The organism is Erythrobacter sp. S158 (assembly GCF_057364915.1).
Window position 1 is genome coordinate 672,571 of the sequence record NZ_CP200279.1, and the last position, 55,276, is coordinate 727,846.

At 62.0% G+C, this 55,276-nt stretch carries 57 protein-coding genes and 1 other RNA gene (2 of these 58 running past the window's edge); 27 read left to right on the plus strand and 31 right to left on the minus strand.

Features of this window, described 5'->3' with window-relative positions; genetic code table 11:
* Positions 1 to 47 carry the beginning of an NAD(P)H-dependent glycerol-3-phosphate dehydrogenase gene (locus AC0V6T_RS03280; RefSeq protein ID WP_486124289.1) on the minus strand. Its footprint begins 961 nt before the window's first position, so 47 of the gene's 1,008 nt are visible here — the first part of the coding sequence; its start codon is at positions 45 to 47; its stop codon lies beyond the left edge, outside the window.
* Positions 48 to 58: 11 nt separating this feature from the next.
* Positions 59 to 1,114: a tRNA (adenosine(37)-N6)-threonylcarbamoyltransferase complex transferase subunit TsaD gene (gene tsaD, locus AC0V6T_RS03285; RefSeq protein ID WP_486124291.1), complete on the minus strand. Its 1,056-nt coding sequence runs from the start codon at positions 1,112 to 1,114 to the stop codon at positions 59 to 61.
* 86 nt (positions 1,115 to 1,200) lie between these two features.
* On the opposite strand from tsaD, the gene hemC reads away from it, so the two are divergent.
* The 3 genes from hemC (at position 1,201) to AC0V6T_RS03300 (ending at position 3,823) form a co-directional block, all read left to right on the plus strand.
* Positions 1,201 to 2,124, plus strand: a complete 924-nt coding sequence (gene hemC / locus AC0V6T_RS03290; protein ID WP_486128486.1) for a hydroxymethylbilane synthase — start codon at positions 1,201 to 1,203, stop codon at positions 2,122 to 2,124.
* A 9-nt stretch (positions 2,125 to 2,133) separates the two neighbouring features.
* A complete protein-coding gene (locus AC0V6T_RS03295) occupies positions 2,134 to 2,811 on the plus strand; it encodes a uroporphyrinogen-III synthase (protein ID WP_486124293.1) in 678 nt (225 codons plus the stop codon).
* Between the two features lie 64 nt (positions 2,812 to 2,875).
* Complete coding sequence (locus AC0V6T_RS03300; protein ID WP_486124295.1) at positions 2,876 to 3,823, plus strand: hypothetical protein; 948 nt, start codon at positions 2,876 to 2,878, stop codon at positions 3,821 to 3,823.
* A 6-nt stretch (positions 3,824 to 3,829) separates the two neighbouring features.
* Here AC0V6T_RS03300 and AC0V6T_RS03305 read toward each other — a convergent pair whose 3' ends face one another.
* Positions 3,830 to 5,059, minus strand: coding sequence for an FAD-dependent monooxygenase (locus AC0V6T_RS03305; protein ID WP_486124297.1), 1,230 nt, complete (start codon positions 5,057 to 5,059; stop codon positions 3,830 to 3,832).
* Between the two features lie 90 nt (positions 5,060 to 5,149).
* Between AC0V6T_RS03305 and AC0V6T_RS03310 the strand changes: the two genes are divergently transcribed.
* Positions 5,150 to 7,219: a protein-disulfide reductase DsbD family protein gene (locus AC0V6T_RS03310; RefSeq protein ID WP_486124299.1), complete on the plus strand. Its 2,070-nt coding sequence runs from the start codon at positions 5,150 to 5,152 to the stop codon at positions 7,217 to 7,219.
* Between the two features lie 111 nt (positions 7,220 to 7,330).
* Here AC0V6T_RS03310 and AC0V6T_RS03315 read toward each other — a convergent pair whose 3' ends face one another.
* From AC0V6T_RS03315 to uvrB, 5 genes are all read right to left on the minus strand, one after another.
* Positions 7,331 to 7,846 (minus strand): hypothetical protein, encoded by a 516-nt coding sequence (locus AC0V6T_RS03315; protein WP_486124301.1) that lies wholly within the window; start codon positions 7,844 to 7,846, stop codon positions 7,331 to 7,333.
* A gap of 2 nt (positions 7,847 to 7,848) precedes the next feature.
* Positions 7,849 to 9,351 carry a S10 family peptidase gene (locus AC0V6T_RS03320; protein WP_486124303.1) on the minus strand — a complete coding sequence of 501 codons (1,503 nt, stop codon included), beginning with the start codon at positions 9,349 to 9,351 and terminating at the stop codon, positions 7,849 to 7,851.
* A gap of 33 nt (positions 9,352 to 9,384) precedes the next feature.
* Entirely contained in the window at positions 9,385 to 9,705 is a 321-nt protein-coding gene (locus AC0V6T_RS03325) for a HigA family addiction module antitoxin (protein ID WP_486124305.1), read from the minus strand.
* Positions 9,677 to 9,961: a type II toxin-antitoxin system RelE/ParE family toxin gene (locus tag AC0V6T_RS03330; RefSeq protein ID WP_486124307.1), complete on the minus strand. Its 285-nt coding sequence runs from the start codon at positions 9,959 to 9,961 to the stop codon at positions 9,677 to 9,679. Before AC0V6T_RS03330 ends, AC0V6T_RS03325 begins: the two co-directional genes overlap by 29 nt.
* A 170-nt stretch (positions 9,962 to 10,131) precedes the next feature.
* On the minus strand, positions 10,132 to 12,327 hold the full coding sequence (gene uvrB / locus AC0V6T_RS03335; RefSeq protein WP_486124309.1) for an excinuclease ABC subunit UvrB: 2,196 nt from the start codon (positions 12,325 to 12,327) through the stop codon (positions 10,132 to 10,134).
* 117 nt (positions 12,328 to 12,444) lie between these two features.
* Here uvrB and AC0V6T_RS03340 point away from each other — a divergent pair, with 117 nt between their 5' ends.
* The 8 genes from AC0V6T_RS03340 to AC0V6T_RS03375 all read left to right on the plus strand — a co-directional run bounded on the left by AC0V6T_RS03340 (position 12,445) and on the right by AC0V6T_RS03375 (position 19,405).
* Positions 12,445 to 12,930, plus strand: coding sequence for a DUF3617 domain-containing protein (locus AC0V6T_RS03340; protein WP_486124311.1), 486 nt, complete (start codon positions 12,445 to 12,447; stop codon positions 12,928 to 12,930).
* Positions 12,931 to 12,962: 32 nt separating this feature from the next.
* Complete coding sequence (locus AC0V6T_RS03345; RefSeq protein ID WP_486124313.1) at positions 12,963 to 13,520, plus strand: DUF3617 domain-containing protein; 558 nt, start codon at positions 12,963 to 12,965, stop codon at positions 13,518 to 13,520.
* Between the two features lie 162 nt (positions 13,521 to 13,682).
* Positions 13,683 to 14,471, plus strand: a complete 789-nt coding sequence (locus AC0V6T_RS03350; RefSeq protein WP_486124315.1) for an esterase/lipase family protein — start codon at positions 13,683 to 13,685, stop codon at positions 14,469 to 14,471.
* Positions 14,472 to 14,579: 108 nt separating this feature from the next.
* The gene (locus AC0V6T_RS03355; RefSeq protein WP_486124317.1) at positions 14,580 to 16,031 is read left to right on the plus strand and encodes a circularly permuted type 2 ATP-grasp protein; all 1,452 of its coding nucleotides are present in this window, start codon (positions 14,580 to 14,582) and stop codon (positions 16,029 to 16,031) included.
* On the plus strand, positions 16,031 to 16,975 hold the full coding sequence (locus AC0V6T_RS03360; RefSeq protein WP_007164827.1) for an alpha-E domain-containing protein: 945 nt from the start codon (positions 16,031 to 16,033) through the stop codon (positions 16,973 to 16,975). The genes AC0V6T_RS03355 and AC0V6T_RS03360 overlap by 1 nt, the downstream gene beginning before the upstream one ends.
* Complete coding sequence (locus AC0V6T_RS03365) at positions 16,972 to 17,799, plus strand: transglutaminase family protein (protein ID WP_486124320.1); 828 nt, start codon at positions 16,972 to 16,974, stop codon at positions 17,797 to 17,799. The genes AC0V6T_RS03360 and AC0V6T_RS03365 overlap by 4 nt, the downstream gene beginning before the upstream one ends.
* A 61-nt stretch (positions 17,800 to 17,860) precedes the next feature.
* Positions 17,861 to 18,604, plus strand: coding sequence for a proteasome-type protease (locus tag AC0V6T_RS03370; RefSeq protein ID WP_486124322.1), 744 nt, complete (start codon positions 17,861 to 17,863; stop codon positions 18,602 to 18,604).
* Between the two features lie 138 nt (positions 18,605 to 18,742).
* The gene (locus AC0V6T_RS03375) at positions 18,743 to 19,405 is read left to right on the plus strand and encodes a response regulator transcription factor (protein WP_486124324.1); all 663 of its coding nucleotides are present in this window, start codon (positions 18,743 to 18,745) and stop codon (positions 19,403 to 19,405) included.
* Positions 19,406 to 19,555: 150 nt separating this feature from the next.
* Here AC0V6T_RS03375 and AC0V6T_RS03380 read toward each other — a convergent pair whose 3' ends face one another.
* The 5 genes from AC0V6T_RS03380 to putP form a co-directional block, all read right to left on the minus strand.
* A complete protein-coding gene (locus tag AC0V6T_RS03380; protein ID WP_486124326.1) occupies positions 19,556 to 20,314 on the minus strand; it encodes an extensin-like domain-containing protein in 759 nt (252 codons plus the stop codon).
* A gap of 121 nt (positions 20,315 to 20,435) precedes the next feature.
* Positions 20,436 to 20,825, minus strand: a complete 390-nt coding sequence (locus AC0V6T_RS03385) for a VOC family protein (protein WP_486124328.1) — start codon at positions 20,823 to 20,825, stop codon at positions 20,436 to 20,438.
* Between the two features lie 58 nt (positions 20,826 to 20,883).
* The gene (locus AC0V6T_RS03390) at positions 20,884 to 21,603 is read right to left on the minus strand and encodes a cytochrome c biogenesis CcdA family protein (protein ID WP_486124330.1); all 720 of its coding nucleotides are present in this window, start codon (positions 21,601 to 21,603) and stop codon (positions 20,884 to 20,886) included.
* A gap of 28 nt (positions 21,604 to 21,631) precedes the next feature.
* A complete protein-coding gene (locus tag AC0V6T_RS03395) occupies positions 21,632 to 22,033 on the minus strand; it encodes a thioredoxin family protein (RefSeq protein WP_486124332.1) in 402 nt (133 codons plus the stop codon).
* A 97-nt stretch (positions 22,034 to 22,130) separates the two neighbouring features.
* The gene (gene putP / locus AC0V6T_RS03400; RefSeq protein WP_486124334.1) at positions 22,131 to 23,627 is read right to left on the minus strand and encodes a sodium/proline symporter PutP; all 1,497 of its coding nucleotides are present in this window, start codon (positions 23,625 to 23,627) and stop codon (positions 22,131 to 22,133) included.
* Between the two features lie 212 nt (positions 23,628 to 23,839).
* Here putP and budC point away from each other — a divergent pair, with 212 nt between their 5' ends.
* Positions 23,840 to 24,643: a meso-2,3-butanediol dehydrogenase gene (gene budC, locus AC0V6T_RS03405; RefSeq protein ID WP_486124336.1), complete on the plus strand. Its 804-nt coding sequence runs from the start codon at positions 23,840 to 23,842 to the stop codon at positions 24,641 to 24,643.
* A gap of 220 nt (positions 24,644 to 24,863) precedes the next feature.
* On the opposite strand, the gene AC0V6T_RS03410 is transcribed toward budC, so the two are convergent.
* A complete protein-coding gene (locus tag AC0V6T_RS03410) occupies positions 24,864 to 25,634 on the minus strand; it encodes a hypothetical protein (RefSeq protein ID WP_486124338.1) in 771 nt (256 codons plus the stop codon).
* Positions 25,635 to 25,735: 101 nt separating this feature from the next.
* Between AC0V6T_RS03410 and AC0V6T_RS03415 the strand changes: the two genes are divergently transcribed.
* Both AC0V6T_RS03415 and AC0V6T_RS03420 read left to right on the plus strand, forming a co-directional pair.
* Positions 25,736 to 26,605 carry a LysR family transcriptional regulator gene (locus AC0V6T_RS03415; RefSeq protein WP_486124340.1) on the plus strand — a complete coding sequence of 290 codons (870 nt, stop codon included), beginning with the start codon at positions 25,736 to 25,738 and terminating at the stop codon, positions 26,603 to 26,605.
* A 166-nt stretch (positions 26,606 to 26,771) separates the two neighbouring features.
* Positions 26,772 to 27,500: an extensin family protein gene (locus AC0V6T_RS03420; protein WP_486124342.1), complete on the plus strand. Its 729-nt coding sequence runs from the start codon at positions 26,772 to 26,774 to the stop codon at positions 27,498 to 27,500.
* Between the two features lie 25 nt (positions 27,501 to 27,525).
* On the opposite strand, the gene typA is transcribed toward AC0V6T_RS03420, so the two are convergent.
* Entirely contained in the window at positions 27,526 to 29,370 is a 1,845-nt protein-coding gene (gene typA, locus AC0V6T_RS03425) for a translational GTPase TypA (RefSeq protein ID WP_486124344.1), read from the minus strand.
* Between the two features lie 428 nt (positions 29,371 to 29,798).
* Between typA and AC0V6T_RS03430 the strand changes: the two genes are divergently transcribed.
* Positions 29,799 to 32,435 carry a TonB-dependent receptor gene (locus AC0V6T_RS03430; RefSeq protein WP_486124346.1) on the plus strand — a complete coding sequence of 879 codons (2,637 nt, stop codon included), beginning with the start codon at positions 29,799 to 29,801 and terminating at the stop codon, positions 32,433 to 32,435.
* Between the two features lie 183 nt (positions 32,436 to 32,618).
* Positions 32,619 to 33,497 carry a hypothetical protein gene (locus AC0V6T_RS03435; protein WP_486124348.1) on the plus strand — a complete coding sequence of 293 codons (879 nt, stop codon included), beginning with the start codon at positions 32,619 to 32,621 and terminating at the stop codon, positions 33,495 to 33,497.
* Positions 33,498 to 33,513: 16 nt separating this feature from the next.
* On the opposite strand, the gene AC0V6T_RS03440 is transcribed toward AC0V6T_RS03435, so the two are convergent.
* Both AC0V6T_RS03440 and AC0V6T_RS03445 read right to left on the minus strand, forming a co-directional pair.
* Complete coding sequence (locus tag AC0V6T_RS03440) at positions 33,514 to 36,075, minus strand: ABC transporter permease (RefSeq protein ID WP_486124350.1); 2,562 nt, start codon at positions 36,073 to 36,075, stop codon at positions 33,514 to 33,516.
* On the minus strand, positions 36,072 to 36,776 hold the full coding sequence (locus AC0V6T_RS03445) for an ABC transporter ATP-binding protein (RefSeq protein WP_486124352.1): 705 nt from the start codon (positions 36,774 to 36,776) through the stop codon (positions 36,072 to 36,074). Before AC0V6T_RS03445 ends, AC0V6T_RS03440 begins: the two co-directional genes overlap by 4 nt.
* A 69-nt stretch (positions 36,777 to 36,845) precedes the next feature.
* Here AC0V6T_RS03445 and AC0V6T_RS03450 point away from each other — a divergent pair, with 69 nt between their 5' ends.
* Positions 36,846 to 37,592, plus strand: coding sequence for an arylesterase (locus tag AC0V6T_RS03450; protein ID WP_486124354.1), 747 nt, complete (start codon positions 36,846 to 36,848; stop codon positions 37,590 to 37,592).
* On the opposite strand, the gene recF is transcribed toward AC0V6T_RS03450, so the two are convergent.
* Positions 37,589 to 38,677: a DNA replication/repair protein RecF gene (recF, locus tag AC0V6T_RS03455; protein ID WP_486124356.1), complete on the minus strand. Its 1,089-nt coding sequence runs from the start codon at positions 38,675 to 38,677 to the stop codon at positions 37,589 to 37,591. The genes AC0V6T_RS03450 and recF overlap by 4 nt on opposite strands.
* Before the next feature lie 233 nt (positions 38,678 to 38,910).
* Between recF and AC0V6T_RS03460 the strand changes: the two genes are divergently transcribed.
* From AC0V6T_RS03460 to AC0V6T_RS03475, 4 genes are all read left to right on the plus strand, one after another.
* Positions 38,911 to 39,021, plus strand: coding sequence for an enoyl-CoA hydratase (locus AC0V6T_RS03460; protein WP_199797875.1), 111 nt, complete (start codon positions 38,911 to 38,913; stop codon positions 39,019 to 39,021).
* A gap of 40 nt (positions 39,022 to 39,061) precedes the next feature.
* Positions 39,062 to 39,172: a hypothetical protein gene (locus tag AC0V6T_RS03465; RefSeq protein ID WP_007164806.1), complete on the plus strand. Its 111-nt coding sequence runs from the start codon at positions 39,062 to 39,064 to the stop codon at positions 39,170 to 39,172.
* 62 nt (positions 39,173 to 39,234) lie between these two features.
* The gene (locus AC0V6T_RS03470; protein ID WP_007164805.1) at positions 39,235 to 39,399 is read left to right on the plus strand and encodes a hypothetical protein; all 165 of its coding nucleotides are present in this window, start codon (positions 39,235 to 39,237) and stop codon (positions 39,397 to 39,399) included.
* Positions 39,396 to 39,608, plus strand: a complete 213-nt coding sequence (locus AC0V6T_RS03475; RefSeq protein WP_007164804.1) for a PspC domain-containing protein — start codon at positions 39,396 to 39,398, stop codon at positions 39,606 to 39,608. The genes AC0V6T_RS03470 and AC0V6T_RS03475 overlap by 4 nt, the downstream gene beginning before the upstream one ends.
* Positions 39,609 to 39,830: 222 nt before the next feature.
* Here the strand turns inward: AC0V6T_RS03475 and AC0V6T_RS03480 are convergent, their stop codons facing one another.
* From AC0V6T_RS03480 to AC0V6T_RS03500, 5 genes are read right to left on the minus strand one after another with little or no spacing between them, the layout of a single operon-like run.
* Positions 39,831 to 40,613 carry an SDR family oxidoreductase gene (locus AC0V6T_RS03480; RefSeq protein ID WP_111993007.1) on the minus strand — a complete coding sequence of 261 codons (783 nt, stop codon included), beginning with the start codon at positions 40,611 to 40,613 and terminating at the stop codon, positions 39,831 to 39,833.
* A 39-nt stretch (positions 40,614 to 40,652) separates the two neighbouring features.
* Positions 40,653 to 41,240 carry an NUDIX hydrolase gene (locus AC0V6T_RS03485; protein WP_486124360.1) on the minus strand — a complete coding sequence of 196 codons (588 nt, stop codon included), beginning with the start codon at positions 41,238 to 41,240 and terminating at the stop codon, positions 40,653 to 40,655.
* A gap of 12 nt (positions 41,241 to 41,252) precedes the next feature.
* Positions 41,253 to 41,927, minus strand: a complete 675-nt coding sequence (locus AC0V6T_RS03490; protein ID WP_486124362.1) for a TPM domain-containing protein — start codon at positions 41,925 to 41,927, stop codon at positions 41,253 to 41,255.
* A 3-nt stretch (positions 41,928 to 41,930) separates the two neighbouring features.
* Positions 41,931 to 42,794, minus strand: coding sequence for a TPM domain-containing protein (locus tag AC0V6T_RS03495; RefSeq protein ID WP_486124364.1), 864 nt, complete (start codon positions 42,792 to 42,794; stop codon positions 41,931 to 41,933).
* A gap of 14 nt (positions 42,795 to 42,808) precedes the next feature.
* Positions 42,809 to 43,411: a LemA family protein gene (locus AC0V6T_RS03500; protein ID WP_007164799.1), complete on the minus strand. Its 603-nt coding sequence runs from the start codon at positions 43,409 to 43,411 to the stop codon at positions 42,809 to 42,811.
* A 180-nt stretch (positions 43,412 to 43,591) separates the two neighbouring features.
* Between AC0V6T_RS03500 and mscL the strand changes: the two genes are divergently transcribed.
* From mscL to AC0V6T_RS03520, 4 genes are all read left to right on the plus strand, one after another.
* Entirely contained in the window at positions 43,592 to 44,032 is a 441-nt protein-coding gene (gene mscL / locus AC0V6T_RS03505; protein ID WP_007164798.1) for a large conductance mechanosensitive channel protein MscL, read from the plus strand.
* A gap of 110 nt (positions 44,033 to 44,142) precedes the next feature.
* Positions 44,143 to 44,358 carry a hypothetical protein gene (locus AC0V6T_RS03510; protein WP_156777223.1) on the plus strand — a complete coding sequence of 72 codons (216 nt, stop codon included), beginning with the start codon at positions 44,143 to 44,145 and terminating at the stop codon, positions 44,356 to 44,358.
* A gap of 66 nt (positions 44,359 to 44,424) precedes the next feature.
* Positions 44,425 to 44,768, plus strand: a transfer-messenger RNA (tmRNA) gene (ssrA, locus tag AC0V6T_RS03515).
* A gap of 61 nt (positions 44,769 to 44,829) precedes the next feature.
* The gene (locus tag AC0V6T_RS03520; RefSeq protein ID WP_486124367.1) at positions 44,830 to 45,558 is read left to right on the plus strand and encodes a hypothetical protein; all 729 of its coding nucleotides are present in this window, start codon (positions 44,830 to 44,832) and stop codon (positions 45,556 to 45,558) included.
* Between the two features lie 7 nt (positions 45,559 to 45,565).
* On the opposite strand, the gene AC0V6T_RS03525 is transcribed toward AC0V6T_RS03520, so the two are convergent.
* The 4 genes from AC0V6T_RS03525 to AC0V6T_RS03540 form a co-directional block, all read right to left on the minus strand.
* Positions 45,566 to 45,847 (minus strand): hypothetical protein, encoded by a 282-nt coding sequence (locus AC0V6T_RS03525; protein ID WP_111993001.1) that lies wholly within the window; start codon positions 45,845 to 45,847, stop codon positions 45,566 to 45,568.
* A gap of 130 nt (positions 45,848 to 45,977) precedes the next feature.
* Complete coding sequence (locus AC0V6T_RS03530) at positions 45,978 to 47,243, minus strand: N-succinylarginine dihydrolase (RefSeq protein WP_486124369.1); 1,266 nt, start codon at positions 47,241 to 47,243, stop codon at positions 45,978 to 45,980.
* On the minus strand, positions 47,240 to 48,256 hold the full coding sequence (locus AC0V6T_RS03535) for an arginine N-succinyltransferase (RefSeq protein ID WP_486124371.1): 1,017 nt from the start codon (positions 48,254 to 48,256) through the stop codon (positions 47,240 to 47,242). The genes AC0V6T_RS03530 and AC0V6T_RS03535 overlap by 4 nt, the downstream gene beginning before the upstream one ends.
* Entirely contained in the window at positions 48,253 to 49,458 is a 1,206-nt protein-coding gene (locus tag AC0V6T_RS03540) for a hydrolase (RefSeq protein ID WP_486124373.1), read from the minus strand. The genes AC0V6T_RS03535 and AC0V6T_RS03540 overlap by 4 nt, the downstream gene beginning before the upstream one ends.
* A 129-nt stretch (positions 49,459 to 49,587) precedes the next feature.
* Between AC0V6T_RS03540 and AC0V6T_RS03545 the strand changes: the two genes are divergently transcribed.
* Positions 49,588 to 51,684 carry a malate synthase G gene (locus AC0V6T_RS03545; RefSeq protein ID WP_486124375.1) on the plus strand — a complete coding sequence of 699 codons (2,097 nt, stop codon included), beginning with the start codon at positions 49,588 to 49,590 and terminating at the stop codon, positions 51,682 to 51,684.
* Between the two features lie 243 nt (positions 51,685 to 51,927).
* Here the strand turns inward: AC0V6T_RS03545 and AC0V6T_RS03550 are convergent, their stop codons facing one another.
* The 4 genes from AC0V6T_RS03550 to AC0V6T_RS03565 form a co-directional block, all read right to left on the minus strand.
* Positions 51,928 to 52,314, minus strand: a complete 387-nt coding sequence (locus AC0V6T_RS03550) for a PilZ domain-containing protein (RefSeq protein WP_486124377.1) — start codon at positions 52,312 to 52,314, stop codon at positions 51,928 to 51,930.
* A gap of 156 nt (positions 52,315 to 52,470) precedes the next feature.
* The gene (gene rsmA, locus AC0V6T_RS03555) at positions 52,471 to 53,298 is read right to left on the minus strand and encodes a 16S rRNA (adenine(1518)-N(6)/adenine(1519)-N(6))-dimethyltransferase RsmA (protein WP_486124379.1); all 828 of its coding nucleotides are present in this window, start codon (positions 53,296 to 53,298) and stop codon (positions 52,471 to 52,473) included.
* Positions 53,291 to 54,307: a 4-hydroxythreonine-4-phosphate dehydrogenase PdxA gene (pdxA, locus tag AC0V6T_RS03560; protein WP_486124381.1), complete on the minus strand. Its 1,017-nt coding sequence runs from the start codon at positions 54,305 to 54,307 to the stop codon at positions 53,291 to 53,293. Before pdxA ends, rsmA begins: the two co-directional genes overlap by 8 nt.
* A 22-nt stretch (positions 54,308 to 54,329) precedes the next feature.
* A protein-coding gene (locus tag AC0V6T_RS03565; protein ID WP_486124383.1) for a peptidylprolyl isomerase crosses the window boundary here: on the minus strand, positions 54,330 to 55,276 show its 3' portion. Its footprint extends 400 nt past the window's final position; the window shows 947 of its 1,347 coding nt (coding positions 401–1,347); its start codon lies beyond the right edge, outside the window; its stop codon occupies positions 54,330 to 54,332.

Consider the following 55,276-nt stretch of genomic DNA (forward strand, 5'->3'; position numbering starts at 1 on the left):
GCAGTGCCCCATGCACCTGCGCCGATAACGCCGATGGTATTGTTCATGCCGTCACGCGTCATGCTTTAACTCCTGCGCCGCGAACTTTTTCTGCTTCTGGATCAAGCGGCCATCGCGGGCGCGCCTTTAGGTCGAGAGGATCGCCTGCAAATTCGGGGTCCTGCGCAAGCCGCTCGCACCCGGACCATGCGATCATCGCTGCATTGTCAGTGCACAATTTGAGCGGCGGCGCGACGAAGCGCATGTCATGGCGCGAGGCGAGGTTTTCGAGCGCAATGCGAACCGCCTGGTTCGCTGCGACGCCGCCCGCCACGACCAGCGCGGGGTACGGACCTGATGAACCAAGCGCCTTCTCAAGCCGATCGATCAGGCAATCAATCGCCGCCTGCTGGAAAGAGGCAGCGATATCGGCTGCGTTGTGCTTACCGCTTTCATGAGCGCGCAGCACGGCGCTCTTGAGACCGGCAAAGGAGAAGTGCGGTTCCTTCGACCGCTTCATCGGGCGAGGCAGGGGGACCGCCTTTGCTTCGCCCTCAAGCGCCAATCGCTCCACCGCGGGCCCGCCGGGATAGCCAAGGCCAAGGATTTTGGCGGTCTTGTCGAATGCCTCGCCCAGCGCATCGTCGATTGTGGTCGCAAGGCGGCGATATTCGCCGACGCCCTCGACGCCGAGGATCTGACAATGCCCGCCCGAAACGAGCAGCAGCAAATAGGGGTAGCCCAGCGCCTCATCGGAAAGCCGGGGCGACAGTGCGTGCCCTTCGAGGTGGTTCACCGCAATCAGCGGCTTGCCGGATGCCATCGCCAGCGCCTTTGCAGTGACGAGGCCCACCATAACTCCGCCGATCAGGCCCGGTCCGGCGGTCGCCGCAATTGCGTCCACGTCGTCCAAGGTCAGTCCAGCGTCCGCCATCACCCCTTCGAGCATCGGGGCAAGCCTTTCGGCATGAGCGCGCGCCGCGATTTCGGGCACGACTCCGCCATAGGGCGCGTGCTCGGCCTCCTGGCTCGCGATGCGCTGCGCGAGGATGCGGCGGTCCGACGTGATCAGCGCCACTGCCGTTTCGTCACAGCTCGACTCGATTCCGAGGACAATGTTGTGTGTCGATCCCATTGCGCTTCCATCTAGTCTCTCGCGTGGCTAGAGCAAGCGTGACGGGAGACACTTTGGTGACAGAAACGACCAGGGGCGCGGGTGAATTGCGTCCAAAACTCAGGCTTGGCACACGAAATTCACCGCTCGCGATGGCGCAGGCGTTCGAAACGCGAGAGCGGCTTTGCAAGGCGCATGGCTGGGCCGAAGACGAGGTCGAACTGGTCCCCGTAGTGGCAAGCGGCGACATGGTGCTCGACCGCCCGCTGGCCGAGATCGGGGGCAAGGCACTGTGGACCAAGGAACTCGACGCGTGGCTTGCCGAGGGCCAGATCGACGTGGCGGTTCATTCGGCAAAAGACGTCGAGACGATCCGTCCCGATGCATTCCGCTTTGCCGCTTTCCTGCCGCGCGCTGACCGCCGCGATGCGCTGGTGGGAGCGGCCAGCATTGCCGATATTCCCCGTGGCGCGACCGTTGGAACAAGCGCACCGCGCCGCGCCTCGCAGCTCCTCAATCTTCGGCCCGACTGCAAGGTCGTGACATTCCGCGGCAATGTCGCGACACGGCTCGGCAAGCTTGAAGCGGGCGAGGCGGACGTGACTTTTCTTGCGGCGGCTGGGCTTGAACGGCTCGGCCAAAGCGAAGTCGGCGCACCGCTTGAAACGGGCGACTGGATTCCGGCAGCAGCGCAAGGGGTGATCGCGCTCGAATGCCGTGCAGACGATGATGCGGCTGGCGAATTGCTTGCCGCAATCGACCACGCAGCGACCCGCGCCGAGCTTGAGGCGGAACGCGCATTGCTCGCCAAGCTCGGCGGTACATGCCACTCGCCGGTGGCTGTCCTTTGCAGCGGCGATGCGGGCGAACTGACCATGCGCGCCGCCTTGTTCAGCCCGGATGGCTCCGAGCGGGTCGATGGCGAAGCGAGCTTCAGTGCCGGCGATCATGCTCCCGTGCACGCGCTCGCCGCAGACCTGCTCCACCGCGCCACCCCCGCGATCGCCGAGCATTTCGGCGGCGAAGGGTAAGCGCGATCGATGTCAGGCTTTGTCCTTGCCGTCCGGCCCGAACCGGGTCTCTCCGCGACAATGGAGGCAGGCAATCAGCGGGGCCTCAACATGATAGGATACCCACTGTTCGAGGTGCGGGCGCGCGAATGGGATTGCCCTGATCCGTTAAGTTTCGACGCTATCCTCATCGGTAGCGCCAATGCGATCCGGCATGGGGGCGATGCGCTCAGTTCCATGACGAAAAAACCGGTTCACGCAGTAGGGCAGACCACCGCCGACGCGGCGCGGGACGCTGGATTCGAGATTGCGAATGTCGGCACAGGCGGGCTCCAGAACGTTCTCGATGCTGTCACCAAGCCCACCCGCTTCCTGCGGATCGCGGGTGAGAAACACGTTCCGCTAACTGCTCCAGATGGCGTCGAGATCGTGACCCGCATCGCTTATGAGAGCGTGCCGCTCGAATTGCCTGAACCCTTGCGCGCGCTCGACCAGCTTGGCCTGACGGTGCTGCTTCACTCCGCCGTCGCAGCCGAACGCTTCGATAGCGAAACCCGGCGCCTTGCCCTTCAACGCTCGCGCATTAAGCTTGCCGTTCTCGGCCCGCGCATCGCCGAAGCTGCCGGAACCGGCTGGCAATCTATCCACGTCTCGCCCGCGCCCAATGACACCGCATTGTTGGAATTGGTCCGCGAGACGTGCATATAGGGAGGCGGATCGTCCCGGTACGGAGAAAACTCCGGCCTCTTGGGTCATTATAGACGGATATTCGATGGCATCGAAATATGGCAGCCGCAGAAAGCCCGCCTCGACCGGGCGGTTTGCGCTGGCTGCGTTTGCTTCATTCCTCGTCGGCGGAGCGCTGGTGGGGTATGTGGTTTGGTACAATCTGACACCAGAAGAGCAGCCGATCGCGGCTGCCGAAATGCCGCCGGAGCTTCCCGGCGCGTCCCCGATTGCAAGCGAGACTTCGCCCAGTCCGTCCGCGCCTGCGAGCCCTTCGCCGAGCCCACTCGCTGACGCAGTCGCAGCCCTGGAAGAGGGTGACGCAGCGGAGGCCGTTCGCAACGTTGCCGAGCAGCAGGGCGGCCTCGACCAGCGGCTTGCCGCCGCCGAACAACGCCTTGCGCGGCTTGACCTTCAGGCACAGGCGGCTGCGGGTAACGCGGCGCGCGCCGAAGGACTTCTGATCGCCTTTGCCACCCGCCGCGCGGTCGAGCGCGGGGCGGAACTGGGCTATCTCGCCGACCAGCTTCGCCTGCGTTTCTCCGATCAATGGCCCAACGCGGTCAATACGATCATTACCTTTGCGCGCAATCCGATCCGCTATGACAACCTGACCGCGCGGCTCGATGGCCTTGGCCCGCAACTGGTCGAGCGCGACGAAGGCATCAGCTGGGAGCGGATGCAGCGCGAAATGAGCCAGCTTTTCGTGATCCGCCGCGAGAGCACACCGTCGTCACAGCCGGAACGCCGGCTGGACCGTGCTCGCATCGCGCTCGAACAAGGGCGCTACCAGAACGCAATCGACGAGATACGCGGCATGCCGGGCGCCGAGCAGGCCGAAAGCTGGATTGCCGATGCCGAGCGTTTTCGTGACGCTATGCAGGCGTTGGAAGTGATTGAGACCGCAGCAGTCCTTGACCAAAGCGGTCTTCGCGATGGAGCAGGCAATGTCGTGCGCCAACCAAGCCCGGTCGATCAGACGGGCGAAGAGTAGGCTCTCCTAAGCCTTCAACAGTTCAGGCAAGTCGCCCGAGACGCCTCGCGCCTCGTCCATAAAGAAGGTCTTGAGCACGGGCGTGCGCTGAACCGCTGCCATTCCGATCCGGCGCACAGCACTAGCCGTCTTGCCGGGAACGCCGAACAGGCGGGTGAGGCCGTCCGTTGCGAGCGCGACCATGAAGCTGTCGAGCCCGCGCCAAGTCTCATAGCGCTTCAAAAGTTGCGCATCGCCCGGATCGAGCCCGATCCGTGCGCCATCTGCGAGCACTTCGACCAGAGCGCCAACATCGCGCAGGCCCAGATTGAGGCCTTGGCCTGCAATCGGGTGGATACCGTGCGCTGCATCCCCGATCAGCGCGAGCCGCTCGTCGGTTATCTTGGCGGTATGGTGAAAGCCGAGCGGCCAGCTTGAACGCGCACCGATGCTGGTCACCTCGCCGAGGGTATCGCCCATGCGCTTTTGCACTTCGGCCATGAACGCGCGGTCGCCGAGCTTGGTCACTGCCTTGCCGTCCTCTTCGGAGACAGTCCAGACGAGCGAAGAACGATGCGTGCCGTCGGCATCGTCATTCATTGGCAGAAGCGCGAACGGCCCTGCGGGGTAGAAGATTTCCCACGCAACATTGTCGTGCGGTTTGGAATGGGTGAGCCCGGCGATGATGGCGCGGTGGTGGTAGTCCCACTTGGCGATCGTGATGCCTGCCTCGTCGCGTGTCGGCGATCCGCGACCTTCGGCAGCGACCATCAGCCGGCCCTTCAATTTACGACCATCCGCAAGAACGGCGGCAACACCAAGTTCGCTGCGCTGGCGCTCGACTATTTCGGCCTTGGAGACCCAGTTGATGTTGGGCTCGTCCGCTGCTGCTTCGAACAGGGCGAGGCGCAGGCGGCGATTGGGGAACATGCGGCCCAGCGTCCCTTCATGCGGCTCGGGCGTGAAGTCGAGGCGGCCGGGGCGATTCTGGTCTGTGACGGCGATGCTGGCGATATCGCAGGCGAACGGTTCGAGCCCGTCGGCGATCCCGATATTGCGGAACAGGTGCCAGCTTGCGGTCGAGATCGCGGTGGCGCGGTCGTCGAAGCCTTCGGCGGTGAGCTCGGCCGGGTCGGCGCGGTCGATTACATGGCTGGTCATGCCCTGCTTTGCCGCTGCCAACGCCAGCGTCATGCCCACAAGCCCCCCGCCAAGGATCAGGAGGTCGGCGGTCTCGAATTCTGCTTTCGTGCTCATATCGCCCTAGGTAACCCTTCAACCGGTCTTTGCGAACATTATCTTCACCCGTTAAGGCCGCTTACGCTGACGAAACGAGACGAGGCAATATTGTTCGCTGCACCGCGCTTTGCGCTTCCTGCATGGTTGATCGGGCTGTTCGCCTCGCTCTTGCTGGCGAGCGGTGCGGCTGCGCAGGAGGCGGAGAGCGAACCGCGCGTCCGTTATGGCGATGATAACATCGCGGTGCAGCTGGTCGCCGATGGCATGCCGCGCGTAGGCGAAGAATGGATGCTCGCCCTGCGTTTTACACCGACGAGCAACGAGTGGCACGGATATTGGTCCAACCCCGGCGACGCGGGGCTGGGGATGGTGTTGCAGCTGAACCTGCCCGAAGGCTGGGAGATGGGTGAGGCGCTGTATCCCGTGCCCGAGCGGTTCATTCAGGAGCTGCCCACGCAAAGCCTGATGAACCACATTTACAAAGGGCCTTACACGGTGCTTGTGCCGGTGAGTGTGCCCGATGGCGCCGTGATCGACGGGCTGCCGGATGTGGGCGGCTATGTCGAATACCTCGCCTGCACCGACGTCCTGTGCGTGCCGCAGGACGCGGCGCTGAGCGCGGGGCAGGGCGGAGACTTCGCGCGCTGGAGGGCCGAGGTCGCGCCGCTGCTCGACGCAAGCGCGCAGTTCGAAATCGCGGGCGACATGCTACGCCTCGCCATTCCGATCCCTGAAAGCGTGACTCTGACTGAGCCGCATGTGTTCATCGCCGAGGCGCGGCTGGTCCAGTATCCGCCCGCACAGGCGCTCTACCGCGAAGGCGACATGCTGGTCGCGGAGATACCGCTCGACCCATTCGGTGCGGGTGAGGCGGAAAGTGTCTCCGGTATCCTCGCCTTCGACAAGGAAACAGGCGTTCGTTTTACCGCCGAGCCTGGCGAAGTGCCTGAGGGGCTGGCCTCGATTGGCGCGCAAATGGGAGTGGATGCGCCGCCACTCTGGACGCTGATCCTCGGCGCGCTGGTGGGCGGACTGATCCTCAACATCATGCCCTGCGTCTTCCCGATCCTTAGCCTGAAAGCATTGAGCCTCGCGCGCGCTGGCGGCAGCGAGGCTGAAGCGAGGGCCGAGGGCATCGCATACACCGCAGGCGTGGTACTCGCCTGCGTAGCGCTGGGCGGCATCATGCTCGCCTTGCGCGCGGCTGGTGAGCAGGTTGGCTGGGCATTCCAGTTGCAGAGCCCAAGCGTCGTGATCGCGCTGCTGGTTCTCGCGACCGTGATCACCTTGAACTTCGCAGGCATCTTCGAGCTGCCGAGCATCGACACCGGCAACGGAGCAGGGCGCAGCGCCTTTGCGACCGGGCTGCTTGCCGCAGTCGCTGCGACGCCGTGCACCGGACCTTTCATGGCTGCGGCGCTTGGGGCTGCTTTGTTGCTGCCGACGCCGCTCGCACTTGTCCTGTTCGCGACCCTCGGACTGGGGCTCGCGTTGCCCTTCCTCGCCATCGGCTTCGTGCCCGCTCTGCGCCGGATGTTGCCCAAGCCAGGCGCATGGATGGATCGGTTTCGCCGCCTGATGGCGATTCCGATGGGGCTGACCGCGCTCGCGCTCATCTGGCTCACGGCGCAGCTTGGCGGGCGTGGCTTTGCGCTGTTTGCGCTTGTTATGCTGTTCGGGATCGTTCTTGCGCTGTTCGTGGTCGGGCGCTTGCAGCAGGCCGGCAAAATGGCGTGGCCTGCTTTCGGCCTCGTCGCCGCACCATTCCTGATCTTCGGCGCCTTCGCCTTGCCAAGCGGCTATGCGCCGCCAAGCCGCGACCTTGCCGCCTCGCTCCTCTCGCCGCAGGAATTCAGCCGAGAGACACTGTCCGAAGCGCGCGCGAGCGGACAGCCGGTCTTCGTGTGGTTCACCGCAGACTGGTGCGTAACCTGCAAGGTCAATGAAAGTGTCGCGATCGAGCGCGAAGCGACCGCAGAGGCCTTCGACGAGGCAGGCGTAATCGCGATAGTCGGCGACTGGACGGTGCGCGACGAGGAGATCACAGGCTTCCTGAACGAGCAGGGCGCGGCAGGCGTGCCGCTCTACCTGTGGTACGAGCCCGCAGAAGATGCTGAGCAACTGCCGCAGGTCCTGACCCCCGATATGCTGACGGAGCGTTCTCTAAGGGACAGGTGAGGGCGGCAATTCGGAGCCGTCAGGCTCCGCAAGGGCGACCGCCCGACCGCAGCGGGCGCAGCTCTGCTGCGCGTCTAGCGAGGACGCGGCCCCGGACTGGGCCGCGCAAAATCAAAGGCCCCGGCAATCCTCGATGAACTCGCCGGGCAGGTCGCTCGGATTGAGTTCGACCCGGCCAGCTCCCGGAACCGTCAATCCCAGCGCTCGCGGTCCGGCAAGCGGTTCCCACACCAGATCGGCAGCAAGGCGCTCGCCCTGCCACATCAGCCGTCCGTTCACCTCGCGCGCATCGACGGCCATGCGCCCGATATGCCCATTACCGACCAGCGCTAGCATTGCGCCTGCGCCCTCATCGGCAGGCGAAATGCGGGTGATCTGGAGTTCCGGAACAGCGCCGCCTTCGTGCCGGCATTCAAGCGACACCAGCGCAGGCTCACCCGGAATGCCGTAGACCAGCCGCTGCGCGTTTTGTTGAGAGCGGGCCCAAATCGCGCCTTCGGTTTCAGGCGAGGGGAGGGGCTCGGAAGCGAAGGTCGGCTCTGCTTCCGGCATGTCGCGGGTCATGTCGGCATCGGTCGGCGGCGGCTTGCATGCGGCAAGCGCCAGTACGGACGCCAGTGCAATCATCCTCATCGCGCGGTGATGAACTCGCGCAAATCGGCGGAAAGCTGACGGCGGTCCTCGTCGCGGACATACATCATGTGGCCTGCGTCATAATAGGTGTAGGTGATCCGATCCTGCGGAATGCCAAAACGGTTGAGCGAATACTCCGCCCCGAAGAACGGCGTCGCAAAGTCGTACCACCCTTGCGCATTGAAGACACGCAGCTGCGAGTTCTGCCGCATCGCACGCCCGATGAACGGAGCAACGTTAAGGTAAGCGTTGCGTCCGCGGCCCTGCAGCGACCAGTCCCAGCGCGCGCCAAGGCTCCCGATTGATTGATATTCGCGGTCGGTCTTGAAGCCGAGCCCTTCGCGCAGCCACTGGTTCACCGCCGCCGTGTAGCCCGCATCGATGCCGTAGAAGCTGGGATCGCTGTCAGGCGTTTCGCCCGCATTGTCGTAATCGACGCCCGTGTAACGCGCATCGAGCCTTCCGATCGTCAACCCCCGGTCGCGCAGCAGCTCCTTGTAGAAACGCTGCGATGTTACGCGCAGGTTCGCTTGTTCGAGATATTGCTCGGAAAGGCCGGTGAGGCGCGATAGCTCAGCGCGAACGGCCGCGCGCTCGGCATCGGGTAAGTTTTGTCCTTTGAGCAGCGCGGTTGCGAACGGACCGATGGCAAATTCGCGCGCTTCCTGTGCGATGGCCTCGACCGAGGGCGCTTCGACCTTGCCGTGATACCACGCCGCCGCCGCCATGTTGGGGAGCGTCACGATATAAGCCATTTCGTTGCCAGGCGTGGGTTCGCGCCCGGCAAAGTCGAGGATGGTCGAGATCAGGATCAAGCCGTTGAGACCTACGTCGTTGAAGGTCGATCCCTCAAGCTCGTCGACCACCATCGCGGTGCGGCTCGTGCCGTAGCTTTCGCCGCCGAGATATTTGGGGCTCGACCAGCGTTCGTTGTCGTTGATCCAGCGGCGTATCACCTGTGCAACCGCGCGGGCGTCTTGGCGAAGGCCGTAATACTTTTTGGGATCGGTCCCGTTGGTCAGATAACTGAAACCTGTTCCCGGCGGGTCGATGAAGACGAGGTCCGCGACGTCGAGCAAGCTGTCGGGATTGTCGAGCAGGGGATAGGGCGGCGCACCATCGTCGCGCGCGTCCGAGGGGATCGCGACCCGCTTCGGCCCCCATGCACCCATCTGCAGCCAGACCGAGCCTGAACCCGGACCACCATTGTAAATGAAGAAGACGGGCCGCGACTTGTCCGCCGGATCCTTCACATAGGAGCTGGTGACGATCACCGCTTCCTGCTTGCCGTCATCGCTTTCAAGGATCGTCTCGCGAACCGTCGCGGTGTAGCTGATGCGCTGACCGCCAAATGTGCCGGTATGCTGCGAGGTGCGAACTTGTGGCTCGATCCGTTCGACAGAGGCCGCGCCTTCCTTGTGCGCGTCAGCGGCGAGCGGGGTGGCGGCGGAGGTGGCGAGAAGCGCGGCAGCGAGCGCTGGAATGAGCGGGTTTTTCATGGCCTGCTGATTGGCAGGAAGGGCCGCTTGGGGTCAAGCAGCTCTTGGCGTGATCCGCTCAAGTTCGCCGTTAAGTGCTCGCTTGGCCGTGCGCAGTTCGCAGTCCGTTTGAAGGCCCATGAAAAAACCTTCCGACATGCGGAAGTAACGGGTTAGGCGAAGGTCCAACTCGCCGTCTATCCGAGCGTTCCCTTCGATCATGGCTTGCAGACGCGCAGGATCGACCGCAATGGCCTTCGCCAAAGCAGCGACATCCATTCCGAGCTGGTCCATGAATTCCGAAGCGAGCAATTCGCCTGCATGCGGAATATGGAGCCAGTCGGATTTATCGATGGTAGTCGACGATTTCGACACCGTGCGCTTCTCCGTTCTCGAACGTGAAGCATATACGCCATTGCATATTAATGGAAAGGGAATGCTGCCCGGCGCGGTCTCCCTTGAGCGCGTGAAGACGGTTGGATGGCGGGTTACGAAGATCATCCAGCGTCTTTGCACGGTTAAGCAGAGCGAGTTTGGCAAGGGCTCGGTCGTGAAGTTCCGCCGGCAGTTTTCGGCTTCGCCGACCGGACCAGATGCGCTCGGTTTCCTTGTCGGCGAAGGTGATGATCATGGCTGCCTCGCGATTGAATGCAGCCCTTTAGAAATACTCCGGAGGACTCCACGTCAACTAGAATCCGCAGCCAAAAATCATTCTGATTATTATTGAGTCAAATGTGACTCGATCTGAATCAATTTTGATTCATATGGAATCAAGTTTGATTCAAAGTTTCTCGACTCGAGTCACGGCTTCCCGCCCATCCGCTTATACCTTGTCTTGCCGTACCGCGTCTTGCGCGTCCCCGGCTTGCCTTCGTTCGAGCGGCCCACGCGAGGCGCTTTCTTCTGGTCGTCGGGAAGGCCAAGCTCGTCGTTTTCGAGGCGGCGGATTTCGTCGCGCAGGCGTCCGGCTTCTTCGAACTCGAGGTTTGCGGCAGCATCGCGCATGCGCTTTTCGAGGTCTTCGATGTAGCTGCGCAGGTTGTGACCGACGAGGTTGTTGACCTCGTCATCGCCGGTATCGACCGTGACGCCGTCCTGCGAGGCTGTGTGTGCGACGATGTCGGCAATGTCGCGCTTGATCGTCTTGGGCGTGATGCCGTGCTCTTCGTTAAAGGCCTTCTGCTTTTCGCGGCGGCGGTCGGTTTCGGCCATCGCGCGTTCCATCGAGCCGGTAATGCGGTCGGCGTAAAGGATCACGCGGCCATCAACATTACGCGCGGCGCGGCCGATGGTCTGAACCAGCGATGTTTCGGAGCGCAGGAAGCCCTCCTTGTCCGCATCGAGAATGCAGACGAGCCCGCATTCGGGAATGTCGAGCCCTTCACGCAGCAGGTTGATCCCGATCAGCACATCGTACACGCCCATGCGCAGGTCGCGGATCAGCTCGATACGCTCCAGCGTCTCTACGTCGGAGTGCATGTAGCGGACCTTGACGCCCGCTTCGTGCATGAATTCGGTAAGGTCCTCCGCCATGCGCTTCGTCAGCGTGGTGACCAACGTCCGGTAGCCTTTTTTAGCGGTGGCGAGGCATTCCTGAATGCAATCCTGCACCTGATCCTCGACAGGACGAATTTCGACAGGCGGGTCGATGAGGCCGGTGGGGCGGATGACCTGTTCGGCAAAGACGCCGCCGGTCTGCTCCATCTCCCACGGGCCAGGCGTTGCCGACACGGCGAATGTCTGCGGGCGCATCGCGTCCCATTCGTTGAAGCGAAGCGGGCGGTTGTCGATGCACGAGGGCAGGCGGAAGCCGTATTCGGCGAGCGTCAGCTTGCGGCGATGGTCCCCGCGCGCCATCGCACCGATCTGCGGCACAGTCTGGTGGCTCTCGTCAACGAAGAGCAGCGCGTTTTCGGGAAGGTATTCGAACAGGGTCGGCGGAGGCTCACCGGGGAGGCGGCCGGTGAGGAAGCGCGAATAGTTCTCGATCCCGTTGCAGCTGCCGGTCGCGGCGATCATCTCGAGGTCGAAATGGGTGCGCTGTTCGAGCCGCTGATGTTCGAGCAGCTTGCCCTCTTCCTCAAGCTCCTTGAGGCGGTGCTCAAGCTCGAACTTGATCGCCTCGGTCGCCTGTTTCATCGTCGGCCCCGGCGTCACGTAGTGCGAGTTTGCATAAACGCGAACCTTGTCGAGACTTGCGCCCTTTTTTCCGGTCAGCGGATCGAATTCTGCAATCTCTTCAATCTCATCGCCGAAAAAGCTGATACGCCATGCCATGTCTTCATAGTGGCTGGGGAAGAGTTCGAGATTGTCGCCGCGCACCCGGAAACAGCCTCGCGTGAAGGCTGCATCGTTGCGCTTGTACTGGAGCGCGACAAGCTTGCGGATCAGCTCGCGCTGGTCGACGGTCTCGTCCTTCTTGATGTCGAACACCATCGCCGAATAGGTTTCGACCGAACCGATACCGTATAGGCACGAAACCGAGGCGACGATGATCACGTCATCGCGTTCGAGCAGCGCGCGCGTGGCCGAGTGGCGCATCCGGTCGATCGCCTCGTTCACGCTCGACTCTTTCTCGATATACGTGTCGGAGCGCGGGACGTAGGCTTCGGGCTGGTAGTAGTCGTAGTAGGAAACGAAATACTCGACCGCGTTTTCGGGGAAGAAGCTCTTCATCTCGCCATAGAGCTGCGCGGCGAGGATCTTGTTGGGCGCAAGGATAAGGGCAGGGCGCTGAAGGGTTTCGATCACCTTGGCCATGGTGAAGGTCTTGCCCGAACCCGTCACGCCCAGCAGCGTCTGCGTCTGATCACCGGCAAGCGCGCCTTCGACCAGCTCCTTTATCGCGGTCGGCTGATCGCCCGCCGGTTCGTAATCCGAGACCAGCTTGAACTTCTTGCCCGGCATCGACTTTTCCGGGCGCGCAGGGCGGTGGGGGGTGAATTCCTCGCCGGTCTCGGGCTCTTCAAGACCGCGACGGATGATGAGATCAGACATAGAACGATAGATATGTGCGCAAGCAGCGCTGTTGTGAAGTGCCTGTCGCGCCCCTAGCATGCCTCGCCAAGGCAAAAGGTCGCGCCGAATCATTCACAAGTCGAAGGGAGATGCTTCGTGAAAGCATGGTTGATCGGCGGCGCGCTTGGCGCTGCTCTGGTAATTGGCGGCACCGCTTCAAACGCGCAGATCGATCCGGGCGATCGTCCGATGGCGGGTCAGTATCGCGCGACGACGACTTTCCTGTCGATCGACATGCCCGGCGCTCCGCCGGAGATGGCGGGCATGATGAGCCAGATGATGTCGAATTCGGTCACCTACTGCCTGACCGAGGCCGAGATCGCCGATGGCTATCGCGCCATCACTGATCGCTCGACCCGCGATGCGCAGGACTGCACTTACGAGCGCTTCGATTATTCGGGCGGAAAAATCGATGCGGTGATCGAATGCAGGGTCGACGGGCAGAATATGCGCATGGAAATGACCGGCACGGGCGGCGCGACATCGTCCGACATCACGATGACGATGATCGGCGATTTCGGAATGGGCGATGGCTCGATGAAGTTGCGTTCACAGCACGAGCGCATCGGCGAATGCGGTTGAGAATGTTTGAGACAATCCGGGAGGAACACGAAATGAAGAATATGATTATGGCCGCAAGCGCGGTGTTTATGCTTAGCGCTTGTGGCGGGGCGACTGACGCCGATGCTGATGGTGACGGCACGATCACCCAGAAGGAAGTTCAGGCAGCGATGGGTGATGTGTCCATTTCGCCGGGCCAGTGGGAGAACACTGTCGAATTCGTCGACATCAGCTTCGATGAGACGAAGGTCCCCGAAGAAGCGCGCGGGATGCTCACCGGAATGCTTGAAGGCATGAAGGGGCAGATCAACACGACGCAGAACTGCGTCACGCCAGAAGAGGCCGAAAAGCCCGCCGCCGAAATGTTCTCTGGCAACGAGAACGCCGATTGCGAATACAACACGTTCGAATTCGGCGGCGGCACCATGAACATGGAAATGACTTGCCAGGACCCGTCCTCGGGCACGGCCAAGATCACCAACACTGGCACTTATTCCGATGATGCCTACGAGATGGACATGACAGTTGCGATCGAAAGCCCAGAAATGGGTACGATGACGATTGCGGCATCGAGCAAGGGCAAGCTGATCGGGGAATGCCCGGCCGAATAAGAACCTCGGCACAAGCGAACAGAAGCGATGGCGGCGGGGGTGAAATGCCTTCGCCGCCTTCTTTTGTTACAGATATGTGAAACGTTGCGATTGTGTGGCACAAATTGAGATCTGATGGGTTAGTTGAACTGAATCTTCACCTCCTATTCACGGCCAAGGGGTATGCCTTTTCGTCTTATGGAACACCGCGCATCCTTTCTGGACAGTCCCCGCGCCCGCTTTGGTGACGGTGAGTTCGCGCGCCGCATCGCGCTCGCGCGGGAGGTGTATCCAGACCAGGAAAATGGCAAGCCGACGCTCGCCAAACTGGCTGGTGAACTGAGCTATCTCGCCGAGCCGCTGCGCCGGCTCACGCGCCGGATCGATATTCTCAAGGCCGAAAAGCCGCAGATCATCATTCTCATGCCCGGCTTCGCCACGGGCCCGCACCGTATGCGCTACATGGCCAAGAACATCGAGCGCGCCGGACACAAGGTGAAGAACTGGGGCTTGGGCCGCAACTGGGGCGTTGCTCAAGAAAGCATGGACCGCCTCGAAGACCGCCTGTTCGAAGTGTGCGAGCGTTACGAGACCTCGGTTTCGCTCGTTGGATGGAGCCTTGGTGGCCTCTACGCGCGCGAACTTGCGAAGCGGCATCCGATTTGCGTCAACAAGGTCATCACGATGGGCTCGCCCTTTTCGGGTAGCCCGCGTGCGAACAATGTCTGGCGCGTCTATCAGGCGATCGCCGGACACCGCGTTGATCAGCCACCGATCGAAGCCGATCTTGGCCAGAAGCCTCCGGTTGAAACCATCGCCTTGTGGAGCCCGCTCGACGGTGCGATCGCGCCGCGCAGTGCGGCTGGCCTTCCCGGCCAACGCGACCGTGCAATCGCGCTTCGCTGCACGCATAACGGTTTCACCTATGCGCCGGAGTCGATCCTGACGGTTCTTGAACAGCTCGACCGTTGAACGAGCGGGTCACGTGCCCGAAATCGCGCCCCTTTTAATTGGAACGTCTTTCATTAGACTGTGTTGATCTAGTGCAGCACGGCCTGATGGGAGCAAGCGCGCAAGTTTATGGCAGGGGATGAGCCGGGCACTCCGGAAAATTTCGACGAAATGCACTTTGCAGGTGGCGACATTCGCCCCGCTTATGATGCCTATTGCGATTGGTACCAAGAGCAGGAGCCCGCACTCCTCAAACGCAAGAATGCCGAAGCTGACGAGAGTTTTCGCCGCACAGGCATCACTTTCAACGTTTACGGCGAGGATGAGGCCGAAGAGCGCCTGATCCCGTTCGACATGGTGCCGCGCATCATCACTGCGGCAGAATGGCGCAAGCTCACCCGCGGAATTGAACAACGCGTGAGCGCACTCAACGCGTTTCTCTACGATCTCTATCACCGGCAGGAGATCGTGCGCGCAGGGCGACTGCCAGAAAGGCTGCTGCGCAACAACGATGCTTGGCTGCCCAACATGGTCGGCATGACACCGCCGGGCGGCATCTATACCCATATCGTCGGCATCGATCTCGTGCGCACCGGGCCGGACGAGTTCTTCGTGCTCGAGGACAATGCAAGGACGCCGTCGGGCGTTTCCTACATGCTCGAAAACCGCGAGACGATGATGGCGATGTTCCCTGACCTGTTCAGCAAGGTCGCCGTCGAGCCCGTCTCAAATTATCCGCGCCGCCTCGCACGGAGCCTTGCCGCCTGCGCTCCGCCCAAGTTCGACGGCAGCGGTGGCGACAAGCCGACCGTCGCGGTGCTGACGCCCGGCATCTACAATTCAGCCTATTTCGAACACGCCTTCCTCGCCGATCAGATGGGCGCCGAGCTGGTGGAGGGCAGCGATTTGCGCGTCGTCGATGGACGGGTGCAGATGCGGTGTACGCGCGGCTTTCAGCCGGTCGATGTGCTCTATCGCCGCGTGGATGACGACTACCTCGATCCGCTGACTTTCGAACCCGACAGCGTGCTTGGTGTGCCGGGCATCATGGATGTCTATCGCTCAGGCGGGATCACAATTGCCAATGCGCCGGGAACGGGCGTTTCTGATGACAAGGCGATCTATTCCTTCATGCCCGAGATCGTCGAATTCTACACCGGCGAGAAGCCGCTGCTGCCCAACGTCCAGACATGGCGATGCGCCGACAAGGACAGCCTTGGCTACGTGCTCGACCACCTTGAAGAGCTGGTGGTCAAGGAGGTGCATGGTTCGGGCGGCTACGGAATGTTGATAGGCCCGACCGCATCCAAAAAGGAGATCAAGGAGTTTCGCGCCAAGCTCAAGGCCGATCCAGAAAACTACATCGCGCAGCCGACGCTCTCGCTTTCAACATGTCCGATCTACACCAAGGCCGGCCTCGCGCCGCGCCATGTGGACCTTCGCCCCTATGTGCTGGTCTCTCCCAACGGGATCGAGATCACGCCCGGCGGCCTGACGCGCGTTGCGCTCAAAAAGGGATCGCTGGTGGTCAATTCGTCGCAAGGTGGCGGGACCAAGGATACGTGGGTGTTGAAAGACTGATGTTAGGACGCACAGCCAACGGCCTTTTCTGGATGTTCCGCTATCTCGAGCGGGCGGAAAATACATCGCGTCTGCTTGATGCGGCGCTCCGCATGGCTCTCACCCGCGATCTTGAGCGGGCCGAAGAGGAATGGCGCTCGGTCATCGCGACCTTGGGTCTCAAGCAGCAATACGAAGCCAACAACGACGGCTATGACGGCGCTTCGGTTTGGAACTTCGTCCTTCGCGACAAGGCGAACCCTGCGAACGTGCGCGAGATGTTCTGTGCGGTGCGCAACAATGCGCGCACGGCTCGCACCAATTTGTCGACGCAAGCCTGGGAAGCGGTCAACGAAAACTGGATGAAGCTCGACAAGCAATTGTCACGCCCCGTCAGCCAGTTGGCGCTCGGCGAAGTGCTTGCGCGCCTTCGCCGCACAGGGATGCAAGTGCACGGCGCGATGGACGGGTCGATGCTTCGCAATGAAGGCTATCACTTCGCGCGCGCGGGCACCTTCATCGAGCGTGCCGAAAGCACCGCGCGCATCCTCGACATGAAGTATTACCTGCTGCTTCCCTCGCTATCCTATGTCGGCTCCAGTCTCGACAGCGGGCAATGGGACCAGGTGCTGCGTTCGGTCGCCGGGGCGAGCGCGTACAGCTGGCTCAATGCGGGGAATATCGATGCTCGCGGGATCGTTGAATTCCTGGTGCTCGACGATCGCTTCCCGCGCAGTCTGGCATTTTGCCGCAGTGCCCTGCGCACCAACTTAGACCAGCTAGAACGCATCCACAGTCAACCGAGCGAGGCCAATCGGCTCATGCAGGAGTCGGAGAGCTTCATCGCGCACATGACGGTTGATGAGATATTCGAAATGGGCCTGCACGAATTCCTGACGCAGTTCATGGCGCGCAATTCCGCTGTCGGTCAGGCGATCGCAGACGATTACAGGTTCCTGGCATGAAACTCTCTATCCGCCACACGACGCATTATTCCTTTAGCGAGCCTGTGATCCACGCTCTTCAGCGCCTCCGGCTTACGCCCAAGGAAACGCAGGGGCAGTCGATCCTTGAGTGGGAAATGCAGTACGAAAATGCGCATCCCGAGCTTGAGTATGACGATCAGAATTTCAACACGGTCACACTGGTCGCCGTTGAACCGGGGGCCAGCGAGGTGACGGTCACCTGCACCGGCAAGGTCGAGACGCAGGACAATGCCGGCGTCATTGGTCAGCATGCAGGGCATCTGCCGCTGTGGAGCTTCCTCGCCCAAACCAAGCTTACCAGGCCAGGTCCGAAAATGCGTACGATGCTGCGAGAGCTGGGCGACCCGGAGGAGGGCGCGAAGCTCGACTTTCTCCACGCCCTCTCTGCCCGCATCCGCGACGACGTGACGTACCAGACCGGCATGACCGGCGTGTCGACCACAGCGGAAGAGGCGGTCGCTGCTGGTAACGGCGTTTGCCAGGATCACGCGCATATCTTCCTTGGCGCTGCGCGCGCCGCTGACATTCCGGCGCGCTATGTCTCCGGCTATCTGATGATGAACGACCGGATCGATCAGGAAGCCACCCACGCCTGGGCCGAGGCGCATATCGATGGGCTTGGCTGGGTCGGTTTCGACGTTTCCAACGGCATTAGCCCGGACCCGCGCTATGTCCGCGTAGCCACAGGGCGCGACTACCGCGATGCAGCGCCCGTGACGGGGATCAGCTTCGGCACGACCGAGCAGATGCTTCGGGTCGACGTCTCGGTCGAACAACAGCAAGAGCAGGACCAGCAGCAATAGCGCTTCCTGCAAGGCGCGGATTGGCGTAATTCGCGCAGCAATTCCTCTTGGAGAATCACAGATGACTTACTGCGTTGGCATGGTGCTCGATAAGGGCCTCGTCCTTATGAGCGACACCCGCACCAATTCCGGCGTCGATAACATCTCGGTGTTTCGCAAGATGTTCCAGTGGCAGGTGCCTGGCGAACGTATGATCGCGGTGATGACTGCCGGCAATCTCGCGACCACGCAGGCGGTGGTGAGCCAACTGGAAGAACGCACCAAAGCGCCCGATGAACGCGACAACACGCTCATCAAGGGTCAGACCATGTTCAATGTTGCTACCGAAATCGGGCGGCTGTTGCGCAAAACGATCGAGGAGCGCCAGAACGCCAATGGCGACCGCGGCAAAAACCGCTTTACCGCCTCGATCATTCTTGCCGGGCAGATTGCGGGGATGGAGCCGCGCCTGTTCATGATCTATCCGGAAGGCAACTTCATCGAGGCCAGCTGGGACACGCCCTTCTTCCAAATCGGCGAGACCAAGTATGGCCGCCCGATCATCATCCGTGGCTATGACCGTGACATGAGTTTTGAGGATGCGGTCAAACTGCTCATGGTCTCGTTCGATTCCACGCTGAAGGCGAACCTGTCGGTCGGCCTGCCGCTCGATTTGCTGGTCATCGGCAAGGACGAATTTGCCCCCACGCACGAACACCGTGTCATGCATGATGACCCGTATTTTGCAGAGATATCAGCGAACTGGGGCGACGCCTTGCGATCGGCTTTTCATTCGCTGCCGAGTTACAGCTTCGATTCGGAGTGAGCCGCAGGCGGCTAAATCGTGATTAACCCTGATGCGAGCGCCGATGTATAGTCGGTTTCGGATGTAAAATTGGCAGGATTTGAGCGGGTTCTAATCCGCTACTAGGCAGGCTTACCTCCACAATGGGTTAGGTCCGGCGTGAAATTTGAGGCGTGGGCGCGCACCACACTTGGCATGTCACGCAAAGCCTCTCTCCACTTCATCGACGCGAACAGTCGCCACCGTGCTGAACTTGCGCGCGTCGGGTTCCAACTGGGCCATCATGCGGAGGTGTATGGCGATTTGTCGGAACTTTCCGCTCATCCTCCTCGCGACGGGATAATCGTCGCCCGCGATCAAGCGGAGGAGGGCGGCGTTGGCATAATCCTCGAACGATTGAGCAGGCTCGGCATCTGGCTGCCTGTCATTGCGATGGATGCAGATCCACGGCCCGGACGCATCGTCGAAGCGATTAAGGCAGGCGCGCTCGATTACCTGACGCTGCCGATTGATATCGAACGGTTCGAACGCTGCCTTACCCGGATCGAGAAAGAGGCCGAGATTTTCGGCGCGGCCCGTCGCCGCATGATCGAAGCGCGAGATCGCATCTCTTCCCTATCGACCCGTGAACGCGAAGTGCTCGAATGGCTGGCCGAAGGAAGCAGCAACAAGGTCATCGCTCGCGAACTCGATATCAGTCCGCGTACGGTCGAGATCCATCGTGCCAACATGATGCATAAACTCGGCGCGCGCCATGCAGCTGAAGCTGTTCGATTAAAGATTGAAGCCAACCTGGAGCCACAGATTGAAGTGACAGCCTAGCCTTCTCGAACTGCTGCTAACCGCGCCCAAACCAGTTCTCCCAGAGCAGCGATCCCTAACCTCGCTCTCGGTGCCCGGACGGCCTCGGTATCCTGGTGGATACTGGGGTCGTTTCGCGTTTCGCGGGAAGGTCTAAACGGTGCCCTTCGGCTACCGACAGAAGCCAGTGCCCGGGCCTTCTCCGGCGCTTTCAAGATGGAAGTGATCTGCGTGTGCGCGGTTGTATTCGGGGCCAAGAACGGTTCCAAAGCGCTTGCAGGCGCTGCGATGGACAGTGCGAAGGAATTCACGTTCTGCCCGGCTGCTGCCGTTCCAACCATCGATCAGCGAAATCCGCCTCCCGTCTTCGAGAATGAAAGCGGAGACGTCGATCGCCTCGGCCCGAGCATGGGCAGAGCGGCGATTGGATCCTGCAATGTTGCGGCATGCATAGCTGCCCATCGTCTCTATCCGGGCGAGCGGGCTGCCAAGGATTTGCCGTGCCGCGCGGTCCACTCCGAAGCGGGTCCACTGTCCGAATGCAGTTGCAACCTCGCACCGGACGGGTCCGATATTGCTGATCCCGAACGACGAGGCATCGCCCGCGATCGATGAAAGCTGCACGGAACCGAGCGTGTGGCATCCGGGCGCGGCGTAAGTATCGGGCAGAGGATTGAAGTCCGCCCCCGCTGCTCCCAGCGCGTTAAGGCAGGCCGCATCCTGGGGACGGGTGACGACGTTTTGCTGCGCCGAACTGAGCCCACGTGGTGGTCGCTGAATGTATGTACCTGGCGTCGAGTAGGGCGCGCGACTTGCGCCCGCGCTTGGCGATCCGCGGTCCGACGATGACGGCACGATCGACCCGCAACCCGCAAGGGCGAGCGCGGCAAGGCCGGTCATGACAAGTGTCGAGAATCGTGCGCGTTTCATACCTAAGGATGAATACGCGAAAATGGTTAACGCCGTGGTAACGCGTAGCCTGAACGAGGTGTGCCGCGCTGCCTACCCGATAATGCGTGCTTGCCTGATGGCCGCAGCCACGCGACCGTGGTCAGGGCAGCTCTTCGGCCACCTGTTCCCACAGCTCGATTTTCACGCCGTTGGGATCGAGTATCCAGGCAAACTTGCCATAACCTTCGTCGGCGGTGTCGAGCACGTGGACGTCCTTGGCCTTGAGGCCTTCGACGAACCCGTCGAGATCGTGCACGCGCAGATTGATCATGAAGCCGCCTTTACCGGGCTTGATGTATTCGTCGTCCTTGAAGTTGCTGATGAGCGAGTAGGGATTTGTCTTGGGTTCGTCAGCCCATGCGAATTGCGGGCCGTATTCGCCGTCAACGCCCAGCTTTTCGCGATACCACGCGTGCGTCGCCTCCGGATCGGCAGCGACGTAGAAGACGCCTCCAAGGCCCGTAACGCGCGGACCATTTGCATTGCTCATGATGCTCTCCTCCCGTTCCCGGCGGGCATCATGGCGCAAAGGGCCCCTCGAAGAAAGCTCAGAAGCTGGTGGTGAAGAGGACGACGCTTTCGGGCAGCGCGTCGAGCAGGGCGATCTCGATCACCTTGTCGAAACCGGTCACGACCATCAGGCCGACTACCAGCAAAGCGGCGCCGAACAGCGGTTTGCCATATTGCGCGATCATGCTGAGCGTCTTGCGACGCTCCCCCATCGCCTTGCGCGAGCCGTAGGCGAAGGCGAGCACCGAGGTCGCGACCCCCAGGCCGAAGACGAGGAAGATGAGAAAGCTGCTGACAAGGTCCTGACCTTGGCTCGCCGCAGCGATCGCAACGCCCAGCGTCGGGCCGACGCAAGGTGCCCAGACGATGCCGAGCAACAGGCCGATGGCAAACTGGCCGTGCCAGCCGTCGCCGCTTACCTGCGACAGCCGCTGGTTGCCGAAATTGGCAATGGGGGCAGCGGCGGCGCTCAATGCAGCCTGCGCCCGCGGTACAAGCAGCACGATCCCGCCCACCGCCAGCATGGCGCCGGCGAAGAGGCGCACGGCCTGCTCGTTGATGCCCAGCGAATAGCCGAACGCGATCACGGTGAAGCCGAAGAGCGTGAAGCTGGTCACCAATCCGCCTGCGAGCGCAAGCGGTCCGAACCGGCTCTTGCCAAGCGCAGATGCCACGAGGATCGGCACCAGCGGCAGGACGCAGGGGTTCAGGATCGTGACCAATCCGGCCACGAAGGAGAGGGCAGTGCTGCCGAACATCGTCAGGCCTCAGGCGAGGGTAGGGCGCTTAGAGCGCGCCCAGAACCACGCTGCGCAGACGGCTGCGGTTGGTTTCCGCGATCGAGCGCGCGACCTCGTCCATGCCGTTGAAGACCAGCACGGTCGACTGGCGAGGGATGCGGTGAGCGCGCAGGAAGGCCTTCTCATCGTCGAAGTTGACCTTCACAAACAGCACGTCGTCGCTCTGGCGCTGCTCGCGCAGTTCGTCGAGGATCGGCGCTTGCGCACGGCAGGTCGGGCACCAGTCGGCATAGACGTCGACGACGATGGTCTTGCCCTTCTTCTGGGCCATCATGAACTCGGCTTCGTCATAGGTCTGCCAACCGGCGGTCGAGGCCTGCGCGGTCAGCTGGGTCGCGCCGATGACGAGCGCGCCGAGGGCGGCGATGAGGAGGAAGAGGCGGGTCATTGAGGTAAGCTCCAATACGGGGTGGCCCGGCTGGATCGCCGGGATTGCGCCAGGAGTTCGCGCTCGCTCGCCCTTTGGTTACAGCGCCGGGGTCATTTCACTCGGCAGGTTGCGCCGCCGGGTTCGACCCTTGCGTCACCTTGCTCACGGCGACGATGGCGACCCATGCCGCCACGAAGCCTGGCACGATTTCGTAGAGCCCTTCGCCGCCCATGAAGCTCGCATTCCAGCCAAGCGCTATCCACGCCATCACGACGCCGGCGCCCGTCACAAGCCCCGCCACCGCACCGGCTCCGGTCATGCCGCGCCCATTTTTCGGGGTCCATGTCAGCGCAAGGATGATCAGCGGCCCGAAGGCGGCGCCAAACCCAGCCCATGCGTTGGCGACAAGGCCGAGCACCTGGCTGTCCGGATCGCTCGCCATGACGATCGCGGCAACCGCGACCAGCGCCACGCAGATGCGCCCCACGTTTACCGCCTCACGCTCGGTCGCATTCTTGCGCAGGAACAGGCGGTAGAAGTCTTCCGTCAGCGAGCTCGACGAGACCAGCAGCTGCGAGGAGATCGTGCTCATGATCGCGGCGAGCAGCGCGGCGAACAGGAAGCCGGTTATGGCGGGGTGGAACAGCAGCTCTGACAGGACGATGAAGATCGTCTCGGCATCCTCGACCACCAGCCCGTTACGCTCCGCATAAGCGCGTCCGGCAAGGCCCATGCCGACAGCGCCCAGCAGCGAGACCGCCATCCATGAAAGGCCGTAGGTGCGCGCCCGAGCCACCTTCTCGACCGTATCGATGGCCATGAAGCGCACGATGATGTGCGGTTGCCCAAAGTAGCCCAGACCCCATGTGACCGCGCTGATGAAGCCGAGCAGCGTCAGCCCTTCGGTCAGGCTCAGGAACCCGTCGACCGGAACGTCGGCAAGCGAACCGCCCGCATCGCCGCCGCTTCCGAACATGACGACCAGCGGCATGATGACGAGCGCCAGCATCATGATGATGCCTTGGACGAAGTCGGTGAGGCTCACCGCAAGGAAGCCGCCAACCATAGTGTAGGCAAGCACGATGCCGCAGGTGATGACGATGCCCAGCATGTAGTCGCTCATGCCGGTGCCCGGCAGCAAGCCCGCAAAGGCGGTCTCGAACAGCTTGCCTCCGCCGACAAGGCCAGCGGCGGTGTAGACGGTGAAGAAGACCACGATCACGATTGCACTGATGACGCGCAGGTTCGTGCCCTGGTCGGGGAAGCGGTTGGCGAGGAATTGCGGAATGGTGAGCGCATTGCCGTAGCTCTCCGTCTGTTCGCGAAGGCGCGGGGCGACCACGATCCAGTTGACCACCGCGCCAACGAACAGCCCAATCCCGATCCATGCGGCGGAAAGCCCGGCAAGGTATAACGCTCCCGGCAAGCCCAGGAGCAGCCAGCCCGACATGTCGCTCGCCCCTGCGCTCAGCGCCGCAACCGATGGCGGCAGGTTGCGCCCGGCGAGCATGTAGCCCTCGGACGTGTCGGTCGACTTCCTCCAGGCGTAAAGCCCGATGGCGATCATCAGGACGAAGTAGGCGGCAAGGCTGGCAAGGGTTGCTGTGTTCATATTGAGCGCGCGCCTAACAAACCGCCGCGCCCATGACCACAGCACGAGGCCAGTTTGACCGTTTCGCTCCCCCGCTGCCGTTTCGCGCTAAGCCTCTTGCGCGCTCCCGCCCTTTGCGCGCAAGGATCATGCGCAGCCCTCGGCGCTGGCACAAAGTGCCAGCTCAGCCGTTCAGGCATCACAAACGCAGCATCACAGCAGGGGACATCACCATGGCAATTCCAGACCGTTTCGCAGGCAAGACCGTCATCATCACCGGCTCTTCGGCTGGCATCGGCGAAGGGATCGCGCGGCGCTTCCATGCCGAGGGCGCCAATGTCGTCATCAACGCCCGCAATGCAGAGAAGTGCGCGAAGGTCGCCGACACGCTTGACGCCGACCGCACGCTCACATGCCCCGGCGATGTCAGCTCCAGCGACTTTGCAAACGAGATCGTCGCCAAGACGGTCGAGCGGTTCGGCGGTCTCGATTGCCTCGTCAACAATGCGGGCGTGGGCGGTTCGTCGATGCTTCACAAGACCAGCGATGACGAGATCGACCGGATCATCGACATCAACGTCAAAGGCGTCATCTACCTGTGCCGTGCCGCAATCCCTCACCTGCGCAAGAGCGAGGCTGCGGGTGGCGGCTCGATCATCAACATCTCCAGCGTGTCGGGCATTGGCGGCGATTCCATGCTGCCGATCTACAACGCGTCGAAGGGTGCGGTGACCAACCTCACCCGCGGTCTTGCGCAGCAGATCGGCGGGATGGGCATCCGTGTGAACGCCATCAACCCCTCGATCACGCGATCCGACATGGTCGATGGCATCCTTGCCAATGATGCCCTGCTCGAAGCCTTCATGCGCCGCGTGCCGATGGGCCGGATTGGCGAGCCCGAAGATATCGCTGCGGCATGCGCTTTCCTTGCGAGCGAGGACGCGGCCTTCATCACCGGGGTTAACCTGCCGGTCGATGGCGGGGTCAGCGCATCGAACGGACAGCCCAATTTCCTCGCCTACATGCAGCAGGGGTAGGCCCAAGCCTAAGCCCCTGCTTTTGCAGCACTTGTAGGGAGAAGTGGACCGCATGTTACACGGTCCAGGGCAAAAAGCGCGTCAGTGTCACCTTATCCGCTAAATGTGTCACCTTTCGCGCGGATAGTGTCACCGTGCGCCAAAGGTCGAGCAGAGATGCGGGCGGTCCCATGCCGCGCGCCGTACCAGCCGCGCGGCATGTAGGAAAATGCGCCTCGCTCTAGGGCGTCTTCATCCAGTAGAACTCGAACTTCTCCATAGACGATCCGAAATATTGCTGATGCTCGGCATATTCGGGCGTTTGCTGGACCTTCTCGAACCCGTCGGTGGTTTCCCATTCGACGAAGGTCAGCTGGTGCGGCGCGGTCGCATCGGCGGCATAGGCCTCGCGCACCGGCATGCGCATCTTGTAGAGGAAGCGCCCGCCCGAACGCTCCACCGCCGGCTCGATCCCGGTAAGGTAGCGCTCGTAATCCGCCGCAGCCTCATCGCTCTTTAGCCATGCGATCAAGACTGTGTAGTGTTTGTCCGGATCGGCGGCGATCGTGAGATCCTCGCGTAGCTCAGCCGAATAGATATCGAGCCCGCTCCACGCCTCCGGGCGCGTTGCCTTGATTGCGGGCCAATCGGGTTCGGCCGAGAACTCGTCGAGCGCCGCCTGGCTCGGCCATGAGAAAAAGGACACCGCCTGCGGGGCGAAATCACTGCGCACCGTCTGTCGGACGTTCAGTTGTCCGATGCGCGCATACCCGTGCCGCTGCGCCAAGGGGAAAGCCGCCTGACCATAGCTGCGCGCAGCCTCGCGCCCGTCGGGTCGCTGCTGCGAGACGATGACCTGCAAGACCTCGCCGCGCTTCATGTCGAGGGTGAAGGCAGGACCGGCATTGGCGGTATGGCCGTCCGCTTTAGCGAGCGCCGAAGTGGTCCCGGAAAGGGTGGCAAGCGCAAGGCAGGTCGATGCGCCGAGCAGGATGGATTTGAATAGGGTCATGGGTCGTCTCCGGTCCGAATTGGTCGATAAACGCACCATAGAACGAAGGGATGACCTGATGTTGGCTAGATTTGCGAGCTATTTGGTGCAAAAAAGTGCCAATGAATGACTGGGACGACTATCGGCTGATCCTCGCGATTGCGCGCTCCGGCTCCTTGCGCAGTGCGGCTGGTCAGCTTGGCCTCACGCACACCACGGTCTCGCGCCGTCTCGCTGTGCTGCAGGCGCGGCGAGGGCAGGTCTTCGACAAGGTGCCCGGCGGTTATGCGCCGTCGCCGCTTGGCGAGGCGCTGATCGAAGTCGCTCAGGAGATGGAGGAGCTTTCGCTCAAGGGCGAGCGCTTCGAACGCGCAAGCAATCCTGACCTTGCAGGGCCGATCCGGCTTTCGCTGCCAGAGGCGATTGCGCAATTCCTATTGCTCGAAGATCTGGTCGAGTTCTCGCAAACCCACTCGGCAATCGACCTCCAGATAGAGACGAGCTCGCGCTTTGCTGATCTCGACCGCTCCGAGGCCGACGTGGTGGTGCGCGGTGCGAAAGATCCGCCGGGGCATTTAGTTGGGCGGCGGCTCTTTCCTAATTGCGTCACCTATTACGGGCACCGCGATTACCTTGCCTCCACTCCGCCGGAAAAGCTGCGCTGGATTGCGCCCAGCCCGGAAGCGCGCACGCCCGGATGGCTGGAGAAGTCACCCTATCCCGACGCGCCGATTGTCTTGAGCCTCGACGACGTAACCGCCCGCCACCGCGCGCTGGTTACGGGGCTTGGGCTCAGTCGCGGGGCTTGCTTCATGGCCGATCCCGAACCAGACCTCATCCGCCTGCATGGATCCGAGCCCGAGCCGCTGCAGGATATCTGGGTGCTCACTCACCCTGACCTCCGCGAAACACCGAGGATCCGGGCGCTGATGGAGCACGTCACTCAGGCAATGCTGCGAAAGAAAGGCCTCGTGACCGGCGCGCTTGGCTGACCCGGCTTTGGGAACTGAGCCTGTCTGCGTTAGCCAAGTCAGTCAATACAGACTTCCTTCTTGCAAATATATGTCTGAAGTCGGGTGAGTGCAATCAATAGCCTCCGCCCTAATGATAAGAAGTGACTGACTATTGAGTCGTCAATTGCGCGAGGGAGGATGGGCTATGACTGATATCAAGGTGAAGACGCTAGGCGGTGTAAAGATGCTTTACGACCGTTCGAGCGCAGCCGACTATGGCGTCGGCGGTGTTCCATTTGCTCCCAATATGAACCAGGCGTTCGCACAGGAATGCGACAAGGCATTCAAGGAAATGTTCGACGAGATGCAGAAGCACACCGGGCTCAAACCGAAGCTGATCTTGTCGGGCGGGGTCAGCCGCGCGGGAAGCGGCAAGAGCCTGCATCACAAGAACCGGGCGTTCGATCTCGATGGATTGCTGTTCGACGATGGCACCAACTGGGTCGCCAACACCTTCTCCCAGCGACGCCAGATCTACCTCGGGATGGAGGCAGTGCTCAGGCGGTATTTCGGTGTCGTGCTGGCCTACGATTACAACAGGGCGCACGAAGACCATTTCCACTTTGATGATGGCCTTGCGCCAGGCCTTTCAACGCGGGCAAAAAGCCACGTTATCTTCCTGCAGAACGTCGTTACCTTCGTCTATCACACACCGGTCGGCCGCGATGGTGTGTGGGGCTCGGAAACGAGCGAGGCGGTTGTCGCGGTGCGCAATGAAATGGGCATCGGCGGCCTCTCGCAGCTTGCCAACTGGAAGAAATTCTTAAGTCGGGTCGCCGTCGATGCGTTCAAGAACGAAGCCGGCAGGGTCGGCGACGTCGTGATCCCGGAACCCGAAGTTTGCCACTGCTGCGGGCAAGTCATCCCTGCCTAGCAGCAGCGGCCTACTACAACGATACTTACCCAGCCTTCGAACGCTTCGCCTTCTTGCGCTCGTGCGGGCACAGCAACGTCTTGCGCAGACGGATCGACTTGGGCGTTACTTCGACCATCTCATCGTCGTCGATATATGCGATCGACTGTTCGAGCGTCATCCGGCGCGGCGGGGTGAGACGGATGGAATCGTCCTTGCCCGATGAACGGATGTTCGTCAGCTGCTTGGCCTTCATCGGGTTGACTTCGAGGTCGTCGGGCTTCGCATTCTCGCCGATGATCATGCCCTCGTAGAGCTTCATCTGCGGAGCGACGAACAACTCGCCGCGCTCTTCGAGCATATTGAGCGCGTAGGCGTTGGACTCGCCATCGCCGTTGGAGATCAGGACGCCGTTGTTCCGTCCGTCGATCTGGCCTTTGTACGGGCCGTACTTTTCGAACAGGCGGTTCATTATGCCGGTGCCGCGCGTGTCGGACAGGAATTCACCGTGATAGCCGATCAGGCCGCGCGAGGGGGCCGAGAAAGTGATGCGGGTCTTGCCGATGCCCGAGGGGCGCATTTCGGTAAGGTCGGCTTTGCGCTTCTGCATCTTCTCGACAACGGTGCCCGAATGCTCGTCATCGACGTCGATAACGACCGTTTCATACGGTTCGGTGCGCTGGCCGTCTTCTTCGCGGAACAGCACTTTGGGACGGCTGATGCCCAGCTCGAACCCTTCGCGGCGCATTGTTTCGATCAGCACGCCCAGCTGAAGTTCACCGCGCCCTGCAACTTCGAAGGCGTCCTTCTGATCGCTTTCGGTGACGCGGATGGCCACGTTGGTTTCCGCTTCGCGCAGCAGGCGGTCGCGGATCATGCGGCTCGTCACCTTGTCGCCTTCGCGGCCGGCGAGGGGTGAATCGTTGACCGAGAACTGCATGGCGAGTGTCGGTGGGTCGATTTCCTGCGCTGCGATCGGTTCGGTGACCGACGGGTCGCAAATCGTGTTCGCAACGGTCGCCTTTTCGAGGCCGGCAAGCGCGATGATGTCGCCCGCCTTGGCGCTTTCAACCGGAACGCGCTCAAGGCCGCGGAATGAAAGCAGCTTGGTCGCGCGGCCCGTCTCGACGACGTTACCGGCGATGTCGATGGCGTGGATCGGGTCGTTGATTTTCAGCGTGCCCGACTGGACACGGCCCGTAATCACGCGGCCCATGAAGTTATCGCGGTCGAGGAGGGTGGCAAGGAAGCTAAACGGCGCGTCTTCCTCAAGGCCGGGCTCGGGCACGTGGTCGACGATCAGCTGGAACAGCGGCTGGAGGTCGCCTTCGCGTGCGGTCTCATCGTCCGACGCATAGCCATCGCGGCCCGACGCCCAGAGCGATGGGAAGTCGAGCTGTTCGTCGTTCGCGTCGAGCGATGCGAACAGGTCGAACACTTCGTCGAGCACTTCTTGCGGACGGCCGTCGGGACGGTCGATCTTGTTGACGACCACGATCGGCTTGAGGCCGAGCGCCAGCGCCTTGCCGGTGACAAACTTGGTCTGCGGCATTGCGCCTTCTGCACTGTCGACCAGCAGGATGACCCCGTCGACCATGCTGAGAATACGTTCCACTTCGGCGCCGAAATCGGCGTGGCCCGGAGTGTCGACGATGTTGATACGGGTGACCTCGCCGTCGGGGGCTTCCCATTCGACGCTGGTGCACTTGGCAAGGATGGTGATGCCGCGTTCTTTTTCGAGATCGCCCGAATCCATAGCGCGCTCTTCAACCCGCTGATTCTCGCGGAAAGTTCCCGATTGGCGGAACAATTGGTCGACCAGAGTGGTCTTGCCGTGGTCAACGTGCGCAATAATTGCGACATTTCGGAGCGAGGAGGGGGCCTTGGACATCTTTTTCACTTTTCCAAAATTACCGGCTCTAGGGTCGAAAGTGCCGGATTGCTGCGTTGTTGTGCAGCGCAATAGAAGGGTCGGATCGGCAAAAAACGCTGCCACTTGAGGGACGCTACGGAAAGCGAAGCGCCCGGGTCTCATGCTGCATTGCATCATTGCACGGAAAGTCGAGCGCGCGCCTAGCCCAAGGCAGGCCCGGCGGCAAGCTTTGACATCGCCGAAGCGCTCAAAAGTGCGCAATTGAAACTGTGTCGGCCTTGCAACAATCACCGCGAGTCCCGTGCAAATCCGGGCGTTAGTTGCTTGTCGCTGATGCAACAGTGCTTTATTGCACGCGGCTAACTCCAACCTGTCGGAAATAAGCATCTGGGGATGCACATACGATCATCTGGCTGGCTTGGTGGGATATGAGGAGAGGATTTTCCATGCGTTCACCTGTTTCCGGCACTGCCGGGTCGTATCGTTTTGCGCTGCTCGCTGGCGCTGGTGCTCTTGCCCTGACCGCGCCTGGCGTGGCGATGGCGCAGCAAGTTGACAGCAACGACGCTGACGAACTTGCACTTGAACTTGAAGACAGAAATTCAAGCAACGTCATCATCGTCACCGCCTCGAAGCGCGAACAGACGCTTCAGGAAACGCCGATTTCGGTCAGCGTCACCAGCGGCGAAACGCTGGAGCAGGCGCAGATCCGCGACGTGCTCGACTTGCAGACGGTCACCCCGTCGCTGCGCGTCAGCCAGCTTCAGACCTCGTCGGCATCGACCTTCATCATTCGTGGCTTCGGTAACGGCGACAACAACTTCGGCATCGAGCCGTCGGTCGGCGTGTTCATCGACGGCGTCTTCCGTTCGCGTTCGGCCGCTGCTCTGGGCGACCTTCCCAACGTGCAGCGCATCGAGGTCCTGAACGGCCCGCAATCGACCCTGTTCGGCAAGAACGCATCGGCCGGTGTTATCTCGGTCGTCACGCGCGAGCCTCAATTCGAATTCGGCGGCGCAGTCGAAGCGGTCTACGGGAACTTCAACACCTTCTTCCTGAAGGGTGACGTCACCGGCCCGATTAGCGAAAACATCGCCTTCTCGATCGACGGTAGCTATCAACGCCGCGACGGTTTCGCCGAAATCGTCAACCTCGACGAAGAGCAGAACGACCGTAACCGCTGGTCGGCACGTGGTCAGCTCCTCATCGAGCCGACCCCTGATTTCCGCATCCGTGCAATCGCAGACTATTCGCGCATCGACGAAGTGTGCTGCCAGGTCGGCACGCTCGTTCAGGGCCCGACCGTCCCCGGCATCTTTGCAGTCGGTGGCCAGATCAGCGGACCCGACACCTTCTTCGACCGCACAGCCTTCCTCAACTTCGTTCCGACCAACGAAGTCGACAATTATGGCGGCTCGATCCAGATGGACTACGAAAGCGGTCCGCTGACCTTCACCTCGATCACCGCGTATCGTGAGCTGAAGAACTTCTTCCTGTCGGACATCGACTACACCAGCGCCTCGATCGCGACCGAAACGCGCGATCAGGACGTCGAGACGTTCACACAGGAATTCCGCGTCACCTCGGACTTCGACGGCCCGATCAACTTCCTGCTTGGCGGTTTCTACTTTGACGAAACCATCACGCAGGACAGCGCGATCCAGAACGGCAGCGACATCCGCAACTTCTTCGAGATCCTCGGTGGTGCGGATCCGGTTGAAGTGCTGACCGGTCAGCCTACCTTGTTCAACGGGCTTGAGCAGGCTTTCGGCTTCCCGCAGGAATCGATCTTCAACACGCCGCTCCTGACGCAAGAAACCTTTGCGATGGAAAACGAAGCGTGGTCGGTCTTCGGTACGATCGATTTTGAGCCGGTTGATGGCCTCGTCTTCACCGTTGGCGGTAACTACACCGACGACAGCAAGGACTTCGCTCTCAGCCAGACCAGCTTCGATCCGCTCGCACAGGTCAACTTCGTCGATGCCTTCATCACCGGCGCCACCGCTGCGGACCCGAACCTGCCGACGGTTACTTCGCGTGACCAATTCCAGGCACTGCCTGCGGCTGTTCAGCAGGGCCTGCTGGCTGCGGCGACCAACCCTGCCATCAACGAGCTGCTTCCGCTGGCTGGCTTCCAGTTCCAGCCGCCGTTCCTGGCGATCCCGAATGCGGTTGAGCCAGGCGAAACCAACGACGACAAGTTCACTTACCTGCTGCGTGCTTCGTACCAGATCTCGAACGAGATCAACCTCTATGCAAGCTACGCAACCGGCTTCAAGGCGAGCTCGATCAACCTTTCGCGTGACAGCCGTCCGCTGGGCAGCGACTTCCTCGCCGGTCCGGGTGGTTCGACCTTCGCAGCGCCCGACAGCCCGATCATTAACGCAGGTCTCGCAGTGCCGAACCTCGTTTCGGGTTCGCGTTTCGCCGGTCCTGAGGAAACCGAAGTCTACGAAGTTGGCTTGAAGGCACAGTGGGAAGGCTTCGGCTTCAACCTCGCCGTGTTCGACCAGTCGATTGAAGGTTTCCAGAGCTTCGCATTCACCGGCACCGGCTTTGCGCTCCGCAACGCTGGTAAGCAGTCGGTGAAGGGCTTTGAATTCGATGCAACGGTTAACCCGACCGATGGCCTCGTCTTCACCTTCGCGATGACGCACCTCGACCCGCTGTTCGACGACTTCCCCGGTTCGGTCCTTGGCGACCTCACCGGCGTTCGCCCGGCGGGCATCCCGTCCTTCGCGATTTCGACCAGCGCAACCCACACCCACGAATGGGACAGCGGCACGCGCCTGATCACCCGTATCGATTACAACCACGAATCGAACGAGCCGATCAACAACGGCCTGCCGACCTTCAACGCGGCTCTGGGCAACACCCAGATCTTCCGCCGCGAAGTGAACCTCGTGAATACCTCGATGACGCTCGCTCTCAACAGCGGCCTCGAGCTCGGCGTGTTCGCGCGTAACCTGCTCGACGATGAATACATCCTCACCGTGTTCGACGGTGTGGCTCAGTCGGGTACGGTTTCGGGTTACCCGAACGCACCGCGCACCTATGGCGGCGTGGTTCGCTTCCGCTTCTGATCGAGGCGATCAACCGAACAAGAAAGGGCTCCGCCAGCGATGGCGGGGCCCTTTTACTATAGGCGGGTCGAAAGTCCCCACGGCTGAGCTGCGGATTTCGAGGTTGCCCCAGACGCGCTGCATGTGCAGTCTCACCTCTCAGGAACCGCGAGGGCCGAGCCAAGGGGATCATCAGGGGGCATTATGAGCGTCGATGTCGCACGCGTTTTCTCGGACAGCTGGACCATCATCAAGCAGCGCTTCTTTCAGCTGCTCGGCATGTGGATCGTCTTTTTCGTCCTGAACTTGCTTTACACGATGATCGGCGGCGCCTTCATCGGCGGGTCTGTCTTTGCGATGGGAGCGACGGCTGCGAGCGTCGATGACCCCGGAATGCTGCTCGGCGGTCTCGGGATCGGCGTGGCCGTGATGATGTTCGCATTCTACCTTGGCTCGATCGTCATCATCTTCGCGCAGCAATGCGCCATGTCGGCGCTTGGAACGCCCCTGAGGCCGGTGCAGTTCAACGATGCGCTTACGGCCGGCTTCAAGGGAGGCGTGACCTTCATCGCCATCGCGATCCTGCTGGCAATCGCTTACTTTGCCTTCTTCCTGGTCTCCGCGCTGATAGGACTTGTCCTCTCTGCGATCGACGGTGCTGCGGTTCTGCTCACGACGGTGCTGTTCTTCCCGCTCCTTGTCTATCTTGCGCTCCGGCTGAGCGTGATCGTGCCGGTCGTGGCGGTCGACCGGGTGTTCAACCCGCTCACCGCCATCCGGCGCACCTGGGGCATGACGTCGGGCAAGGCGCTCTCGATCCTCGGCGTCTACCTCGTCATCATCGCCATTGCGCTGGTGCTGCTCGGCATCCCCTTCTTTCTGATGTTCGGATCGGTGTTCCTCGCCGGGGCCAGCGGGAGCGATGCTGCAGGGCTCGCAGCAGCGGGTTCGATGATCGGAGGGTTCCTGCTGCTGATCCCGATGTTCCTGATCTACTCGGTCATCGCGATAGTCATTTCGGCCTGCTTGCATGCGCAACTGACCGATACGCGGGCCGAAGAGGCTACGCAGACTTTCTCCTGAACGAGGGCAGGGCGCCTTAAAGTTCGCGCAGCGCCTGTGCAGGCTTTGCGCGCAAGAGCGGCAGCGATCCGCCCAGCGCGAAGGCAAGCACCATCGCAAGGCCAAGGCCCAGCACGGCCAGCACAGCGCCCCAATCGGGCAGCCAGTCGAATTCGAACAGCTGGGTGATGATGACCCAGGCAAGCCCCGATCCAAGTGCCAGTGCGACCAGCGCGAGGGCACCGGCAATCAGGCCATATTCGGCCAGTTGCAGGCCAAGGATCTGTCGCCGGCTCGCCCCCAGAACCCGCAGGACCACCGTGTCATAGGTCCGCGCGGCGCGCGCAGCGGCAATCGCTCCCATCAGAACCGCAAGCCCTGCGAGCACAGCCACAGCAGCGGCAGCAAGCGTGGCAAGGCCCACCTGCTCAAGCAGCGTACGCGCCTGCACCAGAACCTCGCCCACCTCGACAACCGAGCTTGATGGATATTCGCGAACGAGCGCGCGCAGCAGCTCGCCGCGATCCTGCGTGTCCGCGCCATCGGGCAATTCAATCGTGGCCGAAAGCTTGTGCGGTGCATCGGCGATGGCGTTGCGCGAAAAGACCAGCGCAAAGTTGAAGCCCATCGTCTCCCAGTCGATTTCGCGCAGGTTGGCGATGCGAACGTCGCGCTCCGATCCGAGGATGCCGATGGTCAGCATGTCTCCGACTTCAAGGCCCGCAGCATCGGCGAATTCCTTGTCGATCGAGACCAGCGCTTCGCCATCATGCATCGGGCTCCACCATTCGCCTTCGACCACGCGGCTACCGGGTGGGGAGGTGTCGGAATAGGTGATCCCGCGCTCGCCGCGAAGCGCCCATGCGCCCTCGGGGATTTCGTCAAGCTCGGCGACCACCTGCATGTCGTCTTCCGGACCAAAGGCGAGAATACCGCCGCGCATTGTAGGGACGGTGCGGATTGCGGCTTCGGGGAAGGGTTCCTGGATGAGCTCGTAGAAGCGCTCCTCGCCTTCGACCGGTACGTCGAGGACGAAATAGTCAGGGGCTTCCTGCGGCACGCGGCTTTGGATGTTGCCGTCGATCGCGCTCTGGATGGCGGCCAAAAGCACGAAGGCGGCAAGCCCGAAGCCCAGCGCGGTGACAAGCGCTGAGGTGGGCGCGCCGGGGCGGTGGATATTGGCAAGCGCGCTGCGAAGGAGCGGGTTGGACGGCCGCGGCAGCTTGCGCGCCACCCATTGCAGACCGAGACCCAGCGCCGCGAGCAAAACCAGCGCTCCGCCAGCACCAAGCAGGAAACCGCCCGAAAGCCAGGGCTGCGCCGTGGTGATGAGCGCGAGCGCGCAGATTGCGGCGATACCAACGCCGGTGGCAATCAGCGCCCGCTTGTCGCGCGCAAGCGGCACGATCCGGCTGCGCATCAGTGCCATTGCCGGGAAAGAACGGGCACGAAGCAGCGGCGCTGCAGCGAAGGCAAACGCAACCAGCAGGCCGTAAGCGCCAGCGAGGAGGAGCGGAGCAGGCTCGATCACGAAGCCGCTTTCGACCGGGAGGAGGCCCTCCAACGCCGCACCGAGCAATGGCGTGACCAGCACCCCGGTCGCAAGGCCGAGTGCGCTGCCCGCTATGGCCGCGACAGCGATCTGGAGCGCATAGACGCGAACGATGTCGCGCGAGGATGCACCCAGAACCTTCAGGGTCGCAATGCTCGCGCGGCGCTGATCGAGATAGGACGAGACGCCGCCGGCAATGCCGATCCCCGCGATCACCAGCGCAGCGAGGCCAACCAGCGTCAGGAAGTCGCTCATCTGCCTTACGAAGCGATCTGCTCCGGGTGAAGCGCGGTCGCGGCTGCGGAAATCGAAGCCTGCGTTGGGGAATGCCTCGGTCAGCGCGTCCTCGATCGCTTCGGGATCGTCGCTCTCGTTCTCGAACGCGATGCGGTACTTGCTCTGGTAGAGCGATCCGGGCTGCAGCAGGCCCGCAGCGGCAGGAATGTCCTTGGCCACGAGCACGGTCGGGCCGAGTTGGAAGCCTTCGGACAGGCGGTCGGGTTCGTCCTCGATCACGCCCGCTGCGCGCAGGGTCATGGTGCCAACGCGGAATTCCTCGCCTACGGCAATGTCGAGCCGGTCGAGCGCACCTTGCGCGAGATACGCATCGTTTGCAGTGGGGGCGCCCGGTTCGCTGCCATCGACGAGGGTGAAGTCGCCGTAGAGCGGCCAGGCATCGTCGATTGCCTTGAGTTCGACCGGAGCGGCGGCGTCATCGGTGCTCGCCATGGCTTGCAGACGGTAGCCGCCCGATAGTTCGCCATATTCGCCGAGCGCGGTAAGTTCGTCTTCGGTCAGGTCACGCTGCCACACCTCGACTTCGAGGTCGCCGCCAAGCAGCGCCTGTCCCGACGATTGCAGCTCGCGTTCGATCGAAGCAGTGAGGGTGCCAATCGCGGCAAGCGCGGCGGTGCCAAGGAAAATGCAGACCAGCAGCAGGCGCAATCCCTTGAAGCGCGCATTGAGGTCGCGCCGGGCGATGTGCCACGCGCCGCCCCAACTGAGACCGTGTGCGCCGAGGCCCTTCGCGTCGACCTTGGCGCTCACTCCGCAGCCTCGCTAGCCGGAGCGATGTCGGTGCGCGTGTCGGAGACGATAACGCCGTCGGCCATGGTTAGAACCCGGTCGCACTTTTCGGCGAGCAGCGGGTCGTGCGTAATGATGAGCAGCGTCGCGCCGGTTTCCGCGCGGCGCGCAAACAGCAGCTCCACGATTTCCTCGCCGGTTGCGACGTCGAGGTTGCCCGTGGGCTCATCTGCAAAGATGAGGCTGGGGCGCGGCGCAATGGCGCGGGCGATGGCAACGCGCTGTTGCTCGCCGCCCGAAAGCTGGGTTGGGTAGTGGTCGATACGGTGTCCAAGACCCACGGCGGTCAGTTCGGCTTCTGCGCGCGGGGTCGCGTCGTCGCTTCCGGCGAGTTCCATCGGGGTCGCGACGTTTTCAGCCGCGGTCATGGTCGGCAGCAGGTGGAATGCCTGAAGCACGATCCCGATCCGCCCCCGGCGTGCAGCGGCCAGGCCGTCTTCGTCGAGCTTGGCAAAATTCTGTCCGGCGACGGTCAACTCGCCTCCGCTCGCGCGTTCGAGGCCCGAGAGCACCGCCATCAGCGAGCTCTTGCCAGATCCGGAAGGGCCAAGCAGCGCGACGACTTCGCCGTGAGCGATGTCGAGGTCGATCCCCTTCAGGATATCCACCGGCGCAGCATTGCTGCCCAGTGTGAGGGTTAGATTTCGGGCGGAGATCGCCATATCGGCGTGTGTTGCTGGGTTTGTCACTAGGCTCAGATGGGATAGGAACGGTTTTCAAACAAGATCGAAATGGAAGGTTCGCAGATCGCTATGGCCCCCTTGCAGAAACGTTTTTCCCTCGCTTTTGGTTTCGCAGGCGCGCTTTTGCTCGCCGCCTGCGGTTCTGAAGCACCAGTAGACGCGCCCCGTACTGAGCCCGGCGCGATAGCCGAAGGCGAGCTGGCGGTGCCCGTCATGGGCGAGGAAGTGCGCATCCTTGCATTCGGTGACAGCCTGTTTGCGGGCTACAATCTGGCCGAGCCAGAAGGCTACCCCGAACGGCTCGAAGCGGCGCTGCGTGGGCGCGGGATCAACGCGCGCGTGATCGATGCGGGCGTGTCGGGCGATACCAGCGCGGCTGGGCGCGATCGGCTTGAATTCGTGCTCAATGGGCAAAGCGAGACGCCTGACCTGTTTATCCTTGAGCTAGGCGGCAACGACCTGCTGCGCGGACTTTCGCCTGATGAAACGCGCGCGAATTTTGACGCGATGCTCAGCACCTTGCGTGAGCGCGGGATCCCGGTCCTGTTGATGGGAATGCGCGCGCCGCCCAATTACGGGCCGGAATACCAGGCGCAGTTTGACGCTATGTATGGCGAGCTTGCGCAGGAATACGACACCGCGCTCATCCCGTTCTGGCTTGAGGACATCTACGAGGACCAGAGCCTGTTCCAGAACGACCGCATTCATCCCACAGCCGAAGGGATCGAGGCGCTGGTGGCATCGACGCTCGACGATGTGCAGGCGGCGCTGCCTTCTGATGTGAGCGAGGGCTAAAGCCGCTCGAGCGAGCCGCCGCTGACCCGCCAGACGGCGGCTTCTTCCTCGATCTCTGCGAAAGGTGCGAGTTCGGTTCCGGTCATCCAGACCTGAGCCCTGCCTGCACGCAGGCGGTCGAACAGCGCCTTGCGGCGCACGGGATCTAGGTGGGCCGCGACCTCGTCGAGCAGAAGCACGCTTGGTCGGCCTGAGGAGGCGAGGACGCCGTGGGCGAGGGTGATCGCTATCAACATCGCCTTCTGCTCGCCCGTGGAGCACGACGCGGCAGGCTGGCCGGTTCCCATCATCAACACCTCCAGTTCGTCGCGGTTTGGTCCGGTGAGCGCCCGTCCTGCGGCGCGGTCGCGTGGGCGTGCGCGGGCAAATTCGGCGAGGAGTTCTTCTGGCGCGAGCGGGCCGCCGGGGCGATAGGTCAGGATGGGGCGGGCAAAGGGTTCGGGCGGGAAGGCCGACAATTCATCGCTCAGCATCGCAATCAGGCGCGAGCGATTGGCCGCCACGATACTGCCATGCTGCGCGGCTTGCGCTTCGATTGCGTCGAGCCAGCGGGCATCGCCATGCTCTTCGAGCAGACGGTTGCGCTCCCGTAGTGCAATCTCAAGCTGGTTCACCGCTTTTGCGTGCCCCGGCTCGATCGCGAGCGCCATCCGGTCGACAAAGCGCCTGCGTGCACCTGCGCTGTCGGTGAATAGGCCATCCATTGCCGGGGTGAGCCACGAGACCGCGTGCCATTCGGAAAGTGCGCTGGCGCTCGCATCGGCTCCGTTGATGCGAACAAGGCGGCGGGTAGGGCGCTCTGCTTCGGTATAGGTGCCGATGCGGGCGGAGACCTGTCCCTGCTCGATCAGGCTCGCCCCGATGGCGAAGGCTCCGGGCTGCGTGTCGCCGGGGGCCTTGCGAGCAAGGTCAGCAAGGTTTGCACGGCGCAGGCCCCGGCCCGGACTGAGCAGCGAGATCGCTTCGAGCACATTGGTTTTGCCCGCGCCATTCTCGCCCACGAGCAAGTTGAAATGCGCCGTCTCGGCAAGCTCGCTCGCCGCATGGTTGCGGAAGTTCTGCAGGGTGATCTTTGCGAGCGCCATAGGTTCGAACGCGGGTAGCATGCGGGTGCGAAAAGGCCATCAAAAGCAATGCTCAAATCCCCAATCCCAAACAGTGGGGAAATTTCCCAACCTTTCGGATTGATGAACGAGGAGTTCAGCTTCGCCAGAGTTAAGAATGGCTGAATTCCGCCATTTTTCGAGTTTGGCACACCTCCTGCAATGTGTTTGGCAACCCCGGGATGGTCCCGGGAAACACAAACAGGAGACTACCAATGACCGCAACCGACTTCTCGAACCGTTTCGCCGCAGCCGCTTTCTCGCTGATCGTGACCGCCGCGATGTTCGCATACGCAATCGTTCCCGCCACCCCTTCGCTTGCCTGATTAGTTCCGGCCAAGCGTAAACATAAAGGACCCCCTCATCATGTTTACCAGTGACACCGCCACCCGCATTTTCGCCGCCGTTTTTTCGGTCGTGATTTCCACCGGCGTCTTTGCATACGCGATCATCCCCGGAAGCCCCGCGATCGCTTGAGCGCTCAAGTAGCGCAGCGATAGCGCGACAAGAAATTCACGCTTACAAAAGGACCAACACGAATGTACTCTTTCTTCGAACTTTCCGGCAGCCAGGGTGTGCGTAGCGCCGTTGCCGCTGTCGGTTCGTTGATCATCACCGCGGTTCTGATGCTGCCGACCGTTTCCGGCGCTTTTCAACCCGCAAGCCCCGCCGTTCTCACTCTCGCAACAGGAGTCCTCGCATGAGCAATCTGACCAACAACAACGCTGGTCCGCCGTCCACCAAGTTTCGCCTCGACAAGCACAATGGCAAACTCTTCGGCGTGTGCTCAGGCCTTGCCAACTGGTCGGGTGTTGATGCGCTGGTCTGGCGTCTGGGATTTGTCGTCTGCACCCTTCTGGGTATCGGCTTCCCGATCCTGATCTATCTCGCTATCGCACTGATCGCGGACTGACGAGCGTGGCACCGCAAAGCTGAACCCGGTTTTCGGGCCAGCCACGCCCAACAATCTGAGAAAACCGGAAGGGGCCTTCATGGGCCCCTTTTGTTATTGTCGCTACCATCCTGAAAATTCGACGCCGCAGGCGTCGCAAGGCCGACCGGCCGCCCGCAGCGGGTGCGAAGCGAAGCGGAGCACGTCTAGCGAGGACGCGGGCCCGGATGGGTCCGCGCAAACTCACATCGCGCTGATACCGCCATCGAGTTTGATCTCGGCGCCGGTCATGAAGCGGCTTTCGTCGCTCGCGAGGTACACCACTGCATTGGCGATATCGTTGGGCTCGCCCACGAATTTGAGCGGGATCTGCCGTGCAAGCTTTTCCATCAGCACATTCTTGTCGAGCTGGTGCGCCTTGGCGGTGCCGTCGAGGATCGGTGTGTCGACAAAGGTCGGGTGAACCGAGTTCGAGCGGATCTGCATGTTCTTCTTCGCACAGTGCAGCGCGATCGACTTCGACAGCATCCACACCGCCGCTTTTGAAGCGTTGTAGGCGGGCATCGTGTCGCTCGCGATCAGGCCGGCGATGCTCGAGATGTTGATGATCGAGCCTGGCGCATGTTCGCGCATCAGCGGCAGGGCCTTCTGGCACCCGTGAAAGATCGAATCGACGTTGATCGAAAAACACCGCTGCCAGTCGCCAAAGTCGCATTCCTCGATATTGCCCGGAACACCGATCCCGGCATTGTTCACGAGCACGTTGAGCCCGCCCATCTGCTCGCGTGCGGCATCGACGGCGGCTTCCCACTGATCGGGGTCGGTCACGTCATGCGCGATGCTGAACGCGGTGCCTTCGCCCATTTCGGCGTTTACGATCTCGGCGGTTTCGGCCGCGCCGTCGCCGTTGATGTCAGTGGCGAGCACGCGCGCGCCTTCTTGTGCAAGCCGGATGCAATGCGCGCGGCCAAGGCCCTGCGCACCGCCGGTGACGAGGGCGAGTTTGCCTTCGCAGCGTTTAGTCATGTGATTGTCTCTCCCAAAAATTTCTTAGCCCCAGAAGTCCTAACTGAGGAAACCGGGCGTCATCAGCATCGCCACGCGCACGTCGACACCGTGCCCCGCCTCGCGCCACCTGGCGACAAATTCGGCAAGGCGGTCAATCGGCACGCGGTACACCTCGATATTCTCTTCCGAAATCCCGCCGCCCTCGCTGACCTTGGTAAGGCCGCGCGCGCGCAGGAGGGTGAAGCTTTCCGTCACCATGCCGGGTGAGGAGTAATACTCGCCAAGATTGGTCCAGTCGGACGCGGCGTAGCCGGTTTCCTCTTCCAGTTCGCGCTTGGCGGCTTCGATGGCGTGTTCGTCTTCGCTGCCGTCGTCGTCTCCGACAAGGCCAGCGGGAATTTCGAGGCAAAACCGGCCCAGCGGCACGCGGTATTGTCCGACCAGCAACACGTAGCGCGTGCCGTCCGCATCCTCGTCGATGGCCATGATGGCAGCGGCGCGGATGCCGCGCGAGCGCCCGACATATTCCCAGCGACCGCGGGTCTTGGTGGTGATGAAGCGGCCTTCCCAGACGGCTTCCTCGCTGGCGTCGGCGTCCTTGTCGCGCACCAGCGCATCAAAGTCGGGTGTCGGGATATCAGTCATTGCCGAGAAGGCTTAGACTTCGATCAGCCTGTCGGGAAGCTCGTTTTCATCGTCTTCCCCGCGCGGAAAGTGTTGCGAGAGAACAAAGCCCACGTCGCGCACGCCAGCGGCCATGCCATCGGCGATGTGGCCGCGCTTGATGTGGCTCAGCATGTCGCCCATCGCCTCGCCCCAGACCTCTGCATTGACCAGTTCCGCGATGGAATCGTCGGCGACAATCTCGGCGCGGTGTTCGCTCATTGACAGGTAGATGAGCACGCCCGTGCGGCCATGCGTGCGGCGTTCTGCGCCGACCTTGAAGTGCTTGATCGCCTGCGCATGACAACGCGCGGTCTTGACCGGGTTGGGGATCAACCAGAATTTGAGCGCCTGCCACTGCTGGATAGCGAGCACCGCGATGAAGGTGATCAGGCCGAGCGCGATGGTCATACTGGCGAGTTCGCCCGTCGTCCACTCATGGCTCCACCCGCCGATCAGCGCGTCGTAAAGGTCGAGGAACGGGGTGGGGAGGGCGGCAAACAGGCTCATCGCGGTAAAGCTTGCGCCCACTGCCCACCAAAGCGCGACGTCGCTGTACCCGTCGCTGCGGTCGGCGAGCACGGTGACGATTTCGCCCGCCGTGGTGAGCTCTGCGGCCCCTACCGCGTCGGAGATTTGCTTGCGTTCTGCGTCGTTCAAATAGGCCATGGTTCACCAGCCTCCCGAGGCGCCGCCGCCTCCGAAAGAGCCGCCACCGCCGGAGAAGCCTCCGCCGCCGCTCCAGCCGCCGCCTCCACCGCCGCCGCCGGACATGGCGCCGCGTGCAATCGCGCTGCCGATCTCCCACAGGATGATATTGCCGACTGCATCGCCAAAGCCGCTGTCGTCGTCGTCATCGTCGCGGCGCTTGCCCCAGGGGCCTTTGCCCTTCGAGCGATATTTGCGCCGCCTGCGCGAGCCGCGGATAATGGGGAGGATAAAGAAGAAAAAGAGGAAGCCCATCCAGATCAGCGCGCCGATCGGGAAGCCGCCATCGCTCTTGCGGGCCTCTCCCGCCTCTTGGGCGATGCGTGCGGCCTCGTCGGGTGGTAACTGCAACTGTGCAACGATGGCGTCGGTGCCCGCAACAATCCCGCCTGGCATGTCGCCGTCGCGGAAACGCGGGAGGATCTGGTTCTGGATGATCAGCGCCGAAAGCGCGTCTGTAAGGTAGCCTTCAAGGCCGTAGCCGACCTCGATCCGGACCTTGCGTTCATTAGGCGCGACCAGCAGCAATGCGCCGTCATTGCGCTCCGCATCGCCAAGGCCCCATTCGCGGCCCAGCTGATAGCCGTAATCGGAAATGTCATAGCCCTGAAGGTCAGGAACCGTCGCGACCACCAGCTGGCGCTGCGACTGCGTCTCCAGCGCTTCGAGCTTGGCGGTGAGGTCCGCTTCCTGCGCAGGCGAGAGCAGGTCGGCATTGTCGACCACGCGGCCCGTCAGCGCGGGAAACTCAGGCTGAGCGAGGGCGGGGGACGCAATCAGCGCCCCCACACCCGCGATGATCAACAGGATCTGGCGTAGAAAGCCCACCGGGCTACCCCCGATCAATTCGACGTCATGTCGAGTTGCGGTGCAACCTCTGCGCCTTCGGTTACCGAAGTGTAGGGCTCAAGCGGCTCTGCGCCGTGGATGATGTTCGCGCCGATCGTGTCGGGGAAGGTGCGGATCGTGGTGTTATACTGACGAACCGCCTCGTTGTAGTCGCGAATGGCAACCGCGATCCGGTTCTCGGTGCCCTCGAACTGGCTCTGGAAAGCGAGATAGTTCTGGTTCGACTGGATGTTCGGATAGGCTTCGAAACTTGCGAGCAGACGTCCGATGCCCTGGCTGATCTGGCCCTGCGCAGCGGCATATTCCTGCATCGCCTCGGCATCGCCAAGGTTGTCGGCGGAGATGTTGACGCTGGTGGCGCGGGCGCGCGCTTCGGTCACTTCGGTCAGGATTGCGCGCTCATTCTCGGCTGCACCCTGAACGATCTCTGCAAGGTTGGGGATGAGGTTGGCGCGGCGCTGGAACTGGGCTTCGACATCGGCCCACTTGGCCTTTGCCTCTTCCTCGGCAGCGGGGACCGAGTTGATCCCGCAAGCGGCCAGCGTCAACGAAACGGCGGCCACCACGAAGGCGCGCCCAAAGTGTGCAAATTTCATCTGTGTCCCTCCTAGGTTCGCGCCGGGGATGGGGATGAGTTGGCGCGACATGTCCTGTGTTAGTGATATAGCGCACCTCGGCCCGCTTTCAAGCCGGGTACAGCTTGGGCCGTGCGCTTGGCAAAGTCGATACATCTTGCAACAACCGATTTGCGAACCGCACTTTTGAGGGGATCAGGGATGCTGTCAGACTTCAAGGAATTCATCGCCAAGGGCAACGTCATGCAGTTGGCGGTTGCTGTCATTATCGGCGGCGCATTTGCCACGATCGTCAAGTCGCTTACTGACGAGGTCATAATGCCGGTTGTCGGCGCGATCTTCGGCGGCGCTGATTTCTCACGCTACTTCATCTTGCTCGATGTACCAGCGGGCTATGAAGGCGCGATGGACGATTATGCAGCGCTCAAAGAAGCAGGCGCGGCGATGATCGGATACGGCGCGTTCATCACGGCGGTGATCAACTTCGTGATCCTCGCTTTCATCATCTTCCTGCTGGTTCGCTACACATTGAGAGTGATGGAGCAGATGGAGAAAAAGGAAGAGGAAGCGGCTCCAGAAGAGCCCGCAGGCCCGACCGAGATCGAGCTGCTCACCGAAATTCGCGACAGCCTGAAAAAATAGGCCACATTTTCGCCGAAATTATGGAACCATCGGCGTCCTTTGAGGATTGATCCCCTTGAACGCGCTGGAAAAAGCGCGGTCCTGGCGATTTGTTTTTGAAGGAATTGACGATGCGTACTCTCATTTTTGCAGCCGCTGCGGCCACTTTTGCTCTTGGCGCCTGCGCCGAAGCTCCGAACGAAGAACAGTCGGACATGATGGAAGACCAGGCTGACGCGGTTGACGACATGGCTGAAGACATGCCGACCGAAGCCGGCGAAGACATGATGGAAGACAAGGCAGACGCCATCGACGAAGCGGCGGACGAAGTCGACACCATCGGCTAACGCACACTGCAACGCCGCAAGGGCGTTCGAAACGTTAACGAAAAGGGGCAGGCCTTAGGTGGTCTGCCCCTTTTCTTTTGCCCGCGCGACGCCTATATCAACGGAGTTCGCTTCGGCGGACTATGGCGATAAATTGCTGCGTGCAATAGGCACAACGGACCCGGGGGCAGTACCCGGCGGCTCCACCATAAACCCCGGTTTTCACGGGATTTTTGACGGGGCCGAACTAGGATCGACGTGGGCTGAAAAGCGTAGTTTTTGCTCGGGCTGAGTAACCCGTAATAGGCTCATTCTCATAAGTGCCAACGATAACGAAGCACTCGCAGTTGCAGCGTAATTTTAAGGCTTAACGGTCTGAATTTACAAAGCTAAAGCGCGGTTGGACCCACCGGGCAACAGAAGCGGATTCCGGGGCTCCGGGGGTAGCTAGCAACAGAAACCCCCACTCACATTTTTGGAAGGGTCGCTGCCGTGAAGAATGTGTTTGCCAAAATCGGGCTGCCGGCTCTCGGTATTGCCGCTTTGACAGCGCTTGCAGCGCCTTCCCCAGCCATCGCTGAAACCTATCAGGAATATCTCTCGCGCCTACGCGATGTGTGTTCGGCTGAGTGCATGCAGCCGCGCCAGTTCCAGCTTGCCGCCCGCAAGCGCGGTTCGGGTGAGGAGGCGGACATGGCGCTCATCATGGATGTCGCCGCTGTTCGGCTGAATGGCGAGAAGTACGAGCTGCTCAGCATGGACCTGCAATACTCGCCGCTGGAAGAGCTCGCGATCCTGGGGTCGGCCGGCATCAACACGTCGAGCCGCAACGGCGTCGGCGGTCTTCCCAGCGCGCGGCGCGGGGGGACCAATCCCAACCTCATTATCGTCCAGCTGGATCAGCAGACCTTTTCCGACATCCTCAACGTCGCCACCCCGCTGGTGCAGGGTGAAATCCGGCGCGAAGAGGGCGAAGGCATCGTTGTGGAAGGCACGCGCGAGAAGGAACTCGTCGAACCTTCGCTCACGACGCTGCGCACCTATTTCCGCAATCGCCGCGTCGTTGTACGCGGCCAGCCCGAGCTCGAAGCGGTCTTCATCGGCGCGCGACGCGATTTTCGGCGCAAACAGGTAACGCTGGTGGTCGACAACCCCGACGATGTCGTGCTGCTGCCGCGATATGACGATGATGGCGAGCCGGTTTTCGATTCGGCTGAGTGATTGTGCGCTATCGCGTGGGCGGTGAGGGCGGAGCAGAAGCGTTCTGCGCCTCAATCTGCGCCTTCAGTTCTTCCAGCTCTTTCTTCGCCTTGAGCGAATCCAGAATGGCCGCGCCCGCCAGCAGGACCGCGGTGCAGGCAGCGAGAAATAGCGCCTCGCCCCAGTAGCTTGGATATTGATCGAGGTACGCCGAACCGCGCGCGGTTGCGCCAAGCGCCAAGGCGTAGATGATCACGAACGCTTCGAAGCGATTCTTGATCACGAACAGCCTTCCGATTTTGCGCAGCATCACATCTCCAATCGTTAATCCGATAACCAGCAAACCGTGTGCCAAGTTCCAAACCGGGCGCATGTCATTGGTTAACGTGATCAGAAGTGTAAGCGCATCCGACGCGGCCGCGCAAACGCGTTAACGTTGATTACTTGAGCTCACCGAGGTCGAGCGCGGTGAGCAGTGCTTCGCGAGCGGCGACCACCTGCGAGGTTAACGCGTCGCTCCCCAGATCGGCCGGGTCAATCTGCTCAGGCCACGTCTCGGAGATGACTTGTTCGAGCAGGTCCGCCTTGGCCTCGTCCAGCATGAAACGCGGATCGACCGCCGCCGGATCGCACACCACGCGAAGCCGCAGACAGGCGGGACCGCCACCATTGGCCATCGACTGGCGCACATCGACTGGGATCACCTCACGGATCGGGCCGTTTGAGGCCATCATCTGCTCGCAATAGGACCAGACGCTGGCGCTCTCGCGGCATTCCTCGGGCACGATCAGCACCATCCCACCATCGGGTAGCGTCAGAAGCTGTGCATTGAAAAGGTATGTCCGGATCGCTTCTTTGAGGCTGACGGCGCTGGATGGCACTTCGACCACCTCGAGAGCGGGGAACGCTGCGCGGATCGCGGCATAGGCGGCCTGCTGATCAGCAAATGCTTCCTCGTGCGTGAAGAGAACACGCTCGTTGACGACCGAGACGACGTCGTTGTGAAACGCGCCCGCTTCAATTGCCGCCGGGTTCTGCTCGACGAAGACGCATTTTGCGGGATCGAGACCGTGGCTGCGCGCGACAAGGCGGCTGGCCTGCTCGTGCTGCCGTGCGGGGAAGCGGCCGCCGGGCTTCCCATAGACGAACAATTCGACGCCTTCGCTGCCATGTCCCTCGCAAAAGCGTCCGTGATTGGCTGCGCCTTCATCGCCGAATGTGGGCGGAACGGGGCCGTGGACGACGAAATGATCGGGGTCGCCAAAGGCGATATCGAGCTGGCGCAGCGTGTCCGGCCATTCCTGCGCGCGGTGGAGTATCGTGATGAGGTTGGCGACGGTCAGGTGGCACTTGCCGTCCTTCGTATCAGGTGCAGGCGATACGGTTGCGGCGTTTGCCGTCCACATGCTCGACGCGGACCACGGCGCGGCGCGCAATTGCGGCGCTTCGGTCCCGTCATAGGCGAGCACATTTTCAAGCAGCGCATTGGGGCGGGGCAACGGCAGCAGGAAACCCTGAACACCAAGCCGCGCCAAATTGCCGCGCATTTTCCCTACACCCTGAAGCGCAGCGGCACGCGGATAGGACGGATCGCCCTTGTGGCTCGCACTCGCGATGTTGCCGAGGCTGAGGCCTGCATAATTGTGCGAAGGACCGACGATCCCGTCGAAATTGATTTCGCGCAGATTGAGTTCTTTGGGGCTCATCGCGCCACGCTCCACACCGTGTCGCCTTCGCTCACGTCGAGCGCATCGGCAGCCGCCGCATCGATGGCCACGCCGCCTTCACCGTCGAGCTGGCGCGCGCCGTAACAGGCGCGGAACGTCTCAAGCCGTCCGGTTGCAAGGATCGCGCGCTCGCCTTCGCCAAGGTCGCAACTGACCAGCTTGGCTTCGACCGAGTTCTTGACGCTGGTCACATCGTCGGTGCGCGCGACCATGCTCGGCCCGCCGTCGAAGATGTCGACATAGCCGTCATAGTGGAAGTTCTCGTTTTCGAGCATACGCATCGCGGCGCGCCCGGTCGGGTGAGGGACACCGATAACGCTGCGCGCGTCCTCGGAAAGCATCGAGACATAGACCGGGTGCTTGGGCATCAGGTCGGCGATGAACTGGTTGCCGTTGATCGCGTTGAAATAGTCGGCTTCCTGAAAGCTCATGCCGAAAAAGCGCCCCGCAACGCCGTCCCAGAAAGGCGAGCCGCCGCGTTCGTCGATGATCCCGCGAAGCTCTGCCAGGATGCGATCGGCGAAGCGCTTGCGGTGCATCGCGACGAAGAGATAGCGGCTGCGTGCGAGAAGCAGGCCAAGGCCCCCGGCTCGTTCGTTGGGGTGGAGGAAGAGACCGCCAACCTCGCTCGATCCCTCAAGGTCGGTAACCAGGCTGAGGAGTTCAGCGCGGACCGTGCGGTCAAGTTCGGCGCTGTACTGGGTCAGCGTGTTGAGCCGATAGGAGTAGAACGGCCATTGCTGCCCGACCTTGGTCATCAGCTGGCACGTCCCCACCACCTTGCGGGTCGAGAGGTTCTCTAGGACCAGCACGAACTGTTCGTCGGCCAGTTCGTTCTCGGTGTTGGCAAAGGCCTCGGCGGCGCGCTCAAGCTTGGCGGTGAGGGCAGGGCGGTCTGGTGGCAGGTTGGTGAATCCTCCGCCGGTCAGCTTTGCCATCTCGTAAAGATGTTCGAGATCCGATGTACGCGCAGCGCGCAAGCGATAGGTCAATTCAGGGCCCCCTGGGAAAGTCGTTCGATCACGCGCGCTGAGAGCGCGGCGCGTTCGGCCAGACTGTCGGTTATCAGAAATTCGTCGGCAGAGTGGATCGAGCCACCGCGCACGCCCATTGTGTCGACCACTGGCACGCCGCAGGCAGCGATGTTGTTTCCATCGCAAACGCCGCCGGTTGATTGCCACTTTATGTCATGGCCAAGCTCCGCCCCGCATTCGCGAACGAGATCGAACAGCTTTTGCGCTTTTTCATCGACCGGCTTTGGCGGGCGGGTGACGCCGCCGTGACGATGCGTTGAGATCTCATAGTCTCGCTCAATAACATTGAGCAAGCCATTCAAATCCTTGTCGAAGCCTTCCATGGCCTCGGTGCTCTTGGGCCGAATGTTGAAGCGCAGCACCGCATGATCGGGCACGACGTTGTTCGGGCCGCCGCCCTCGAGTTTGGCCGGATTGATCGTGATGTCCTCGCGCTCAAGCCCCTTGAGCTTCAGGATCAGGTCCGCAGCCGCGACGATGGCATTGCGCCCCTCATGCGGATTGCGGCCTGCATGCGCGCTCTTGCCGGTGAAGGTTATCGAGTAATTCCCCGTCCCGCCGCGCGCATGGGCAAGTGTGCCGTCTGGCAGAGCGGCGGGCTCATAGGTTAGCGCAGCCAGCTTTCCGCGCGCCATTTCGGCGATGAGGTCCGCGCTGGCCAGCGAACCGGTTTCCTCGTCCGAATTGAGCAACACGTCATATCCGAGCGAACCTGCCGAGGCAGTCTCTTCGAACGCCATCAGAGCGTGCAGCATCACCGCGATCCCGCCCTTCATGTCGGCAACGCCGGGGCCGTTCAGCACTCCGTCTTCGAGCCAGGTGAGCTTCTGGAAGTGATGATCGGCAGGGAACACGGTGTCCATGTGACCGGTCAGAAGGATGCGGCGGTTCGCGGTCGGACGCACGCGCAGCACGAGGTGCTGTCCGTGCGCCTTTTCAAACTCGCTGCCATCTGCCGCAATCGCGGTAACCGGCGCAGGATCGACCAGTTCGACCTCTCCCGGCAACGCAGAGAAGGCTTCAGCCAGCACTTCGGCCTGTTTTGCAAGGCCATCCACATTTGCGGTTCCGGTGTTGATTTCGCACCACGACCGGACCTGATCCAGCATTGCCCCTGCGTCAATTCGGGCGTCGATTTGATCGGAATTTTGAGGTTTCATTGGAAACCACCTCTAGCGGCGGAAATCTCTAAGTCCAAGGCGTTGCAAAACGCTCGTCCCCGCGTCATATGCAGCCGCGTTCTCCTCCCCCGGACTTGGCTAACCTCTCTTCAAGTCACGAGGACATTTATGAGCGATACAACCACGCGCGCCGGCCTTGAGGTCGACCAGCGGCTTGCCGATCTGCTTGAGCGGGAAGTGTTTCCCGCGCTCGGCCGCGATCCGAGTGCATTCTGGGAAGGCTTTGCTCAGCTGCTCGCCGACTTCGCTCCGCGCAACAAGGCTCTGCTCGAAAAGCGCGAAGGACTGCAGGCGAAGATCGATGCGTGGCACACCGAGCGCGCTGGCAAACCGCATGAAGCGGGCGAGTATCGCGCCTTCCTCGAAAAGATCGGCTATCTCGTACCCGAACCGGGCGACTTCACGATCGGCACGCAGAATGTCGATGCCGAGATCGCGACCATGGCAGGCCCGCAGTTGGTGGTGCCGATCCTCAACGCGCGCTTCCTGCTGAACGCCGCAAACGCGCGCTGGGGCAGCCTCTACGACGCCTTTTATGGCACCGATGCGCTCGATGCACCGCCAGCGCGACCGGGCGGCTATGACGAGGAACGCGGAGCCGCCGTGATCGCGCGCGGACGCGAATTTCTGGATCAGGCGCTTCCGCTGGTTGACCAGCGCTGGGCGGACCTTGCAGACGAGCACGACGGAAAGCTCAAGGACGAAAGCCAGTGGGTCGGGCATACTGACAAGGGCCTGCTCTTCAAGAACAATGGCCTCCATATTGAGGTTGTGTTCGACCGCGATCACCCTGTCGGAAAAACCGACAAAGCGGGCATCGCTGACATCAATGTCGAAGCGGCACTCACCACGATTGCCGATTGCGAGGACTCGGTCGCGGCGGTCGATGGCGAGGACAAGCTCACCGCCTACACCAACTGGCTCGGCATCATTCGCGGCGACCTTGAAGAAAGCTTCGAAAAGGGCGGCAGGACGCTGACCCGCAAGCTCGCCCGCGACAAGACCTACAAGGACAATGCTGGAAACGAGCACAGTCTTCCAGGTCGCAGCCTGATGTTCGTGCGCAATGTCGGGCACCTGATGACTAACCCGGCGATCCGCCTGCCCGATGGCAGCGAAATCCCCGAGGGCATCATGGACGCCGTCTTCACCGGCGCGATCAGCGCGCTTGATGTCGAAGGCCACGCCAAATACGGCAATTCGAAGCACGGCAGCATCTATATCGTGAAACCTAAGATGCACGGGCCCGAAGAATGCGCCTTCACCAACGACTTGTTCGATGCGGTGGAGGACCTGCTCGGCCTGCCTCGCCACACGATCAAGGTCGGCGTCATGGACGAAGAGCGCCGCACCAGCGCGAACCTTGGCGCCTGCATCCACGCCGTGCGCGACCGGATTGTCTTCATCAATACCGGCTTCCTCGACCGCACGGGCGACGAAATCCACACGTCGATGCACGCCGGGCCGATGATGCGCAAGGGCGCCATGAAGGGTTCTGACTGGCTCGCCGCTTACGAGGCGCGCAACGTCGCAATTGGTCTGAAGCACGGCCTTTCCGGCAAAGCGCAGATCGGCAAGGGCATGTGGGCCGCGCCCGACATGATGGCCGACATGATGCAACAGAAGATCGGCCACTTGCGCGCAGGCGCGAACACCGCATGGGTGCCGTCACCCACTGCAGCGACGCTCCACGCGCTGCATTACCACCAGGAAAACGTGTTCGTGATCCAGAAGGGGCTGGGCGAAATTCCGAGCCTCGACACGCTGCTGACGATTCCGCTCGCCGAGGGCGCAAACTGGTCGCAGGACGAGCTTCGCGATGAACTCGACAACAATTGCCAGGGCCTCCTTGGCTACGTGGTGCGCTGGGTCGATGCAGGTGTTGGGTGTTCGAAAGTACCGGACATCAACGATGTCGGCCTGATGGAAGACCGCGCCACCTTGCGCATTTCCTCCCAGCACATCGCCAACTGGCTGCTCCACGGCGTCGTGACCGAGGATCAGGTGATGGATTCGCTCACCCGCATGGCCGCCAAGGTAGACGAACAGAATGCGGGCGACCCCTTCTACGAGCCGCTGATCGGCAACGAGGACAAGCCCGCTTTCAGCGCAGCGAAGGATCTGATCTTCAAGGGCGTCGAGCAGCCGAGCGGATACACCGAACCGCTGCTGCACCAGTGGCGACAGGTGAAGAAGGCAAGCTGACGCCTAGAGGACAGTGTTATTTTTCTGCGCTTTCGCATCCTCGGACCCGAGTTCAGCTTGAAGCTTGAGCTTTTGCAGCGAGCTTTGGGCCGAGGCGGCCACCATCGACACCGAACTCGTATTCAAGCGGACCTTCCGACGCCAACTACTTCTAGAACAACTCGAACGTATCCAAGCGTCGCCACGAGATTTGGACAATCGGGTTAGCGCAAATGGGGTAGGATTCGGTCGCCGCGAAGACGTTTAGCGCGACACCAGCGCCGAGCGTTTGCGTCCCATCTGGATGTTGCCGCGGTCCGCTGCCGGGCCAACGTCCTTGCGTCGCTCGCCCGCGATCCTCGCCATCATGCCCGGGCGAAGGACGAACTCGAATTCAACGCCGCAGGTGCCCTCGCTCGACCAGGCGATGGTGCAGTAGACCTCGTCCTCGCCCATTACGAGCCATCCCGTCACGCCCTCCGGCGGCGGATTTTCAAGCTCGAGTTTCGCGCCCGCATCGGAGATGTTGGTGATCCTGCATTCGCGCACGCCGCTGACCGTTCGCAGTCCGATGGGAACATCGACCAGCGTTCGGCTTGTTCGGCGGCGTTCGATTTCGACGGCTTGCTGATTGTTGGCGAGGCTATTCATGGGCTTCTCCTGCAAGGCGAGGAGCTATCTGGGCGACCTCGCACGACACCGAAGTTGAAGGATTGCGCCATCATTCCCCACCAAGGGGTATTCGAGCGTGATTACCTCATTTTAACCAGAGATTTAACCAAACCGGCAGGGTTTGGAGCACGCCTGTCAGGGCGAACCGACGGCCCGGGCGAGCGCCACGAATTCGGCAACGCTCACCGTTTCGGCGCGGCGCGTTTCCTCGATCCCGACACTTTGCAAAGCGTCGAGCGCGCCCGGCACGCTCTTCAGGCTCTGACGCAGCATCTTGCGGCGCTGTCCGAAGGCGGCTTCGGTGAGGCGTTCGAGCGTTTTTGCGGAGACATCTGCTGGGGCATCGGTCGGCGTCACGTGAACGATGGCGCTCATCACCTTGGGCGGCGGGGTGAAAGCGCTGCGGTGCACTTTCATTGCCAGCTTCGCCTTCGCGCGCCACTGCGCGAGGACCGCGAGGCGACCATAGGCGCTGCCACCCGACTGCGCGACGATCCGCTCGGCCACTTCGCGTTGGAACATGAGCGTGAGAGAGAGCCATTGCGGCGGCCAGTCTTGGCCCGACAGCCACTTCACGAACAGGGCTGTTCCCACATTGTAGGGCAGGTTTGACAGGACGTGGAACGGCTCGCCGTCCATGATCGCGCCGTGATCGAGCTTCATCGCATCGCCTTCGATCACGGTGAGCTGACCGGGAAAGGCCTCGCTCAATTCGTCGAGTGCGGGCAGGCATCGGCGGTCCATCTCGATCGCCGTGACGCGGGCACCGGCGCGCAGCAGGGCGCGAGTAAGGCCGCCGGGACCCGGTCCAACTTCAAGCACGCGCGCCTCGGAGAGATCGCCCGGAAGCGCTGCAATGCGGTCAAGCAATTGCTCGTCGAGTAGGAAATTCTGACCCAGCGCCTTGGACGCGGAGAGGCCATGCTTCGCGATTGTCTCCCGAATTGGAGGGAGGTCAGGCACCGGTGGTCTGTTTCGCTGAGCGAGCGTTCGCGCAGTCGCTTGCCATCAGGATCGCGGCGATCATCGCGTCGGGATTGGCCTTGCCGGTCCCTGCGATGTCGAAGGCGGTGCCATGATCGGGCGAGGTGCGGATGATCGGCAGACCAAGCGTCACGTTGACGCCCTGGTCGAACTCGAGCGCCTTCAGCGGGATCAAGGCCTGGTCGTGATACATGCACAGCGCCACATCGTAGTGGCGGCGCATGACGGGGGTGAAGAGCGCATCGCCCGGAACAGGGCCGGTCACATCGAGGCCGTCCGATTGCAACGCGGTGAGCGCAGGAGCGATGATGCGGCTTTCCTCGTCACCGAACTGGCCGTTTTCGCCCGAGTGGGGGTTAAGACCGGCGACTGCGATACGCGGGTTTTCGATGCCAAAATCGCGCCGCAACCCCTCGGCCACGATCCGCGCTTTGTGCGTGATGAGCTCCTGCGAGAGCAGCCCAGGCACAGAGGCGAGTGCGCAGTGGACCGTCAGGGGGACCGTGCGAAGCGAAGGTCCGGCGAGCATCATGACGGCGTCTTCGGGCGCAAGGCCGCAGACCTCGGCTAGAAATTCGGTCTGGCCGGGGTATTCGAAACCTACCCTGCCAAGCTGTGATTTGCTGACAGGCGCGGTCACCAGCGCGGCGGCCTGCCCCAAAAGCACGCAGCGCGTCGCTTCGGCAAGGGAGTGCAGTGCGAGGGCGGCACCGTCATCATCGGGCGCACCGGGCGTGTAGCGCGCATCCGCGCCTGCAATCACTGGAAGGCCCTTGGCGAAGGCATCGGCAGCCTCGCCGGGCTCCTCGATCGCGACCACCGCGAAATCGAGCCCGGCCTTGCTGATGGCACCACGCAGGACATCCGCGCCGCCCACGACGAAGAAAGGACGCCCGGCACCTCTTAGACGCTGGTAACTGGCAAGGATGATCTCGGGACCGATGCCTGCCGGATCACCCAGCGAGATCGCCAGTGGAGCCTGATCCAAACCTCGTGCCCCCGCCGCCGGCTTAGTTGTACTCGATGTAAGCGTCGTTGCGCAGGTCGCGCAGGTAACGCTGAGCGCGCTTGTTGATGCGCTCACTCTCGATGTTGGTCATGACCGTCTGGAAGGTCGGAGTACCGGAATCTTCAGGCTCATCACGGCCGCACAGCATCAGCACACGCACACCTTCTTCAGCGCTACCAAAGGGCGGAGTGGTCTGACCGACCTGCATGTTCAGAAGGATGTTCTGAAGCTGCTCGGGAAGCTGCCGTGCTTGGATCTGGTCATTGGTAACAACGGTCGCGCCGAGCACCGAACGAGCGGTTTCCGCTTCGTTACAACTGCGCAGCGATTGAATGAAAAGGCCGAATTCTTCGATCTTCGCATTTGCTTCGGCCTCGCTCGTGCCCTGATCGAATGCAATCGAAATTTGCTTCAGACTCAGCACCGAATCGCGCGGGTCCGCGGTCAGGACCTGGCGACGGTCGATCATGTAAATGATCGTGTAGCCGCCCGGGATGGCGATCGGGCCGACAAGCTGGCCCGGCTGCATCTGACGGGCTGCGTCGGCCATCGGGCCGGGCAGGGTCGCAAGGCGTAGGAAGCCGGTGTCGCCGCCCTGAACTGCGGTTGATGCTTCGGAGAACTGGCGAGCATAGGCGACGAAACTGCCGCCCGCTTCGAGTTGTTCCATGATGCGCTGCATGTTCTGGATCACCGCCTCGCGGTTTTCCTCGGTCGCGTTCATGTAGATTTCGCCAAGGCGGTATTCCTCGGTGCCGCGCGCTTCTTCAAGTCGCTCGAGAACGCCCGTGACTTCTTCAGCGGAGACGTTGACGAAGGGCGAAATGTTGCGACGGATCAGGTTCTCCCACGCGATTTCGCCTTCGATCTGGCGCTTGAGCGCGGCAGGCGAGGAACCGATCGAGGCGAGGTATTCGTCCATGCGCTCCGGGTTCTGTCCGAAGTTCT

Bases quoted from the DNA above. Each gene is read 5' to 3' on its own strand.
- tsaD (WP_486124291.1), bottom strand. From the start codon at position 1,114: ATGGGATCGACACACAACATTGTCCTCGGAATCGAGTCGAGCTGTGAC.
- AC0V6T_RS03295 (WP_486124293.1), top strand. From the start codon at position 2,134: ATGTCAGGCTTTGTCCTTGCCGTCCGGCCCGAACCGGGTCTCTCCGCG.
- AC0V6T_RS03300 (WP_486124295.1), top strand. From the start codon at position 2,876: ATGGCATCGAAATATGGCAGCCGCAGAAAGCCCGCCTCGACCGGGCGG.
- AC0V6T_RS03305 (WP_486124297.1), bottom strand. From the start codon at position 5,059: ATGAGCACGAAAGCAGAATTCGAGACCGCCGACCTCCTGATCCTTGGC.
- AC0V6T_RS03315 (WP_486124301.1), bottom strand. From the start codon at position 7,846: ATGATTGCACTGGCGTCCGTACTGGCGCTTGCCGCATGCAAGCCGCCG.
- AC0V6T_RS03320 (WP_486124303.1), bottom strand. From the start codon at position 9,351: ATGAAAAACCCGCTCATTCCAGCGCTCGCTGCCGCGCTTCTCGCCACC.
- AC0V6T_RS03330 (WP_486124307.1), bottom strand. From the start codon at position 9,961: ATGATCATCACCTTCGCCGACAAGGAAACCGAGCGCATCTGGTCCGGT.
- uvrB (WP_486124309.1), bottom strand. From the start codon at position 12,327: ATGTCTGATCTCATCATCCGTCGCGGTCTTGAAGAGCCCGAGACCGGC.
- AC0V6T_RS03345 (WP_486124313.1), top strand. From the start codon at position 12,963: ATGAAGAATATGATTATGGCCGCAAGCGCGGTGTTTATGCTTAGCGCT.
- AC0V6T_RS03350 (WP_486124315.1), top strand. From the start codon at position 13,683: ATGCCTTTTCGTCTTATGGAACACCGCGCATCCTTTCTGGACAGTCCC.
- AC0V6T_RS03355 (WP_486124317.1), top strand. From the start codon at position 14,580: ATGGCAGGGGATGAGCCGGGCACTCCGGAAAATTTCGACGAAATGCAC.
- AC0V6T_RS03360 (WP_007164827.1), top strand. From the start codon at position 16,031: ATGTTAGGACGCACAGCCAACGGCCTTTTCTGGATGTTCCGCTATCTC.
- AC0V6T_RS03365 (WP_486124320.1), top strand. From the start codon at position 16,972: ATGAAACTCTCTATCCGCCACACGACGCATTATTCCTTTAGCGAGCCT.
- AC0V6T_RS03370 (WP_486124322.1), top strand. From the start codon at position 17,861: ATGACTTACTGCGTTGGCATGGTGCTCGATAAGGGCCTCGTCCTTATG.
- AC0V6T_RS03380 (WP_486124326.1), bottom strand. From the start codon at position 20,314: ATGAAACGCGCACGATTCTCGACACTTGTCATGACCGGCCTTGCCGCG.
- AC0V6T_RS03385 (WP_486124328.1), bottom strand. From the start codon at position 20,825: ATGAGCAATGCAAATGGTCCGCGCGTTACGGGCCTTGGAGGCGTCTTC.
- AC0V6T_RS03390 (WP_486124330.1), bottom strand. From the start codon at position 21,603: ATGTTCGGCAGCACTGCCCTCTCCTTCGTGGCCGGATTGGTCACGATC.
- AC0V6T_RS03395 (WP_486124332.1), bottom strand. From the start codon at position 22,033: ATGACCCGCCTCTTCCTCCTCATCGCCGCCCTCGGCGCGCTCGTCATC.
- putP (WP_486124334.1), bottom strand. From the start codon at position 23,627: ATGAACACAGCAACCCTTGCCAGCCTTGCCGCCTACTTCGTCCTGATG.
- budC (WP_486124336.1), top strand. From the start codon at position 23,840: ATGGCAATTCCAGACCGTTTCGCAGGCAAGACCGTCATCATCACCGGC.
- AC0V6T_RS03410 (WP_486124338.1), bottom strand. From the start codon at position 25,634: ATGACCCTATTCAAATCCATCCTGCTCGGCGCATCGACCTGCCTTGCG.
- AC0V6T_RS03415 (WP_486124340.1), top strand. From the start codon at position 25,736: ATGAATGACTGGGACGACTATCGGCTGATCCTCGCGATTGCGCGCTCC.
- AC0V6T_RS03420 (WP_486124342.1), top strand. From the start codon at position 26,772: ATGACTGATATCAAGGTGAAGACGCTAGGCGGTGTAAAGATGCTTTAC.
- typA (WP_486124344.1), bottom strand. From the start codon at position 29,370: ATGTCCAAGGCCCCCTCCTCGCTCCGAAATGTCGCAATTATTGCGCAC.
- AC0V6T_RS03430 (WP_486124346.1), top strand. From the start codon at position 29,799: ATGCGTTCACCTGTTTCCGGCACTGCCGGGTCGTATCGTTTTGCGCTG.
- AC0V6T_RS03435 (WP_486124348.1), top strand. From the start codon at position 32,619: ATGAGCGTCGATGTCGCACGCGTTTTCTCGGACAGCTGGACCATCATC.
- AC0V6T_RS03445 (WP_486124352.1), bottom strand. From the start codon at position 36,776: ATGGCGATCTCCGCCCGAAATCTAACCCTCACACTGGGCAGCAATGCT.
- AC0V6T_RS03450 (WP_486124354.1), top strand. From the start codon at position 36,846: ATGGAAGGTTCGCAGATCGCTATGGCCCCCTTGCAGAAACGTTTTTCC.
- recF (WP_486124356.1), bottom strand. From the start codon at position 38,677: ATGGCGCTCGCAAAGATCACCCTGCAGAACTTCCGCAACCATGCGGCG.
- AC0V6T_RS03460 (WP_199797875.1), top strand. From the start codon at position 38,911: ATGACCGCAACCGACTTCTCGAACCGTTTCGCCGCAGCCGCTTTCTCG.
- AC0V6T_RS03465 (WP_007164806.1), top strand. From the start codon at position 39,062: ATGTTTACCAGTGACACCGCCACCCGCATTTTCGCCGCCGTTTTTTCG.
- AC0V6T_RS03470 (WP_007164805.1), top strand. From the start codon at position 39,235: ATGTACTCTTTCTTCGAACTTTCCGGCAGCCAGGGTGTGCGTAGCGCC.
- AC0V6T_RS03475 (WP_007164804.1), top strand. From the start codon at position 39,396: ATGAGCAATCTGACCAACAACAACGCTGGTCCGCCGTCCACCAAGTTT.
- AC0V6T_RS03480 (WP_111993007.1), bottom strand. From the start codon at position 40,613: ATGACTAAACGCTGCGAAGGCAAACTCGCCCTCGTCACCGGCGGTGCG.
- AC0V6T_RS03485 (WP_486124360.1), bottom strand. From the start codon at position 41,240: ATGACTGATATCCCGACACCCGACTTTGATGCGCTGGTGCGCGACAAG.
- AC0V6T_RS03490 (WP_486124362.1), bottom strand. From the start codon at position 41,927: ATGGCCTATTTGAACGACGCAGAACGCAAGCAAATCTCCGACGCGGTA.
- AC0V6T_RS03500 (WP_007164799.1), bottom strand. From the start codon at position 43,411: ATGAAATTTGCACACTTTGGGCGCGCCTTCGTGGTGGCCGCCGTTTCG.
- mscL (WP_007164798.1), top strand. From the start codon at position 43,592: ATGCTGTCAGACTTCAAGGAATTCATCGCCAAGGGCAACGTCATGCAG.
- AC0V6T_RS03510 (WP_156777223.1), top strand. From the start codon at position 44,143: ATGCGTACTCTCATTTTTGCAGCCGCTGCGGCCACTTTTGCTCTTGGC.
- AC0V6T_RS03525 (WP_111993001.1), bottom strand. From the start codon at position 45,847: ATGCTGCGCAAAATCGGAAGGCTGTTCGTGATCAAGAATCGCTTCGAA.
- AC0V6T_RS03530 (WP_486124369.1), bottom strand. From the start codon at position 47,243: ATGAGCCCCAAAGAACTCAATCTGCGCGAAATCAATTTCGACGGGATC.
- AC0V6T_RS03540 (WP_486124373.1), bottom strand. From the start codon at position 49,458: ATGAAACCTCAAAATTCCGATCAAATCGACGCCCGAATTGACGCAGGG.
- AC0V6T_RS03545 (WP_486124375.1), top strand. From the start codon at position 49,588: ATGAGCGATACAACCACGCGCGCCGGCCTTGAGGTCGACCAGCGGCTT.
- AC0V6T_RS03550 (WP_486124377.1), bottom strand. From the start codon at position 52,314: ATGAATAGCCTCGCCAACAATCAGCAAGCCGTCGAAATCGAACGCCGC.